Source organism: Acidovorax sp. JHL-9 (genome assembly GCF_000426205.1).
Classification (GTDB): Bacteria; Pseudomonadota; Gammaproteobacteria; order Burkholderiales; family Burkholderiaceae_C; genus Acidovorax; species Acidovorax soli.
In genome coordinates, this window is the sequence record NZ_AUEX01000013.1 from 1 (window position 1) to 57,671 (window position 57,671).

Here is a 57,671-nt window from a genome sequence, read left to right on the forward strand (position 1 = left end):
GAGCCAGGATCAAACTCTACAGTTCGATCTTGATTTTTTCGCTCTTTCGAGCAACTCATAATTAAGAATTGAAGTGAACTTCACTTCTCTCTCATGAGCGTTTGTAGTGCTAAGCACTAGTTCCAAAGAACTTGGCACTCGCCATCAAACGCCCACGCTTATCGGCTGTATGTTTTTAATGAACCAGATCACAAAGCGCCTAAGCCGCCCCATCATCTTCAACCCGCTGCGATCAGCGAAGCCTTAAATTCTAGCACAGTTTTTGAAGAACCGTCAAACTTTCGAAAATTTTCACTCTCCAGATCCCAGCCACTCACAGCAACCAGACCCGCCGAGCGAAGCCTTGAATTATATACCGGGTTTTTACCCAGACCAACCCAAAACCATCTTCTTTTTTCCTCCGCATCCAGACCCCTCACGAAGATGGCTCACGGCAGCGAAGCCATAAATTGTAGCACGGAAATGAGGCGAAAAATTTCCGCCCACAGCGCACTCAGCGATACCAATCCATCACACCTTCCACTTCTCCAGCAGTTTGTCTGGCCCCAAGGCGTCGTAGCCTTCAAAGGGCTGATGGATCCATGGATTGGTTGGCAGGAACTCCACCGAATAGTCTGGCGTGAAGGTTGAGATGCCCTTGGTCCAGATGACCGCACTGCGCAATTCCGAGATGGGAGCATAGTTCGTCTTCAACATGTCCATCACCGCGTGCAACGTGTGGCCAGAGTCCGCCAGATCGTCCACCAACAACACACGCCCGGCAATTTCACCTTTGGGCGTAGTGATGAAACGTGCGATATCCAGATGCCCCTGAACCGTACCCGCTTCAGCCCGGTAAGAACTCGTAGACATGATGGCCAAAGGCTTGTCAAAGATGCGGCTCAGGATGTCTCCTGGACGCAAACCACCACGGGCCAGACAAAGGATAGTCTCAAACTCCCACCCCGACTGATGCACCTTGAGCGCCAGCTTCTCGATGAGATTGTGGTACTCGTCATAGCTTACGTAAAGGTGTTTGCCGTCTTCCGTCAACATACTTGCTCCTGAATCAATAGCTGGCAATGCTTTAAATTTAACGATCCAGGGGCTATGCCACGTAGGGATGGCGCATCAGGATTGTGTGGTCACGATCCGGACTGGTAGAGACCATGGCAATGGGAACGCCGGTGACTTCGGCGATACGCTCCAAGTATTGCCGCGCGCTCAATGGCAGTTTGGCATAGTCCGTCACGCCAACCGTGGACTCACTCCAACCTGGCAACGTCTCATACACGGGCTGGCAACGGGAAATGTCGTCCGCCCCCATCGGCAGCAGGTCAATCAACTCGCCGTCAAGTTCATAACCGGTGCACAGTTTCAACTCCGCCAGGCCATCGAGTACGTCCAGCTTCGTGATGCATAGACCCGACAGGCCATTGACCTGTGCGCTGCGCTTGAGCAAGGCAGCGTCAAACCATCCGCAACGACGACTGCGCCCAGTCGTTACACCCTTCTCGGCCCCCACCGTGCTCATGTGGTAGCCCGGCGTGCCGGGCTTCTCCCAATCCAGCTCGGTAGGGAAAGGACCGCCTCCCACGCGTGTGCAGTAAGCCTTGGTAATGCCGAGGATGTAATGCAGCATGCCGGGCCCGACACCAGAGCCCGCCGCGGCGTTGCCTGCAACGCAGTTGCTGGAGGTCACATAGGGATAGGTACCATGGTCCACGTCGAGCAAGGTGCCCTGCGCGCCTTCAAACAGCAGATTTGCACCTGACTCGTGCGCACTGTTGAGCTCCCGCGAAACGTCCGCCATCATGGGCTTGAGCAACTCGGCATGGCGCATGGCCTCGGCGTAGACTGCATCGAACTGCACTTCACCGTCGCGCATATAGGGCTGAAGAGCATCACCAAAAACGAACTTGCCAGATCCCAGGAAAGTCGCCAGCACGTGGTTATGCAAAGAGAGCAGTTCGCGCAATTTCACAGCAAACCGCTCCGGGTACTTGAGATCCTGGACCCGCAAGGCACGGCGGGCAATCTTGTCCTCATAAGCGGGGCCAATTCCCCGGCCCGTAGTGCCGATTTTCTCCGTACCGCCTTGCTCGCGGGCAGCCTCTCGGGCAACATCCAGCGCCACATGAAATGGCAAGATCAGCGGACAGGCCTCACTGATGCGCAAGCGCGAGCGCACCTCAACACCGGCTTTCTCAAGCCCCTCGATTTCCTCGAAAAGCTTGGCAGCAGACAGCACCACCCCGTTGCCGATGTAGCACTTGACTCCCGGCCGCATGATGCCACTGGGGATCAGATGCAACGCAGTCTTCACGCCGTTGATCACCAGCGTGTGTCCTGCGTTGTGCCCTCCCTGAAAACGGACAACGCCCTGTGCGCTTTCCGTCAACCAGTCCACCAGCTTTCCTTTGCCCTCGTCACCCCACTGGGTACCGACCACGACCACATTGCGACCTTTGGTTGCTTTCATCTCAAACCCAATTCAATTGTCAGTTGCTTCAATAGCTTGCACGACCCATTGACCCGAGGCCAGAACCAGCTCTCGATCGCAATGGAACTCATCAACTTCGCTTTCGTGCCCCGGCAGCACGCAAACCACGGTTTCGCCACGATTGCGCAGCGTCGAAATGGCCGCATGAACATCGCCCGAATCGCCCCAGGGTGCACGAATGGCAGCCTTCAGTGCGCGCGGGGACACCACGCCGACCACCTGCTTGATGTCCAGACTGAACCCAGCGGCAGGCCGGTTGCGCCCGAATACGGCACCCACCTCGTCATAGCGACCACCGCGCACCAAGGCATCACTGGCTCCGGGGGCATAGATGGCAAAGCGCGCCCCACTGTAATAGGCATAACCCCGTAAATCGGCCAGATCGAAAGTGACACGAACACCCTCGAGGCGGGATGCCAACCACTTCAAGTTGGATAGCAGTTCGCACACACCAGGTGTGCGCTTGAGGGCCTTTTCTGCCTCAAGCAAAATACTTTCATCGCCATAGAGTTGCAACAACGCCAGCAACCCCTCGCGCGATGCCACGGGAAAATCGCGGGCCAGAAAAGCCAACTCGCCGGCATCCTTGGTGGCCAAGGCTGCATGAATGGCCTGAAGCAGGTTGCCATCCACCGGCACCCCTGCAAGCAAGCTACGAACTATACGAACATCGGCAAGATCCACGGTGGTGTCCTGCACATTGGCGACCCGCAGGCAATGCAGCGCCAGCAGCAGCGCCTCAAGGTCTGCCTCCAGCCCGGCATGGCCATAGATTTCTGCACCGAACTGCAGCGGCTCGCGCGTCGCATGGGGACGGTCAGGCCGCGTGTGCACCACCGGACCGCAGTAGCAGAGTCGGGTGACCCCCTTCCGATTGAGCAGATGCGCATCGATGCGGGCAACCTGGGGTGTGGTGTCGGCACGCAGCCCCAAGGAACGGCCTGACAGCTGATCCACCAACTTGAAAGTCTGCAGACCGAGTGCCTCACCGGTTCCCGTCAGCAGAGACTCCAGGTGCTCCAGCAGCGGCGGCATGACAAGCTCATAGCCATAGCAACGGGCCGTATCAAGCAGCCCGCGACGCAATTCTTCGATGTGCCGTGCTTCGGACGGCAAGACATCGGCAATATGATCCGGCAGGACCCAAGCAGACATGGAAATGGGAAGGCTGTTAAAAACGTGATTCTACCGGCAGCGGTGAAACACACCGAACGCTGCCATGGTCGCGGGATTGAGTTCCCCAGAATCAGACCAGCAGCATGGCGATGCCAGAAACGATGCACAGCAGTGCAAAAAACCGAATCTGGCCGTCGCGCAGCTGCACCATCTGCGTAAAGACGCGGCGCCAGCCGGCAGGTGACACGAACGGCAAAAGCCCTTCGATCACCAACACCAGCGCCAGCGCGGTCCAGAGACTATCGTTCAATTCCACGTGGCTTGGCCGGTGGTGTTACTTGCGCGCCGGCTGGACTGCAGGGGAAGCAGACCCACCCCGAAAAGCCTTGAAAAAATCAGATGAGGACGGGTCCAGCACCATGACGTCGCTCTTCTTGCTGAAGCTGGCCTTGTAGGCCTCCAGGCTGCGATAGAACTGGGCGAATTGAGGATCACGGCCAAACGATTCGGCATAGATGCGTGCAGCCTCGGCATCCCCTTCGCCCTTGACCTTTTGTGCATCGCGATAAGCATTGGCGATGGTGACCTCGCGCTGACGATCGGCATCGGCACGAATCTTCTCCCCCTCCGCCGCCCCCGTCGAACGCAGCTCATTGGCCACGCGCTTACGCTCTGCCTCCATCCGACGATAAACGGATTCGGTGATCGCCTCGACATAGTCAACCCGGGTGATGCGAACATCCACCACATCCACCCCCCACGGTTTGGCGCCGCGGACGGTTTCCAGGACTTCGCGCTTCACATCGGCCATCAGGTTCTCGCGCTTGAGCGACAACAGTTCCTTGACCGTCCGCTTGTTGATTTCCTCCTGAAACGCATTGCGCACCACCCGATTGAGCTGCATGGCCCCCGCAGTCTCATCCAGACCAACGTTGCGGATGTATTCGGTGGGTTCAGAAATTCTCCAGCGCACATACCAGTCAATGACCACACGCTGCTTCTCAGCCGTCAGCATGGGCTCGGTATCAGTGCTGTCGAGGGTCAACAACCGCTTGTCAATATAGGACACGTTCTGAAAAGGTGGCGGCAGCTTGAAGTTCAACCCCGGTTCCGTGATGACTTCCTTGATCTGCCCCAGGGCATACAAGACACCAAACTGGCGCTGATCCACGACGAAGAGCATCGAACTCATCAATGCGAGCACTACCAAGACGGTAGAAGCAATAAATCCAACTCTGTTCACAAGATGCTCCTAGCGGGTTTCGCGGTCACGCGTACGACTGCTGTCACGCGCACGGGAATCGTTCGACAAACTGCCAGCCGGTGCCGACGGAGGCACCGCCAAGGCCCCGCCAGCGACGGGAGTCTCGACCGAACCGGATGATTGCGAGACACCCTGCATGATCTTGTCCAACGGCAGATAGAGCAGATTGGATCCCTGCCGCGACTCCACCAGCACCTTGGTCACGTTGCCGTAAATCTGCTGCATGGACTCCAGGTACATGCGGTCGCGCGTCACCTGTGGGGCTTTCTGATATTCCGCCAGAACGGAAGAAAACCGTTGCGCATCGCCCTGCGCCTGGGCCACGATGCGGGCCTTGTATGCAGCCGCCTCCTCCTTCAACCGGGAAGCTGAACCGACTGCACGAGGAACCACATCATTGGCATAGGCCTCGGCTTCATTTTTCGCCCGCTCCCTTTCCTGCCCGGCCTTCAACACATCATCAAACGAGGCCTGCACCTGCTCTGGCGGACGCACCCCCCCCTGCTGCAGATTGATGCCGACCACCTCCACACCCACCTTGTAACGGTCGAGTATGGTCTGCATCAGCGCGCGCACCCGCGGCGCAATCTGATCGCGCTCTTCGGCCAGGGCGGTATCCATGCGCATCTTGCCCACCACTTCACGCACGGCCGTCTCTGCCGCCTGCACCACCGCATCTGCCGGATTCTTGCTTTCGAAGAGCCACGCCCTGGCATCGCTCAGGCGGTACTGAACGGCGAACTTGATTTCGACAATGTTTTCATCTTCAGTCAACATGGCCGACTCGCGCAGGCCCGTGCTCTTGATCACATTGTCCCGCCCCACGTCGGCAGAGCGAATCTGGGTCACAAAAACCAGTTCGTGGCGTTCAATCGGATAGGGAAGGCGCCAGTTAAAACCCGCCCCCTTGGTGCTTTGGTACTTGCCAAAGCGCGTGATGACTGCCTGCTGGCCTTCCTGGACAATGAAGATACCGGTTCCCATCCAGATCATAAACACAATACCGGCGATAAGCCCAATGCCCATGCCCGCATTCTTCATATCCGGCTGGAAACCACCGCCATTGCCGCCACCAGGGCCCCGAGATCCACCGCTCTTGTTGCCGAACAGTCCACCCAGCTTGCGATTGAGGTCGCGCCACAATTCGTCCAGATCAGGTGGCTGCCCCTTGGATCCAGAGTCGCGCCCACTGCCGCCTCCTGAAGGCGGCACAGGCGGACGCTCGGGCTCAGGACGGTTGCCATCCTCGGCCTTGTCCTCGCCACGCCCCCACCGGGGATCGTTCAAATTGAACATCCCACGGATGCGGTCTGGGAGCGTTGCCCAGCGTGGGTTACGGTCTTGAAAATTCATGCGCAAAGTCTCTGGTTCTCTGGTGATATCGATGCAACCGGCATTGTGCCCAATCAGGGCGCCTGGATCGGAAATTCAGCGAGATCGACTGGGGTCATGTCGGCTTGGACGGCAAGCACGGTCTGGGCCAATTTTTGCCGAAGTACATCAAGACCTTCCCCGCTGCGCGCACTGACAAACAGGCGGTCCACAGGTCGGCCCTCCAGTTCGTACATATCCTGCAACAAGGCGGGACGCTGCTCCGGCGCAATGGCATCGAGCTTGTTGAATACCAGCAACTGGGCAATGTCGGCAGCGCCAATTTCGCGCAGCACCCGTTGCACTTGATCGATCTGCTCGGGGAAATTGGGATTGGACGCATCCACGACATGCAACAGCAAGTCCGCATCCACCGCCTCTTGCAGCGTGGCCTGGAAGGCATCCACCAATCCGTGTGGCAAGTCGCGAATAAAGCCGACGGTATCCGATAGCGAAACGGACCTCTCAGCCTCCCCCAGATACAACTGCCGCGTCGTGGTATCCAACGTGGCGAACAGCTGATCGGCGGCATACGCCCTCGCCTTCACCAAGGCATTGAACAAGGTGGATTTTCCGGCGTTGGTGTAACCCACCAGGGAAATATTGAAAGTATCACGCCGCTCTCGCTGGCGTCGCTGCGTCGAGCGTTGGCGTTTCACCTTGGTCAGGCGTTCCTTGGTCCGCTTGACAGCGTCGCTGATCATGCGCCGATCCAACTCAATCTGGGTTTCGCCCGGCCCCCCGCGCGCCCCGATCCCACCGCGCTGACGCTCCAGGTGCGACCAGCGCCGAACCAGTCGAGTGCTCAGGTATTGCAAACGCGCCAATTCCACCTGCAGCTTGCCCTCGTGGCTTCGGGCCCGTTGGGCAAAAATTTCAAGGATCAGCAGCGTCCGGTCGTTGACAGGCAACTCAAGGTGGCGCTCCAGATTGCGCTGCTGTGCGGGACTCAATGCCTGATCAAAGAGCACCTCCACTGCACCATGCATCTGTGCGAGCATGCGGATCTCATCCGCCTTGCCCGAACCGACAAACAGTGCAGCATCGGGCGCCTTGCGCTTGCACGTCAGCCGTGCAACAGGCTCCAGCCCGGCAGTCTGCGCCAGCAACCCCAATTCCTCGAGGCTGGCATCAAAATGAGGAAGACCAAAATCGACTCCCACCAGAAGCACTGGCGTACGTGGAGCATTGGTCGAATCAGAGGAACTCAAATGAACCGGCCCATCTTCGTGGCGGGTCTTTGTTGACCGGCCGTGCCGCACCGCGCCCAATCAGGCGCCGCTGTTTTCAGCATCCGCGGTGTCTGCTGTGGAAAAATTGACCGCACGTCCCGGCACAATCGTGGAAATGGCGTGCTTGTAGACCATCTGGGTCACTGTGTTGCGCAGCAGCACCACGTACTGGTCAAACGATTCAATTTGCCCCTGCAGCTTGATGCCATTCACCAGATAAATGGATACGGGAACGTGCTCCTTGCGCAGAGCATTCAGGAAAGGATCTTGCAGAAGTTGGCCTTTATTGCTCACGATATTCTCCGTGTTCAAGTGTTGTTGTAAACCATCACCTTACCACAGCGCGCACTGCAGCAAAGTCGACTCCACAGAGTCCCTCGGGCACCCACGTTTTTGACTTAACTTTCGTCTTTGTCAGCGAAGGGGTTGTGAGATGTCTTCATTTCGATGCGCAGCGGTGTTCCCACCAAATCGAATTCCTTGCGGAAACGCCCTTCCAGGAAACGCTTGAAAGCATCCGTCACATGTTCCAGGGAATTCCCGTGGATCACGATCACCGGCGGATTCATGCCCCCCTGGTGTGCGTATCGCATCTTGGGGCGGAACATGCCCACGCGCTTCGGTGCTTGAAACTGCACCGCCTCCAGCAACACACGCGTCAGTACCGGCGTAGACATCTTGCAGGTCGCCGCTTTGTGCGCCTGGGCGATGGAAGCCCACAAGGGACCCAAGCCTTGTCTCTTTTTGGCAGAGATGAAATGTATTGCTGCAAACTTCAAGAACGTCAGCCGGGTTTCAATAGACCGCTCAAGCAATTGGCGCTGGTAGTCATCGACGGCATCCCACTTGTTGACGGCCAGAACCACCGCCCGCCCACTCTCAAGGATGTACCCTGCAATATGCGCGTCCTGGTCTGTGACTCCCTGGGTGGCATCCAGCAACAGCAGCACGACATTGGCCGACTCGATCGCCTGCAGGGTCTTGACCACCGAGAACTTCTCGATAGCCTCGAACACTTTCCCCTTGCGACGCAATCCGGCAGTGTCGACCAATTCGAACCGCTGCCCATTTCGCTCAAAAGGCACCGTGATGGCATCGCGCGTGGTGCCTGGCATGTCAAAGGCAACCAGACGCTCTTCACCCAGCCACGTATTGATCAGGGTTGACTTGCCCACGTTGGGGCGGCCGGCCACAGCCAGCTTTATCACACCTTTATCTATGTCCAGCTCGGTATCGTCGGGCTCCGGCAGATGAAGCGGCTCCAGGGCCAGATCCACCAGCCCACGAATCCCCTGACCATGGGCCGCAGACACCGGGTAAACGTCACCCAGGCCCAATTCGTAGAACTCTGCCAGCTGAACGCCCTGCACCATCCCCTCGGCCTTGTTCGCCACCAAGATGCACGGTTTGCCCAGCCTGCGAAGATAATTTGCGATGTCGTGGTCCTGCGCTGAAACACCCGCGCGTGCGTCCACCACAAAGATCACCACATCGGCTTCCGCCACCGCCTGCTGCGTTTGCTTGGCCATCTCGCGATAGATGCCACTGGATGCGTCCGGCTCGAACCCCCCGGTATCGATCACGATGTACTCGTGCTTGCCTTGCTTGCCGTTGCCGTAGTGCCGGTCGCGCGTCAACCCGGCAAAGTCGGCCACGATGGCGTCTCTCGACTTTGTGAGACGGTTGAACAACGTGGATTTTCCGACGTTCGGACGCCCCACGAGGGCGATAACTGGCTTCATTGAAAACAACCCATCAATCAGGACGGAAGCCGTATATCCCGCCATTGCGGGTGACAGCCACCAAGGTATCCGCAGCAACAACCGGAGCGGCGGCGATGCCGGAGGCATCCGTGGTCAATCGATTCAACGGGCCGCCATCGTCGCGAGACAGCAGATGCAAGAGCCCGGCCTCATCCCCCACAACAACCGACCGCCCCAAAAGCAGCGGCGCCGTCAGCTTTCGAAACTTGAGCCGATCCGATGTCCAGGCACGCGTGCCATCGGCCCGGCGCCAGGCAAGCACCACACCATTGCTCTCGGTGCCAAAAATGAGCTCTCCGTTGCCGTGAATACCCTCTGTTCCCGCCGCAAGCTGCGTCCAAGCCACGGTGCCACGCGCCGTGTTCACGCACCCCACGGAGGCTTGAAATGAGCGCGCGCAGACACTATCGCCGACACGCGAAACACGACCGACCAAGTCCACGAGACGCTCCACATCGTTCGTACCACGGGCACTGGCCAGAGGGGCTTCCCATCGCACACTGCCATTGTCCGGGTTGAGGCCCACCAATCGGCCCGACAATCCTGCCACCAGCGTATCACCAACCGCCAGGAGCACCCCGGATTGACGCAATACCAAGGGCTCTCCGGGACGGGACTGGGTCCATAAACGCCGCCCCGTTGCAGCATCATAGGCAGCAACTGACCGGTCGGCAGACAACACAAAAATGCGGTTTCCCGCCACCAGCGGAGCGGTAAAGGTTTGCGTCTGCACAGGCTTGCGCCACAGCTCGCGCCCTGCCTCCATGGCTACCAGCATGTTGCTGCGGGAAACAACGGCAGTCCATTTGCCGTCGCTGCCCACCCCCGCCGACAAGGGTTCACCCAGCGAGGCGCGCCAAAGATCCGCTCCCGATCGGGCATCCAGAGCAACCACCACGCCGTCCGCCGATGCGACGGTCACTACATGGCCAGCAGCGTGAACATCCAGGGGCAACCCTGTAACGCCACCAAGGCGCGCCGTCCAAACCTGGCGCACGCCCAGAACGGGAACATTGGGACCAAGATCCGCAGGCACGGGCTTGGAACTACCACCCCAGAGCGAGCAACCACTCAGCACGGCCCCTGCCAAAAGCACGGATGCCACATGCTTGACACGCAAGATCGACAACGGAGAAAGCGCAGGTAGAACAAATCTCATTTTTTGACCTTGTCGGATGTAACGGCCACTGCGACAGCGTCTTGAGGATGAACGCCCAATGCGTTGAGCTTGACCTCCACCAGGTGGCGGTACTCCACGCGATCATCAAAAGCCTTGAACGCGCGGCTGTACTCGGCAATGGCTTGCTCCTGCTTTCCCTGCAGCAGCAAGATATCACCCTTGCGATCAGCGACCACTGCCTCGAATTCGGCCGGAAATGATCCCGAGACTTGCTTGAGTGCTCCATCCAGATCCTTCTGATCCATGAGCACGCTGGACAGGCGCAACCTGGCAAGCGCCTTGTAGCCATCATCACCGGCATTCTCGGCGACCCAGGTTAAAGCGTCCTTCGCCCCCGTAGCGTTGCTGGCATCGAGCATGAATCTGGCAAGCACCAGCCCTGCCTGCGCAGTCTGCGTCGTTCCTGCATATTTGGAGCGTAGATCACCAAACGCCTGCTCCATGCGAGCCTGGTCTCCGGCGCGGGCAGCCACATCCACTGCATCAAAAAGTGCCGCGGCCTGCGTTGACTGGCGATTCTGCCAATACTGGTAACCATTCCAGGCGGCGAGAGAGCCAAATACCAGCAACACCAGGGAACTGATCAATGTTCCCCAGGTATTCCAGAAATGCTTGAGTTGATCAAGTTGTTCTTGCTCTTCGAGATCGAGATGATTGGCCATGACTATGCTTGCTTGAAATTAACTGGAAAATTGCAGGGTGCCGGCCCATTCGGACACGTTATCCAGGCAGTGCTCTGTCTGCGCACCACTGCCATCACGTAACGACTTGCACAAAACCATGCCACGCCCCAGCTCATCCGAGCCAAAAACAAGCGCATGCCGGGCGCCGCTGGCATCTGCCTTCTTGAACTGGGATTTCATGCTTCCCATGCCTTCACCCGACGCAGGGGCACCATGCATCTGTACGCAGACACCGTGCGCCCGCAAACGCTCCAGTGTCGCAATGGCCACCGGCAAAGCGGTCGCATCCGGAATGACCGCGTAAACATCCGGGGTCACCGGTGGAATGGCGCTGCCCTGCTCCTTCAGAAGTTCCAGCACACGCTCGACCCCAAGGGCCCAGCCAACAGCAGGCGCGGCCTTGCCTCCTATCTGCTCGATAAGATAGTCGTATCGTCCGCCACCACAAATAGTGCCCTGGGAACCCAGCTGGTCCGTGACAAACTCAAACACCGTCAGATTGTAATAATCCATGCCACGCACCAGCCGTGGATTGACCCGCCAGGAAACGCCATTCGCATCCAAAATGGCCTTGACCACGTTGAAGTGCTGCAAAGACGCTTCACCGAGAAAATCAATCAGCCGCGGTGCCGCTTCCACGATCTGCTGCATCGCCGGGTTCTTGGTGTCCAGAATCCGCAACGGGTTGCTATGCAGTCGCCGTCGTGCCTCCTCATCCAGAGCATCGACATGGCGCTCCAGATAGGCAATCAAAGCGGCCCGGTGGGCCTTGCGTTCGTCCGGTTGACCCAGACTGTTGATCTCCAGGCGCACATTGTGAAGACCCAGCTCTTTCCATAATGCATTGGCCAACAAAATCAATTCCGCATCCAGTTCCCCACCGGGAAATCCGAGCGCTTCCGCTCCGATCTGGTGAAACTGGCGATACCGCCCCCGCTGGGGACGCTCGTGGCGGAACATGGGGCCCATGTAGTACAAACGCTTGCCACCGTCGTACAGCATGGAGTGTTCAGCAACCGCGCGAACGACTCCAGCCGTCGCCTCCGGCCGCAAGGTCAGTTGCTCGCCATTCAAGCGGTCTTCAAAGGAATACATCTCCTTTTCGACGATATCGGTGACTTCCCCCAGCCCGCGCACGAACAGCGACGTTGGCTCGACAATCGGAGTGCGAATATTGCGATAGGCATACCGCTCCATGAGCGAGCGCACCTTGCCCTCCAGCCATTCCCACCGCGCGGAGTCGGGCGGCAAGATGTCGTTCATGCCTTTGACAGCGGTTAGCTTTTCAAGCTTCGACACAGGGGTTCCTTTTTCAGTACGCACTGCGGTATTTTCTTTATGGAGATGGAAGGATAAGCAACAGGGCGCGCCAACGACCTGCAGGTCAACCGCGCCGGGATCGCGCTCACAAACTACGCGGTCGAAGACACTGCCCCGAACCGCTTCTCGATGTAGTTTTCGACGATCTGATGGAATTCATTGGCGATGTTGTCGCCACGCAGGGTGAGGGCTTTTTCCCCATCAATGAACACCGGGGCAGCAGGTGCTTCACCGGTACCGGGAAGGCTTATGCCGACATCAGCGTGCTTGCTCTCACCGGGGCCATTCACGATACACCCCATGACCGCAATCTTCAGATTTTCCACACCGGGATAACGCACGCGCCACACAGGCATCTGCGCGCGAAGGAAATCGTCAATCTGTTTGGCCAGATCCTGGAAAGTGGTGCTGGTCGTGCGACCGCAACCAGGGCATGCCGTCACACTGGGGACGAAAATCCGCAGCCCCAGCGACTGCAGGATCTCCGATGCCACCACAACTTCCTGCGTCCGCGCTTCACCCGGTTGGGGGGTGAGCGAGACCCGAATGGTGTCGCCGATGCCTTCTTGCAGCAAGATCGACAACGCAGTGGCAGATGCCACGGTTCCCTTGGTACCCATCCCCGCTTCCGTGAGCCCCAGATGCAGCGCATAGTCGCAACGGCGCGCCAATTCACGGTAAACCGAGATCAGATCCTGAACGCCACTGACCTTGCACGAGAGGATGATCTGATTGCCGTCCAAGCCCATGTCTTCGGCACGACGCGCGGACTCCACGGCTGAAGTGATCAGCGCCTCGTACATCACCTGGCGCGCATCCCATGGTTGGGAGCGACGGCTATTGGCATCCATCAGGCTTGCCAGAAGTTCCTGGTCAAGACTGCCCCAATTGACACCGATGCGAACCGGCTTGCTCCACCGCATTGCAGCCTCGATCATTTGACCGAACTGGCGATCACGCTTGTCGCCCTTGCCGACGTTGCCTGGATTGATGCGGTACTTCGACAATGCCTGGGCACAATCCGGGAAATCTGTCAAAAGCCGATGGCCGTTGTAATGGAAGTCGCCGACCAGGGGCACGCTCTCCCCCATGCGATCCAGTTGCTCCCGGATATAGGGGACCGCTGCTGCAGCCTCCGGCGTGTTGACGGTAATCCGGACAAACTCGGACCCCGCCTGGGCCAGCTCCTTCACCTGGATGGCTGTGCCGATAGCATCCACCGTATCCGTATTGGTCATGGACTGGACGCGCACAGGAGCATCGCCGCCCACCGTGACGACACGAGAGCCCCACACCACCCTCGCCTGCCTGGAGCGCCGAAGGGCAGGTTTTGACACGGAGATCGGCGCGGTATTGCTATCCATTGTTTCCACTATCTCACCTCGAAGCGAGCGACATTCTCACGGGACACGGAGCCAAGCTCATAAGGCTTGCCACGCACAAAAACCTCGGTGGCATCCGCTCGTCCGACGACTACCGCCAGAGGCAGTGCACCCGACACAGAAACCAGCTCGTCGGGTGCCAAATTGCGCCGAAATACCACGGCACCTGTCGCATCCCGAACCTGTACCCACGACTCGCTGCGGGCCTTGAAGGCAAGCACACCAGCAGGTGCATCGACAGCAGACGGGGGGACAGCAGATGCGCCAACGGAAGACATGGCAGGAACCGGTGGTACTTCCCCCGCCGACTCCTTGGAGTCACCGGTCAAAGCTGCGACCTCCACGCCAGAGGTGGCACTCGCCGGCGCGGAAATTGCAGGGGCTGGGCGCTCCTGTGCCACGTCCACCGCAGGTGTGGAAATCACGGCATCTGGCGCCCGTTGCTTGAACAAAGCCAACAGGTCAGCCTCAAGACTGCGAGGCAAAAAAATCATCAGCGCTGCCCCGATCAGCAGCATGCCCACCACCCACACCAGCGTTTTCGAGCGTGGAACGACAAACGGCGTAGACGATGATTTGCTTCGGAAGCCCTTGACGGTCGCATTCAGCCCCCCGTCATTGGTGGACAGCCTGGGACTTTCTCCTTGCGGGAGAAGCGCCAGAACCGGCTCAGGGTGGATCTTCAGGGTACGGCAAATGCTGGACGCCAAAGCCCGCACAAATACGATGTCCGGGAGTGCAGAAAAATCATCCGCCTCCAGGGCTTCGAGCTTTCCCACAGGAACCTTCGTGGCTCCCGCCAGAGCAGCAATATGCACCCCGGCAGCCTCTCGGGCCTCCCGCAACAACGCGCCCGCCGTCACCCCGCGCGCATATTGGTCATGCGATTCAGAACCCGACTGCTCGCCCATCCACTCACTCATTGAATGCCCCGCGTTCATACGCACCCCACTCGCGCGACTCCGGGAATCGCTTGCGCAATTGGTCTGCAAGCTGCCGCGCGGCCACCGTGTCCCCCAAGGCACGCTCCACCTTGATCCCGAGCCACAAAGATTCCGAGTTGGCATATTCGCTGTTGTTGAGGCGCCGAATGTAAAACTGCGCACGACTCAACTCATTGCGTCGCAACAGCAACGCAGACAGGTGGTACCCCACCACGGGATTTGCAGCATCCAGTTCATAGGCCTTGATCAGGGACTGCTCGGCTTCCGCATACTGTGCTGCACCCACCTGGCACAGTCCTCTGGCCATCAGCGTCTTGCCGCGGGCAGCATATGCAGGGTTGTCCAGCGCACGGACAAACTGCTGATCCGCTTCTGCATATTTTTTCTGCTGGCATAAAAGCCAGCCAAAGTTATGCAACAAGTTGGGGTCGCCTGGACGCAATGCCTGCGCCCGGCGAAAGCTTTCTTCCGCCTGGGAAAAATCGTTGAGCCGCAAATAGATAAGACCACGCAGGTTGTAGGCGTCCGCATAGCTGGCATCCGCCGCAAGCGACTGCTTGACCTCGTCCAGGGCCACGGCAGTCTGTCCCATCTCGAAGTAATTCGATGCCAGCTCCAGGCGAATTCGTGCACGGCGCCTTGCATCAGGTTCGTCGGACGGTGTCACCAGATCCGCAGTGGAGTCCGAAGCAGAGGCGCCCCCATTGGCAGCACAGCCGCCAAGAGCAAAACAAAAGCCCAGGACACCACAAGCCATCAGCATCCAGTGCCGATATTGCCGCCAGCGACCACCAGTCGATCCCACCATGTAGCGCTTCCTTGATAAGTAGCGACCTAAGTCACCTGTTTGAGCACGATTGTGCGTTGCTTTGCCATGCGCTCCACCACACGTGTGCGGTCTTGCACATCGCCTGCCAATTGACCGCAGGCGGCATCGATATCATCTCCGCGCGTCTTGCGCACTGTCGTGACAATTCCCGCATCGCTCAGCACCTTTGCGAAAATTGCCACCTGTGCCTGGGAAGAACGCTTGAGCCCTGATGCCGGAAATGGATTGAACGGAATCAGATTGAATTTGCAGCGGATCGCCCTGCCAATCGATGGTTTGACCAGTTCAATCAGTTGATGGGCATGCTCGATCTGGTCGTTCACCCCATCCAGCATGCAATATTCAAATGTGATGAAGTCCCTTGGCGCATGCTCGAGATAACGGTGACACGCCTCCAGCAACCCCTGGATCGGATACTTGCGGTTTATCGGCACCAGATAATCGCGCAAGGCATCACTGGGCGCGTGCAAGGACACAGCCAAGGCCACAGGACAGTCCTGCGACAATCGATCCATCATGGGAACGACACCCGAGGTAGACACCGTCACACGCCTGCGCGACAGGCCATAAGCATGGTCATCGAGCATGACCCTCAACGCCGGCACAAGGGCCGCATAGTTTTGTAGCGGCTCGCCCATCCCCATCATCACCACATTGGTAATGACGCGGGAAGAAGATCCAAAGCGGGCGCGCAAGGCGTGCTCGGCAAACCACAACTGCGCAACGATCTCACCCGTGGTGAGATTGCGGCTGAAGCCCTGATGGCCTGTCGAGCAGAATCGGCACCCTACCGCGCAACCGGCCTGCGACGATACGCAGAGTGTTCCCCGATCATCTTCAGGAATGAACACGGATTCGACGGCATTGCCGCCACCCACGTCAAACAACCATTTGACCGTGCCATCCGCCGAAACATGCTCACTGATGACTGGCAGGGCCTGCACGTGGGCACAGCCTTTCAACTTGGTCCGCAATGCAACGGCCAGATCGCTCATGCCGTCAAAATCGCTGACGCCCCGCTGGTGAATCCAGCGGAAAAGCTGTGTCGCACGAAAACGCTTTTCTCCGAGCTGACCACAAAAACCGATCAACCCATCCAGGTCAAAATCCAGAAGGTTGGTTGTCATGGCAGCCGCGCCCTCGATCGGTCGCAGCTGTCCCCAGCACTTGATTGCTCCAGCGAGACCAGAACGAGTGTGGGGACAATCATGTCAGCGCGAGTAGACGTTCATGCCGGCGAAGAAGAAGGCGATTTCCACTTGAGCGGTCTCAGGGGCATCGGAACCATGCACGGCATTGGCATCGATGCTGTCTGCGAAATCAGCGCGAATGGTGCCGGCCTCGGCCTTCTTCGGGTCCGTTGCACCCATCAATTCGCGATTCTTCAGGATCGCGTTCTCACCTTCCAGCGCCTGAATCATGACGGGGCCGGAGATCATGAAATCCACCAGATCCTTGAAGAAAGGACGCTCCTTGTGCACCGCATAGAACTGCTCAGCTTCCAGACGGGAGAGGTGCGCCATACGGGCAGCAACAACCTTGAGGCCGGCGGCTTCAAAGCGGGCATAAATCTGGCCAATGACATTCTTGGCAACTGCGTCGGGCTTGATGATGGAGAGAGTACGTTCGATAGCCATATTGATTTCCTGGTGTGATGTTGCTGTGATTTTTGCCCATAGGGCAAAGCTTTTGATTCTAACCGGGCAAGAAAACGCCGGCAGGTCTAGCGATTGCCTCCGCGACGGGATCCACCACCCATACGGCGCTGGTCCTGACGGTGGCGCGACAAACTGTCTACGCCAATGTAGCCCACCGATGTTTTCATGGGATCGGGTTGTGCACTCCCGCGCTGGCGATCCGGGTTGCCGCTGCGCACGCCCGGATCATCCGATCGACGCGGCCCCTGGCCGCGCGCTCTGCCCCCTCCTCCACCAGCACCGGCACCGGCAGAACGCTTGCGCGCATCGCCCGCGCGTTGCCCCCCACGTCCGCGCCCCCTGTTGCCGCGATCTGCGCCGCCAATGCCTTCCTCGCCACCCACGCCTCTGGCTTCTGAGCGCCCCGCCCCGGCAGCCTGCACCAGGGCGCGAATGTCGCTCTCATCGAGCTCCAGCCAGGCCCCCCGCTTAAGCCCACGGGGCAAGACCATCGCGCCATACCGGATCCGGATCAGGCGGCTGACCGCATGGCCCACGGCCTCCAGCATGCGACGCACCTCGCGATTGCGCCCCTCGGAGATGGTGACGCGATACCAGCAGTTGGAACCCTCCCCGCCGCCGTCCTCGATCGAGCCAAACGCGGCCATGCCGTCGTCCAGCCGGACACCGTCCAACAAATGCTGTTTTTCTTCGTTGCTCAAGGCGCCCAGAACGCGTACGGCATATTCCCGCTCCAACCCGAATCGGGGGTGCATCAGCTTGTTGGCCAACTCGCCCGAACTCGTGAACAAAAGCAGCCCCTCTGTATTCAGATCCAGCCGACCGACCGACTGCCATTTCCCCTGCTGCAAGCGGGGAAGCTTGCGGAACACGGTCGGACGGTTTTGCGGATCATCGTGGGAGACCACCTCCCCGACGGGCTTGTGGTACGCGATGACACGCGCTGGCGGAGGATCGATGCGGTAACGAATCGGCTTGCCATTCACCTTCACCTGATCGCCAAACTGCACGCGCTGACCGATGTGTGCCGGCTCGTTGTTCACCGAAATTCTTCCCTCGAGAATCAACTGCTCCATCTCGAGGCGAGAGCCCAACCCTGCCTGCGCCAGCACCTTGTGAAGCTTGGGCGTTTCTGCCTGGGGCAATAAAACGCGCTTGGGTGCCACGTCCTCGCTGTCGACCTCGTCGGCATCGAAACGCCCGGAAATGACGTCTTCGAACTGGTAACCACCCGCCGCAGAGGGGGAGGATCGCTTGCCGCGCCCAACGCCTCCCGCGTGGTGTGGATTCGCCGGGGGCCTGGCACCGGCCTGGCTGCGATCTTCTATCGCTGGCAAGTCCGCAACGGCGGCCTGGGACATCACTTCCGCGCTCTTCAGCGGAACCGACAACACCGCAGCAGACTCCGGCTTCACCGACTCTTTGGCGAGCGCAACGTGGGCCGCCACCTCCTCGACAGCACCATCCGTTGGCGCCGCTTTCTTGCGAGAGGTTTTTCGTGCCGCAGATTTTTTCTGCAGCATTGCCGCCTCGGAATTCTCCGTCTCATGCGGCATGTTCTGTACATCGGAAGTGGAATCGTTCATAAATTATTTCCCGAGACACCCCCGGGGGCATCCTCTTGTTCATCGTGGAGATGGGTCTCCACACTTGGCCTGGCCTGCATTTCCTGCGACGCTTCCTGGCGTTCCAAGCCCGGCAACTGATCGCTCATCAACGAAAAAACCTCGGGGATGCCGCCTCCATCCATCTCCAAAGCGCCCTGCAGGCTGGCTGCCGAGGCCATTGCCTCCAGGACCGAGGCACTGCCGGTGGGATCATCCAGCACAGGCAACTGGTCCAGTGACTGCAAGCCCAGATCATCCAAAAACTGGCGCGTGGTGGCAAACAACGCCGGCCGGCCCACGGTTTCGCGGTGGCCAATGACCTCCACCCAACCCCGGTCCTCCAGTTGTTTGACGATCAGGCTGTTGACGGTGACGCCCCGAATATCCTCAATGTCCCCACGCGTCACCGGCTGACGGTACGCAATGATGGCCAGCGTCTCCAACGTGGCACGCGAATAGCGCGGAGGTTTTTCCGGGTGAAGCTTGTCCAGGTATTCACGCATTTCTGGGCGGCTTTGAAATCGCCACCCGGAGGCCACCTGCACCAGTTCGACGCCCCGCAAAGCCCAGTCCTGCTGGAGTTCCTGCAACAGGACTTTCAGCGTGTCCGTCCCCAGTGCATCATCAAAAAGTACACGCAGCTCCCGTACCGCCATGGGCTGCGCAGCGCAGATCAGGGCGGTTTCGAGGACCCGTTTGGCATCCACCGTATTCATGGTTCAGCGATTCCGGGAAAAATTGGGCCACACAGCGATTGCAGGCACTACACCAACTGCAGGAGTCGATCCACGGTGCACCAGAAAGACACTCTGGAACAAAGCACCGCGCGGCGGGAAACCGCCTTCGGGTGAATGCGGTCGGGCAGACCGTCAGGGCGGATTGTAGCCCAGCCCCCACTGAGACAGCGCCCGCTCCATATCGGGCGGCAATGGCGCCTGGAACTCGAGCGCAAGGCCTGAGACCGGGTGCTGGAAACACAGCCGGTAAGCGTGAAGCGCCTGACGCTCCATTCCCGCAGCGGGAACCCCTCCATAAACAACGTCCGCCACCAAGGGGTGCCCTATGGATGCCATGTGCACCCGAATCTGATGCGTGCGTCCCGTATGCAAGGTGCACTCCACCCAGCAACCCATGTCGTTGCCCGCAAGCCATCGCACATCGGTGCGCGCGGGTTTGCCGGCATGGCTGTCCAGATTGACCACGGCCATGCGCAAACGGTTGCGTGGGTCGCGGCCTATGGCGGCCTGCACCGTGCGGTTGCGAGGCCCCGTCCAGGGCCGGTGCGCCAGCGCAAGGTACTGTCGGTGCACGGTGCGCTCCGCAATCATGCGCACAAGGGTGTCCATCGTGGCCCGATCCCGGGCAACCACCATCAGGCCGCTGGTGTCCTTGTCCAGCCGGTGCACGATGCCAGCGCGGGGCACCAGGTGCGCCTTTTCGTCGCGTGCCAGCAAGCCGTTCAGCAAAGTTCCACCCCAGTTGCCCGGGGCGGGGTGAACCACCAGGCCCGCCGGCTTGTTGATCACGAGCAGATGCTCGTCCTCATAAACCACGTCGATAGGCAGCGATTGCGGGCGAAACGCCTGGCTCTGCAGCGTCGGGCGCAGCTCGATCACGAGCGGATCGCCCGCCTTCACCCGCGCAGCAGCCTTGGTCGCCGTATGACCGTTCAGGGAAACAAGCCCCTGCGACAGGAGCTGCTGGAGATAGCTGCGGGAAAATTCGGGCACGAGCTCGACCAGCGCGCGGTCCAGGCGTGCGCCATGCTGAGCGACACCCACCTCCAGATGGCGCAGTTCGGATTCAGCCTCGGCAAGGCCACTGAATTCGGCCGAGAAGCCCGCGTCCTCCGCACTCTCTGGCAATCCATTCCCCTGTGCGGTCACCAACGCCGGTTTTTCGTCTGGACCATCCTCGTGGAGCGCATCAGACACAGCGGACAAGCTCAGCGCGCCGGCAGGTAGCGGACAGGGTCCACGGGTTTGCCCTGGCGGCGAATCTCGAAATGAAGCTTCACGCGATCAGCATCCGTGCTGCCCATCTCCGCGATTTTCTGCCCGCGCCGCACGGTCTGGTCTTCCTTGACCAGCAACGCCTGGTTGTGTGCATAGGCCGTCAGGAAAGTGTTGTTGTGCTTCAGGATGACGAGGTTGCCGTAACCCCGCAAACCGGCGCCCGCATATACCACCCGCCCGTCGGCCGCAGCGAGCACCGGGTCACCGGCTTTGCCTGCAATATCGTAGCCCTTGTTACGGGCCTCATCAAACCCCGCCAGCAAGGAGCCAGAGGCAGGCCAGATGAAAGGAACGTCATCCTCCGACGAGGCGGCTGCAGGCGCAGGCGCCGGGAGGGGAGCAGGCACGGGCGCTGCAGCGCTGGCTGCCGGCCTGGGGGCACTGGCGGCTGAGGAAGGGACGACAGCTGCGGAGGCAACAGGACGCGTCACGACACCCGTCTCTGCGACAGCAGCCGAGGGCGGCACGACGCGCAGCACCTGCCCCACTTCGATCAGATTGGCATTGTCCAGATTGTTCCAGCGTGCAATGTCTTTCCAGCCCTGACCATTTTCAAGGCCGATGCGAATCAGCGTATCCCCTGCCTTGACACTGTAATAACCCGGTTTCCCAGCGTTCTCGGCGCCCGGCAAGGGCTTGACGGGTGCGACAACCACCCCGGGAGAGGAAGATGCGGCCGCCGAAGACGCTCCACGGTCCTCCACAGGAGCCTTCGTCATCCGGGTTCCGCAGCCGGCAAGCACCAGCGCCGTCAACACGGCGGAAACACCAACGACATGACTACGCGATACCAACATAAGCATTCCCTTCAGGCAATCCCCGATTTTAGGGGGACAAAATGAACCGGCTCGAGAACGCTTTGTTTCAATCCGTGCGCGGTTTTGTCGATCACAAGCAACACTTGCTGGCCGCCGGCAAGCGCCATGGGCGCGACAAGGCGCCCTCCCACGGCCAACTGGTCGCACCAGGCCTGCGGCACCGCCTCGCCACCGGCCGCCGCAATGATGGCCGCATAGGGCGCACCCTTGGCATAACCCTGCATGCCATCGCCAAACAACAAATGCACGTTGGCCAGCCGCAGATGGCGCAGGTTGTCACGGGCCTTTTCGTGCAGGCCACGCAGCCGCTCGACCGAATACACCTCGCGTGCAACATGGCTGAGCACCGCGGCCTGGTAACCGCAACCGGTGCCAATTTCCAGCACCCGGCCCAGCCCGCCAGCGCGCGCACCGTCGGCCCCCAAGAGCAGCTCGCACATGCGCCCCACCACGCTCGGCTTGGAGATGGTCTGGGCCAGGCCAATGGGCAGACTGGTGTCTTCGTACGCCTGGTTCACCAGCGCACTGTCAACAAAGCGGTGCCGCTCCACAGTGGACATGGCCTGAAGCACCACCGGCGAGGAAATACCGCCTGCAGCAAGCTTTTGCACCATGCGGGCGCGCACCGCTGCCGAGTCCAGCCCGACCCCCTGGGGCGCTGCGGGGGCACTGGCGCGCATCGGCATGGGGGCGACTCTGGAGGGAGCGCCCCCCGAGCCATCCAGGCGCGCAGGAAAACCGGGCCTGCGCTGCATCACCACTGCGGGGCCGCTGGTCCAGCAGCCACCAGGCGGGACGCGGTTTGCGCCCAATAGCCAAGATTGTCATGGTCCGTCAGGTCCACCTTCAAGGGAGTGACTGACACATGACCCTGGGCCGTGGCGTGAAAATCGGTACCCTCGGCGTCGTCCTTGGCCGCGCCAGCCCCGCCAATCCAGTACATCACCTCCCCACGCGGGCTCTCCTGCACGATCACGCGCTCAGCCGCATGGCGGCGCCCCAGGCGGCACAGCTTCAGGGGGCGCAATGCCTGCAGCGGCATGTTCGGGATATTGATATTGAGCAGCCAGGGCGCTTCGGCCACCAGGTTCTGCCCCACCATCTGCGCAACGATTTCGCGGGTCTTGTGCGCCGCCGCCTCGATCTCGCCCCAGCCCTTGTCCACCTGCGAAATCGCCATGGCCGGAATGCCGAAAAGATACCCCTCCATGGCAGCACCGACCGTGCCCGAGTAGATGGTGTCGTCGCCCATGTTGGCGCCGTTGTTGATGCCGGACACCACCAGATCGGGGCGGTAGCCGAGCAGCCCCGTGAGGGCGATGTGCACGCAGTCGGCCGGCGTGCCATTGACGTAGCGAAAGCCGTTGGCGGCCTGGTGCACATACAGCGGCGAATGCAGGGTCAGGGCGTTCGACTTGGCACTGTTGTTGTGCTCGGGCGCCACCACCTCGACGTCTGCGATGGTCTTGAGCGCGTCATACAAGGCCACGATGCCCGGTGCCTGGTAGCCGTCGTCATTGGATAGGAGAATCTTCATGGTCACTGTGCGGGGTTGCAACGGATTGTAGGTGGCACCCAGCCAGGATGCGCCCGTCGCTCGTGGGACATCGCACGCCCTTGGGCCACCCCTATCATGCAGGCCACCATTGACAGGAGACACCCCATGCACGCTTGGCTTTGCACCAACCCCACCGGCGTTGACGCGCTTGCCTGGACCGAACTGCCCACGCCCACGCCCCAAGCGGGCGAGGTGCTCATCGAGATCAAGGCGGCCAGCCTGAATTTTCCCGATCTGCTGATCGTGCAGAACAAATACCAGATGAAGCCGCCTCTGCCCTTCGTGCCGGGCTCCGAATACGCGGGCGTGGTGCAGGCGGTGGGAGAGGGCGTCACGCACTTGAAAGTCGGCCAGAACGTGGCCTGCCTCTCGGGAACGGGCGGCTTCGGCACGCACACCATCGCTCCGGCGGCCCTGTGCATGCCCCTGCCAGAGGGTTTCTCGTACGTGGATGCAGCGGCATTCATCATGATCTACGCCACGTCCCACCACGCACTGGTGGACCGGGCCCAGCTCAAGGCCGGCGAGACGGTGCTGGTGCTCGGCGCCGCGGGCGGCGTGGGCACCGCCGCCATCCAGATCGCCAAGGCCATGGGTGCGCGCGTGATCGCGGCGGCCTCCAGCGCCGAGAAATGTGCGCTGTGCACGTCCATCGGCGCCGACGCCACCATCAACTACAGCCAGGAAAACCTGCGCGATGCGATCAAGGCCCTGACCGGCGGCAAGGGACCGGACGTGGTCTACGACCCCGTGGGCGGAGATTTTGCCGAGCCGGCCTTTCGATCGATTGCCTGGCGCGGCCGCTACCTGGTGGTGGGCTTTGCCTCGGGCCCCATTCCGGCGCTGCCGTTCAACCTGGCGCTGCTCAAGGGGGCCTCCATCGTGGGGGTGTTCTGGGGCGACTTTGCCAGGCGCGAGCCCCAGGCCAATGCCGCCATGATGGGCGAGCTGGCCCAGTGGTACGGCCAGGGAAAAATCAAGCCCGTGATCGACCGCACCATGCCCATGGCCGAGCTGCCCGCAGCCTACGCCCACATGGGCTCGCGCGGCGTGATGGGCAAGCTGGTCATGGTCAACTGATGGAGCACCAGACCAGGGGACTGCACGAAAAACCGCCGCTCCCTGTGCCGAACTCGCGCATCACGGCAGCACATTCTGGTTCAGCGCCTGCGGGCCCCACCGGGCGAGAACGAAACCAGCACCGCGGCCCTCCTGCGCGCCAACAAGAGCAGGTACCTGGCCAAGCACTCGGGCAAAAACCGCTTCATGGCCGCCTGAACCCGCCCCACACCACCCACCCGCTGCCATGACACCCCTGCAACGCCGCGCCTTCCTGCAGTACGCCAGCGGGGCAGCCGCCGCCGGCACCCTGCCCCGCTGGGCCTGGAGCAACAGCCCGGTGCAGCACGACCCCTTTGCGCTGGGCGTGGCCAGCGGCGATCCCACACCGGAGGGCGTGGTGCTCTGGACGCGGTTGCAGCCCACGCCAGACCACCCATTGACTGCGCCGCTCACCGTGCACTGGGAACTGGCCGACGACCCGGCCTTTCGGCGCATCGTGCAACGCGGCCAGGTCACGGCGCTGCCGGCCCTGGGCCACAGCGTGCATGTGGAAGTGACCGGCCTCGCCCCGGCACGCTGGTACCACTACCGCTTCATGCGGGGCGATGCCGCCAGCGCCACGGGCCGTACCCGCACCGCACCCGCCGCCGATGCGCTGGACGCCCACCTGCGCATCGCCTTTGCCTCGTGCCAGCGCTGGGAGCACGGCCACTACGCCGCCTGGCGCCACCTGTGCGCCGACCAGCCCGACCTGGTGCTGTTCCTGGGCGACTACATCTACGAATACGCGTCGCCGCCAACCACCACGGGCCTGGCGCGAGTGCACGCGCTGCGGTACGCCAGCACCCTGGCCGACTTCCGCGACCGCTACGCACTGCACAAGAGCGACCCCGCCCTGCAGGCGGCCCATGCCGCGTGCCCCTGGGCCGTCACCTGGGACGACCACGAGGTGCAGAACGACTACGCCAGCGCCCAAGGCAAGGGCAGCCAGGGCGACCCGGCGGCCTTCCTGGCCCTGCGCAGCGCGGCCTGGCAGGCGTTCTACGAAAACATGCCGCTGCGCGCCGCCAGCCTGGTGTCGCCCGACTTCGGCGCGCTGCAGGTGTACCGGCGCCTGCGCTGGGGCCGGCTGGCGAACGTGCACCTGCTCGACACCCGCCAGCACCGCGCCTGGCAGGCCTGCCGGGCGGCCGACACGGGCGGGGCGGCTGCCATGCGCCCCCAGGACTGCGCTGCCCTGGCCGACCCGCAGCGCAGCCTGCTGGGCACCGCCCAGGAGCAGTGGCTGGACGCAGGCCTGGCCGCCGACGCCCGGCACGACCGCACCCGCTGGAGCGTGATTGCGCAGCAAACCCTGTTTTCGCCCCGCCGCTACCCCTCGGGCGTGGTCTCCACCGACAGCTGGGACGGCTACCCCGGCGCCCGGGCGCGCCTGTTGCAGTCGCTGGCCCGCCATGCGCCACGCAACAGCGTGCTGCTGGGGGGCGACATCCACCAGAACTACGTCTGCAAGGTCCAGTCCGAGGCGGCGGGCGGCCAGCCATCCAGCCCGGAGGTGATCGCCAGCGAGTTCTGCGGCACCTCGATCAGCTCGCGCGCGGGCACCACGCAGGACAAGGTCGACGCCATTGCCCGCCACAACCCGCATGTGCTGCTGGCACGCAGCGACCAGCGCGGCTACGGCCTGGCCGACATCACCCCCCAGCGCTGGACCACCACCCTGCGCGTGGTGGACGACCCGCTGCGTGCCGACAGCGGCGCCTCCACGCAGGCACGCTTTGTGGTGGAAGACGGGCGGGCGGGGCCGGTGCCAGCCTGAACCACGGCGCTCATCAATGAATAGCTTCTGCGCAATCCTGTCAACCGCCACAAGTCAAAAACACTCAGCACCTGCGCGTCTGTTCCGTAATGTAATAACAGCGATGGCCAGCGCGGCAGCCCGGTACCATGGGTTTTCCGCCCACCCGATGGAGACCCCAGGATGCCCAAGCCCCCCGCCCTCCGCCTCATGCTGATTGCCGCCGCTGCCTTGCTGGCCGCTTGCAGCAGCGCCCCTCCGCTGGCCTACACCGTTCCGGACCAGCCCGAAGGCTCGTCGGGCTACACCGACAAACCGGGCTGGGCCGCCGAGAAGTTCGCCGTGGCTGCCGCCAACCCGCTGGCCACCGACGCGGGCTACCAGGTGCTCAAGGCCGGCGGCTCGGCCATCGACGCGGCCATTGCCGTGCAGATGGTGCTGACGCTGGTCGAGCCCCAGTCGAGCGGCATTGGCGGTGGCGCCTTCCTGCTGCACGCCGCAGGCTCCCGGGTCGAAGCCTATGACGGGCGCGAAACCGCACCGGCGGCGGCCACCGACAAGCTCTTCCTCGGCGCGGACGGCAAACCCCTGCCCTTCAACGATGCCGTGGTGGGCGGGCGCTCGGTGGGCGTGCCGGGCACGGTGCGCATGCTGGAGCTGGCCCACAAGGAACATGGCAAGCTGGCCTGGGCGCAACTGTTCCAGCCCGCCATCCAGCTGGCCGAGGGCGGTTTCAAGGTCAGCGCGCGGCTCAACGCGCTGCTGGCCAACGACAAGTTCCTGGCGCAAGACCCCGTGGCCGCCGCCTATTTCTACGACGCCGCAGGCAAGCCCTGGCCCGTGGGCCATGTGCTGAAGAACCCCGAGCTGGCCGCCGTGCTGCGGGCCATCGCACAGCAGGGTTCCAAGGCCCTGCATGAGGGCGACGTGGCCCAGGCCATCGTGGCCAAGGTGCGCAAGCATCCCACCAACCCCGGCCCGCTCAGCCTGGCCGACCTGGCCGGCTACCAGCCCAAAAAGCGCGCAGCCCTGTGCACCAGCTACCAGGTCGCGCCCCACGACTACCGCGTGTGCGGCTTTCCGCCACCGAGTTCGGGGGCCATCGCCATCGGCCAGATCCTGGGCATCCTCAGGAACACCGACGCGGCCGCGCTGCCCCTGCAAGAGGGCCTGCGCGGCCCGGCGCCCGGTGCCGACTGGCTGCACCTGTACACCGAGGCCGCCCGCCTGGCCTTCGCCGACCGGGCGCAATACGTGGCCGACCCCGATTTCGTGCAGCCCCCCGCCGGCAGCTGGATGAGCCTGCTGGAGCCCGGCTATCTGGCCCAACGCGCCCGACTCATTGGCCCGCAGAGCATGAAGGTGGCGCAGCCGGGCAATCCGGGTGCGGTGCGCACCAGCCATGCCCCCATGCCCGACCAGCCCGAGTACGGCACCAGCCATATCAGCATCGTCGACGCCTTCGGCAACGCCGTGGCCATGACCACCACCATCGAAGACCAGTTCGGAGCACGCCAGATGGTCACCACGAACGCCGCGCGCCCTGGCGGCTTTCTGCTCAACAACGAACTCACCGACTTCAGCTTTGCCCCTACCGATGCCCAGGGCCAGCCCATTGCCAACCGCGTGCAGCCGGGCAAGCGCCCGCGCTCGTCCATGGCGCCCACGCTGGTGTTCGACCAAGCCAGTGGCGAGTTGCTGATGAGCGGCGGCAGCCCCGGCGGCGCGGCCATCATCCACTACACGGCCAAGACGCTGTATGGCGTGCTCCACTGGGGATTGATGCCCCAGCAGGCCATCAACCTGCCCAATTTCGGTTCGTTCAACGGTCCCAGCCTGCTGGAGGAAAACCGCTTCCCGCCCACCACCGTGGAAGCCCTGCGCGCCCGCGGCGCCGAGGTGCGCGAGATGAACATGACCAGCGGCCTGCAGGCCATCACGCGCGGCCAGGTGCATGGCAAGAAGATGTGGCTGGGCGGTGCCGACCCACGGCGCGAAGGCGTGGTGATGGGCGACTGACAGCAATCAGCATAAAAATCGCTAACGCTTTACCCATAAATCCTAGCAGCTATTAAAAACATAGCAAAAATCCGCAACGACCGCCACAACCATGGCGGACTGCTTCCGTCCCCCTGCCCATGCCCCACACCACCGCCCCCGCCACCCAGCACATTGCCTTTGCCGAACTGCAAGACCTGCTCACCCAGATCTTTCTGCGCCACGGTACCTCGCCCGAAGTGGCGGCGATCCTGGCGGCCAACTGCGCCAGCGCGCAGCGCGACGGCGCCGACAGCCACGGCATCTTCCGCATTCCCGGCTACCTGTCCACGCTGGCCAGCGGCTGGGTCAACGGGCGGGCCGTGCCGCAGGTGCAAGACGTGGCGCCCGGCTATGTGGCGGTCAATGCCGGCAACGGCTTCGCCCAGCCGGCCCTGCAGGCCGCGCGCGGCCTGCTGATCGAGAAGGCACGCCGCAACGGCATTGCGCTGCTGGCCATCCGCAACTCGCACCACTTCGCCGCGCTCTGGCCCGATGTGGAACCGTTTGCACGCGAAGGCCTGGTGGCGCTGGCCTTCGTCAACAGCATGGCTTGCGTGGTGCCCACGGGCGGGCACAAGGCCTTGTTCGGCACCAACCCCATCGCCTTCGCCGCGCCGCGCGCGGGGGGCGACCCGCTGGTGTTTGACCTGGCCACCAGCGCCGTCGCCCACGGCGACGTGCAGATCGCCGCGCGCGCGGGCCACCGCTTGCCCGAGGGCTATGGCGTGGATCGCCATGGCCAGCCCACCTGCGACCCTGCGGCCGTCCTGGATGGCGGCGCGCTGCTGCCGTTTGGCGGCTACAAGGGTTCGGCCCTGTCGATGATGGTCGAGCTGCTGGCCGCGGCGCTCACGGGCGGCAACTTCTCGTTCGGCTTCGACTGGTCGCAGCACCCCGGCGCCAAGACGCCCTGGACGGGCGAGCTGCTGATCGTGATCGATCCATCGAAGGGCGCCGGCCACCCTTTCGCGCAGCGCACCGAAACCCTGGTGCGGCACATGCGCGCCGCCGGCCAGGAGCGCCAGCCCGGCGACCGCCGCTACCAGCAGCGTGCGCAATCCGATCGCCACGGCATTGCGATCGACTGCGAGGAGCTGGCCCGGCTGCGCGGCCTGGCCGCGGCGCCGCTGCCTCCGGCCGGTTGAGCACCAGACCCGTCTGCCTGCCGGCTATGGTGCCTGCAGCAGCGCGAGCGCCTGCGGCAGGTGGGCCGCGATGGCCGGCGCACTGGGGTCTGGCAGGCGGGGCACATGGCCCAGGAATGGCGCCACAAGGCCTTCCTCCAGCGCAGCCAGGTTGTCCGCCACATGGGGCATGGCCGCGTCCACGGTGTTGGCCACCCAGCCGGCCAGGCGCAGGCCGCGCGCGCGCACGGCTTCGGCCGTGAGCAGCGCATGGTTGATGCAGCCCAGGCGCAGGCCCACCACCAGTACCACCGGCAGCCCCAGGTCCACGGCCAGGTCGGCGGTGTCCCAGCCGGGAACGAGCGGCACGCGGAAGCCACCCACGCCCTCGACGAAGGCGATGTCGGCCCGCGCCGCCACGCCGCGCACAGCGGCCAGCAGGGCGTCGCGCGCAATGGCACGGCCCTCCAGGCGGGCGGCGATGTGCGGCGCGCAGGGCGTGCGCAGCTGCAGCGGGCCCACCTCGTCATCGTGCAGGTCCATGTTGCTGGCGGCGCGCAGGCGCAGCACATCTTCGTTGACCCAGCGGCCGTCCACGCAGTCCTGCCCCGCCGCCAGCGGCTTGATGGCGGCGGCGCGCAGGCCCGACTGCGCCGCCAGGTGCGTGAGCGCGGCGGTGATGGCGGTCTTGCCGATCTCGGTGTCGGTGCCGGTGATGAAAAATGCCCCCCACGCTCGGCCGCTTCGCGGGTCGCTGCCCCCCCGAGGGGGATGCTTTTCATCTTGGGGCGGCCCGGCGCTGAAAAAGCCGCGCGTCATGCCAGCTCCTCAGCGGCCTCGGCCAGCGCCGCCAGCAGGCGGTCGATGTCGGCCGCGGTGTGGGTGCCGCACAGCGTGATGCGCAGGCGCGCCGTGCCCGGCGCCACGGTGGGCGGGCGGATGGCCGGCACGCGCAGGCCGGCGCGGTCAAGCGCGGCCGCCACGCGCAGCGCAGCGGCGTTCTCGCCAATGATGAGCGGCTGGATGGGGGTGTCTGAAGCCACCAGCCGCCAGCCCAGTTGGGGATGGCGCGCCAGCAGGTCACCCACCCCGGCGCGCAGCTGCGCCTGCAGGCGCACGAGATTGGCGCGGCGCTGCGCGCCCTCGTCACCGGCCATCAGCACCAGGCTTTGCAGCAGCGCATGCGCCACGGCGGGCGGCGCGGCGGTGGTGAAGATGTAGGCCCGCGCGGCCTGGATCAGGTACTGGATGACGGTAGGGTGCGCGGCCACGAAGGCCCCGGCCACCCCGGCCGCCTTGCCCAGCGTGCCGACCATGATCAACCGCTCGCTGCGCAGGCCAAAGTGCGCCAGCGTGCCGCGCCCCTGCGGCCCCAGCACGCCAAAGCCATGGGCGTCGTCCACCACCAGCCAGGCGTCATGCCGTTCGGCCAGCGCCAGCAGCTTGTCGAGCGGGGCCACGTCGCCGTCCATGCTGAACACCGCGTCGGTGACGATCAGCTTGATGCGGGCCGTGCTGGCGCCCAGCAGCGCGTCGAGCTGGGGCACGTCGCAATGCGCATAGCGCTGCACCGACGCCTTGGCCAGGCGCGCGCCGTCGATCAGCGAGGCGTGGTTGAGTTCTTCCGAGAAGATCACCGCATCGGCATCACCCAGGGCCGTGAGCACCGCCAGGTTGGCCATGAAGCCGGTGCAGAAGAACAGCGCCTCGGCGTTCGGGATAGCGGGCGCCACGGCCGCCGCCAGGGCGCGCTCCAGCGCCGCATGCGCGCTGGAGTGCCCACTGATGAGATGCGACGAGCCCGAGCCGGCGCCATACAGTCGCGCGCCCTCGGCCAGGGCCTCGGCCAGCGCGGGATGGGCGGCCAGGCCCAGGTAGTCGTTGCTGCAGAACATCAGCAGCTCGCGGGATTGCCCATCGGCGCCGCGCACGCGCTGCACCGGTGCGGTGGCGCTCTCGGCCTCGCGCAGCACGCGCGTCAGATCCTTGGCGGCGATGGCCTGCAGCTTCTGGTTCAGGTGGTCAAGCAGCATCCAGCACCGCCTCCAGCGTGGCCATCACGGCCCGGAACAGGAATTGCGCCGTGGGCGCATCGATGAGATAGGGCGGCATCAGATAGACCGTGCCGCCAATGGGACGGATCAGCAGCTCGTGCGCGCGCGCCGCCAGGTGAAAGCGCTCGGCAAATCGCTCACCGGGCTCGCGCACGTCGAACGCCAGGATCATGCCGCGCTGGCGCAAATGGGCCACGCGCGGGTCGCTGGCCAGCGGCGCGAAGGCCTCGGCCAGCAGCCGGGCCTGCGCGCGGTTCTTCTCCAGCACCTGGTCGGCTGCGAAGCGGTCGAGCACGGCATTGGCCGCCGCGCAGGCCAGCGCATTGCCGGTGTACGAATGCGAGTGCAGAAAGCCGCGCCCCACCTGCTCGCTCCAGAAGCTCTGGTACACCGTTTCGGTGGTCAGCACCAGCGACAGCGGCAGCGTGCCGCCGCTGATGCCCTTGGACAGCGTGATGAAGTCGGGCCAGCCGCACTCGCCCTGCTCGAACGCAAAGAAGGTGCCGCTGCGCCCGCAGCCCACCGCGATCTCGTCGGCGATCAGGTGGACGTCGAACTCGTCGCACAGCGCCCGCACGGCACGCAGGTACGAGGGCTCGTGCATCGCCATGCCGGCGGCGCATTGCACCAGCGGCTCGATGATGAGGGCGGCCACATGGCCGCGCCGCTCGATCAGCACGCGGCGCAGGTCGGCCAGCGCGCGGGCCTCGGCATCCGGGCCCTGGCGTGCATCGGGCGACTCGACGATGTGGGCACGCATCAGCAGCGGGTCGTAGGCATCGCGGAACACCGCCACATCGGTCACGGCCAGCGCGCCAATGGTTTCGCCATGGTAGCCGTTGCGCAGGCAGACGAATTCGCGCTTGTCCGCCAGGCCCCGGTTGCGCCACGAATGAAAGCTCATCTTCAGCGCGATCTCGACCGCCGAGGCGCCGTCGCTGGCAAAGAAGGCGTGGCCCAGCGCGCCGCCCGTCAGGGCCGCGAGTTTTTCGGCCAGCTCGACCGCGGGCGCATGGGTGCAGCCTGCCAGCATGACATGGGGCAGGGTTTCGAGCTGGTGCGTGATGGCGGCGCGGATGCCGGCATCCGAGTGCCCGAACAGGTTCACCCACCAGGAGCTGTTGGCGTCGAAATAGCGCCGGCCTTCCAGGTCGAAAAGCCAGGGGCCTTCACCCCGGGCGATGGCCAGCGGCGGCGTGACGGCGGCACGCGCCATCTGGGTACAGGGGTGCCACAGCGCAGCAAGGCTGCGCGCGGCGAGATCGGGGGAGTGCAGGGACGTCAATCAACAACTCGCTCGCCCGGGCTTGCGGGCAGGGATGGGACGAAAAAACCGCGGCAAGTATCGCACCCGGCTTGGCTGCAGGGGATGCCGCCAGATCTGCCCACCACTGCCGACTGCCCGGCATTGGAGAAAAAATGGCTTCAACGCTTGTTCAGAAGGCGCCAATAGCTATGAAAACGGAGCACCTTCGAATGCCCCTGCCGTGGCTGGCCGCCGTGCAATGGTCAGACGTCGATGGCCGCGGCCGAGCCCGCCTGCTTGCGCAGCTCGAACTTCTGGATCTTGCCCGTGGCGGTTTTGGGGATGTCGCCAAACACCACGGCGCGCGGCACCTTGAAGCCGGCCAGGTGCTTCTTGCAGTGCTGCACGATGTCTTCGACCGTGGTCTGTGCGCCCGCCTTCAGTTCGACGAAGGCGCAGGGCGTTTCGCCCCACCTGGCGTCGGGCTTGGCCACCACGGCGGCGGCCAGCACGTCGGGGTGGCGGTAGAGCACGTCCTCGACCTCGATGGACGAGATGTTCTCGCCGCCCGAGATGATGATGTCCTTGCTGCGGTCCTTGATCTTGATGTAGCCGTCGGGGTACTGCACGGCCAGGTCGCCGCTGTGGAACCAGCCGCCGGCAAAGGCTTCCTCGGTGGCCTTGGGGTTCTTGAGGTAGCCCTTCATGGCGATGTTGCCTCGGAACATGATCTCGCCCATGGTCTCGCCATCCCAGGGCACGGGTTGCAGGGTTTCGGGGTCGAGCACCCGGGCTGCGCGCTGCAGGTGGTAGCGCACGCCCTGGCGGGCGTTGAGGCGGGCGCGCTCGCCGATGTCGAGGTCGTTCCAGGCTTCGTGCCGGGCGCACACCGTGGCCGGGCCATAGACCTCGGTCAGGCCGTAGACATGGGTCAGGTCGAAGCCCATCTTCTCCATGCCCTCAATCATGGAAGCCGGTGGCGCGGCGCCGGCCACCATGGCCTTCACGCCGGCAGGCACACCCTCCTTCATTGCGGCCGGCGCGTTCACCAGCAGGCCGTGCACGATGGGCGCGCCGCAGTAGTGCGTGACACCATGGTTGCGGATGGCATCGAAGATGGCCTGCGCCTCCACGCGGCGCAGGCACACGTTGACGCCCGCGCGCGCCGCCACCGTCCACGGAAAACACCAGCCGTTGCAGTGGAACATGGGCAACGTCCACAGATAGACGGCGTGCTTGGGCATGTCCCACTCCAGCACGTTGCTGATGGCATTGGTGGCCGCGCCCCGGTGGTGGTAGACCACGCCCTTCGGGTTGCCGGTGGTGCCGCTGGTGTAGTTCAGCGCAATCGCATCCCATTCGTCGGCGGGCAGCTCCCAGGCGAATTGCGGGTCGCCGCCGGCCAGAAATTCCTCGTAGGTGGTGGTGCCGAGTTTCTGGCTGGCGGGGCCGTAGACAGCGTCCTCCACGTCGATCAGCAGCAGCGGCGCCAGGTTCTTGCGCAGCGCCAGGGCCTTGGCCATGACGCCGGCGAATTCGGGGTCCACGATCACCGCCCTGGCCTCGCCGTGGTCGAGCATGAAGGCGATGGCCTCGGGATCGAGGCGCGTGTTCAGGGCATTGAGCACGGCGCCCGCCATGGGCACGCCAAAGTGCGCCTCGACCATGGGCGGCGTGTTGGGCAGCATGACGGCCACGGTGTCGTTCTTGCCTATGCCGGCGCGCTGCAGGCTGCTGGCCAGCTGGCGGCAGCGCGCATAGGTCTGCGCCCAGGTCTGGCGCAGGGTGCCGTGCACGATGGCCAGGCGGTCGGGGTAAACCTCGGCGGTGCGCTCGATGAAGCCCAGCGGCGACAGGGGGGCGAAGTTGGCTTCAGTGCGGGGCAGGTGCTGGTCGTAGATGGAGGTCATTGCGCTTCACAAGGAAAAAAATGAACAGGAGCTAGACAGGCCACGCCTCAGGGGTGGTTGCTGCGGCTTTGCTTGACACGGTACATGGCCGCATCCGCGCTGGCCAGCAGCGATTGTGCGTCGTGCGCATCGCGTGGGAAAAGGCTCATGCCGATGCTGGCGCGCACCCGCAGCGATTTTCCGCACAGTTCCAGCGGTTGCCCAAAGGCCTGCTGCAGTTTCTCGGCAATCTGAAGCGCAGCTTCTTCGGTATCGACGTTCTCGCACAGCACGGTGAACTCGTCGCCTGCCAGGCGAGCCACCGTATCGGCCTGGCGCACGGCCGAGACGATGGCACGGCCCGTGGCCTGCAGCACCTCATCGCCCGCCGCATGGCCCAGGGCGTCGTTGATGGACTTGAAATCGTCCAGGTCCACAAAGAACAGCGCACACGCCCGTCCGCTGCGCCTTGAGAGCTCCAGCGCCTGCGCCAGGCGCTGCTCGAACATGCGCCGGTTGGGCAGTCCGGTGAGGAGATCGTGATGGGCCAGGTGCGCCATGCTGTCCCGGCTGGCGTTGAGTTCGGCGATCTGGCGGGTGATCTGCTGCTCCATGTCGCTCAGGCTGCGCGCCAGTTCACCCACCTCATCCTGCCGCTCGACCGGCAGGGCGCCGTGGGGCTCTCCCCGCGAAAAGGCGCGGGCCGCGCGCACCATGGTCTGCAGGGGCCTGGTCACCGCCCGGGACACCAGTGTGGCCAGCAGCATGCCTACCGCGCTCAGGATCAGCAGCATCTTGAGGATGCCGCGCCCCAGCTCGAGCACTTCGTCCTGCACCACGGCCATGGGCTGCGAGAGCCCCGCCACCAGGAAGCGGCCTTCGTCCGAATCCCCGACGGGCAAGCGGGTGAACGAGAACACGCGCGGTTCGGCACCATCCGCCTGCGCGTCCATCATGAGTTCGTGGGTGCGCCCTTCGATGATCTGCGCCACCGGCGCCAGGGTGTCCTGCAGAAGGATGCGTTGGCCACGATCGAAACCGAAGGTCTGGGTCGGATCGGGGTGCACCAGAATGTCGCCCCAGCGGTTGCACAGGTAAAACCCATAGTTCTCGGGCAGGCTTTTCCTGAAGGAGGCCAGGAAGGGGGTGGCCGCCACGCGCACGACCACCACGGCCTCGACGGTCCCCCAGCGCACCACGGGCGATGCCATGTTGAAGATGGGTTGCTGCTGCTCTTCGGTGGCATCGCCTTCGTGGTTGATGCCGAACTCGCTGAAGTACACCGCGCCCGAACGCAGCTTGAGGGTTTCGAAAACAAAGGGGAAATGGGCTTTTTCCTGCAGCGCGGCCTGGGGCGCCTCCACCAGGTCATCGCCCAGCCGGTCCACCCGCAGCAGCTCCAGGCCATGGTCGCGGGCACTGATGAGCCGGATCTGCAGGTACGAGGGGTGCGCAGCCAGGCTCGCCTTGAACACTTCGGCCAGCAGGCGGCGGTCGCGCACAGAAGGTGCATGCGGCGGCTGCGCCGTGCGCGGCTCGGTGGCCACGGCCGCCGCGGCCGCCAGCAAGGTGGCATCGCGCGCCACGGCCGAAAAACCGGCTTCGAGGTGGTGCGTCAGCACCTGCGTGGTGGCCAGCAGCGAGCGCTCGGCCCGCTCACGCAGCAGGTCGCGCGCGGCAGCATAGGTGTAGTAGCCCGCCAGCACCGCAGCCAGTACGCTGAAGGAGGCCAGAATCCAGCCCAGGCGCGACGCGATGCCCCAGCGCATGGCTCAGAACCCCTCGGGGCGCTCGCCCGATACGATGCGCCGCCAGAGCCGGGTGCGCTGCCCTTCGCTCTCCACCGGCTCCAGCCACACCATCGGGCTCGCCGCAGCGCCCGCCGCGCCGCCGGGAGGCTCCTGCAAGGTGTTGGCCAGCCCCTGGCGCCGGGTCAGTACACCGCTCACCGCCGGCTCAAGCATGTAGTCGATCCACCGGGCCGCCAGTGCGGGCTGGGCAGAGCGGCGCGTGATGGCCCAGCAGTCGAGCCAGGCCAGGGCCCCTTCCTTCGGGATGACATAGCCCACGTCGAGCCCCGCGTCGCGCAGCAGCTTGAGTTGCTGCTGGCCGTAGTTGGCATGCATCACCGCGATGCGGTGGCGGCGGAACAGCTCCACCGATTCCTCGGGCACCGAATAGAACGACAGCACGTTGCGGCGAAGCGCCACCAGGTCGCGGGCCAGACCGCCGAACCGCGCCGCATCGATGTGAAAGGGCGCCAGCCCCCGGCGCTGGGCGGCCAGCGAGAAACTGTGGCTGCTGCCATCGAACGCCAGCACCCGCCCCTGCCAACGCGGATCCCACAGCACGTTCAGCGAGTCTGGCGGCACGCCGAACTGCCGGCGGTCGTAGATCAGGCCCATTTCCGAATAGGTGTAGGGCAGCGCATACACGGCCCCTTCGCTGGTGATGCCGGGAATCGATGCCAGCTGCCGAAACCGGGGCAACTGGCGCCCGGCATTGGCAATGTCCTTCATCGGCAGCGGGATGAGGCGCTTTTGCGCGACCAGGCTGGCGATCTCGACCGTGTTGGCGGCCACTACGTCATAGCCTGGGCCTGCCGGATCGGCCAGCTTGGCACGCAGGCTGTCGTCCGAGCCCACGGTGGTGATTTCGACGCGCACGGCATGGCGCTTTTCAAAGGCGGCCACCACATCGGCGTCGGCGTACCCGGGCCATGACAGGACGCGCAGCACCGGCGCCCCCGACGCGCACAGCGGCAGCCAGGCAACGGCTGCCGCGCACAGCCACACGCCCAGCCGCGCTGCGGCACTGCGTGTCCACGGGGTCCCCGTTGTTGCCATGGAGATGTCTCGGCTTCGCCAAATGTTAACGAGTGTAACCACACTTTGCGCAGACAATAAGCCCCGTGTCGATTCCCCAATCTTTCATTCAGGAACTGCTTTCGCGCGTGGACGTGGTGGACATCGTGGGCCGCTACGTGCAGCTCAAGAAAGGCGGCGCCAATTTCATGGGGCTGTGCCCCTTCCACGGCGAGAAATCGCCCTCCTTCAGCGTCAGCCCCGCCAAACAGTTCTATCACTGCTTTGGCTGCGGCAAGAACGGCAACGCCATCAGTTTTCTCATGGAGCACGCCGGTATGGGCTTCATCGAGGCCGTGCAGGACCTGGCCCAGCAGGTGGGCCTGCAGGTGCCCGACGATGACATCTCGCCGCAGGAAAAAGAGCGCGCCGCCGCCGCCCGGCAAAAGCAGGCCACGCTGACCGATGTGCTGGAAAAAGCCGCCGAGGCCTATCGCCGGCAGTTGCGCATATCGCCCCGGGCCGTGGCGTATTTCAAGGGACGCGGGGTGTCGGGTGCGGTAGCCAAGCGCTATGGTCTGGGCTATGCCCCCGAAGGCTGGCGCAGCCTGGCCAGTGTTTTTCCGCACTACGACGACCCGCTGCTCGAAGAAAGCGGGCTGGTCATCGTCAATGACGAAGATGGCGGCAAGCGTTACGACCGCTTCCGTGACCGGGTGATGTTTCCCATCCGCAACGTCAAGGGCGAGTGCATCGGCTTTGGCGGCCGGGTGCTGGGCGATGACAAACCCAAGTACCTCAACTCGCCCGAAACCCCGGTGTTCCACAAGGGCCGCGAGCTCTATGGCCTGTTCGAGGCCCGTGCCGCCATTCGCGAGCAGGGTTTTGCGCTGGTCACCGAGGGCTACATGGATGTGGTGGCCCTGGCGCAGCTGGGGTTCCCCAATGCCGTGGCCACGCTGGGCACCGCCTGCACGCCCGAGCATGTGCAAAAGCTGCTGCGCTTTACCGAATCGGTGGTGTTCAGCTTTGACGGCGATGCCGCGGGCCGCCGGGCGGCCCGCAAGGCGCTCGACGGTGCCCTGTCCCATGCCAGCGACACGCGCAGCATCAAGTTTCTGTTCCTGCCGCCCGAGCACGATCCCGACAGCTTTGTACGCGCGCACGGCTCCGATGCCTTTGCCCGCCACATTGGCGATGCAGTGCCTTTGAGCCGCTTCCTGATCGAAGCCGCCAGCGAAAGCTGCGACCTGGGCACGGCAGAAGGCCGCGCCCACATGGCGAGCAATGCCCGCCCCCTGTGGAGCGCACTGCCCGAGGGGGTGCTGCGGCGCCAGGTGCTCACCGAACTGGCACAGCTGGCCCAGCTGGACGCCCACGACCTGTCCGACCTCTGGAACAAGACCGCCGCCCAGGAGGCAGCACGCCACCCTGGCACCGTGGCCTCGCACCGCCATGCCTCCCCCCCCACGGACGAGCCCCCGTGGGGCGCGCCTGCCGATGCCGGCTGGCAATCACCCGGCGGCTACGACGCTCCCCCGAAGCCACCCTTTCGCAAGGGCGGCGACTGGAAAGGCGGCAGCTGGAAAAAAAAGGACGCCGCGCCCTGGCCGCCCCAGCCACGCCTGCCGCGCACGCCCACCGCCAGCCGGGCAGACCACGCCGCACGGCTGCTGTTGTCGCACATGGCGTTTCTGGAGGAGTTGACGCACGACGACCACGCGGCGCTGTGCGCCCAGCCCGCCCCGCATGGCCCGCTGTTCAGCTGGCTGGAAGGACAGTTCCACGAGCATGGGCCGCAGGCCTGGGCCCTGCTGCGGGAAAGCCTGCGGGGCAACCCCTGTGAGGCCCTGGCGGTGAAGGTCATGACCGGCTCGCACGCGCAGACCGAGGGCGATCTGCACGAATTGCGGCTGGAACTGCGGGATCTTCTGAACCGCATGCTGATCGAAGACATCAACGCCCAGCAAAAAAACCTGATCCTGCAGGTGGCGCAAGACCCTACGGCACTGGAACGCTACCGCGCGCTGGAACAGCGGCGCAACGTATTGCAAGGCATCTTGCCCCGCACCCCTTGAAATAGCGGACAGTCGGTATAATGTAGGGTTTTTCGGCAAGAGCGACAGCAGCACCTCCGAGCCGGGCCACCGTGACAAACGCGCACCTATGCGCTGATGGGCCCACTTATCGCAAGGACTGCACACCAAATGTTCGCCCAGACATCTTGCCCCTGAGGGCCTCCCCTCAAAACGCAAAGCCCCCCTAGCTTTGCGTTGCCACCCGCGCCGGGACCTGAGGCGCTTGCGTTTTCTTTGTGTCCGTTTTTGATTCTGAGGTTGTTCCATGCCCGCTCAAAAGTCCGCGAAGCCGCCCAAGTCCGCTCCAGGCACCGCCGCGAAGGCTGTCTCCAAAACCGCTGCCAAAGCACCTGCCCCAGCCGCGCCCCGCAAGGCCGTTGCTGCGGCCCCTGCCCCGGCTGCCAAGAAAGTGAAAACCGTGCCCGTGAAAAGTTCTGCCGAGCTGACCAAAGCTGCCGATGAATTGCTGAAGAAGAAGCCTGCCCGCGCCGCAGCCGCCCCATCCGACGGTGACGAGGCCCCCAGAAAACGCCCCGGCCGTCCGGCCAAGGCCGCAGACAGTGCCGAGGCCAAGACCCCCGCCAAGCGCGGTCGCAAGCCCAAGGCAGCAGCGGGCGAAGTGGGCAGTGACGACGCAGACCTGTCGGACATCGAAGCCGACCTCGAAGGCGAAGTCGAGGCGGAGGCCACCCCCACGGCCGAAAAGGTCAAGCCCCTGCGCATGAAGATCAGCAAGGCGAAGGAACGCGCCTTGATGAAGGAATTCGGCCTGGACGAAACCGTCCTGTCCGAAGAAGACATGGCCAAGCGCCGCGCGCGCCTGAAGACACTGATCAAGCTGGGCAAGACGCGCGGCTACCTCACGCACGTTGAAATCTCCGACCACCTGCCCGACAAGCTCGTGGATGCCGAAACCCTCGAAGCCGTCATCACCACGCTGAACGACCTGGGCGTGGCGGTGTACGAGCAGACGCCCGACGCCGAAGCGCTGATCATCACGGACAACGCCCCCGCTGGCGCCACCGAGGAAGAAGCCGAAGAGGCCGCCGAAGCCGCCCTGTCCACCGTGGACAGCGAGTTCGGCCGCACCACCGACCCCGTGCGCATGTACATGCGCGAAATGGGCACTGTGGAACTGCTCACGCGCGAAGGTGAAATCGAGATCGCCAAGCGCATCGAAGGCGGCCTGATGGCCATGATGGAGGCGATCAGTGCATCGCCCGCCACCATCGCCGAAATCCTGAACATGGGCGAGGAGATCCGCGAAGGCAAGGTCGTCATCTCGACCATCGTGGACGGTTTCTCCAACCCCAACGAGGCCGACGACTATGTGGCCGAAGAAGACTTCGACGAATTCGACGAAGCCGATGACGACGACGGCAAGGGCGGCTCCAAGGCCCTGACCAAGAAGCTCGAAGAACTCAAGAAGCAGGCGCTGGAGCGCTTCGACAAGCTGCGCGAGCTGTTCGAGAAGGTCCACCAGATCTATGACAAGGAAGGCTACGGCACGCCCGCCTATGTCAAGGCCCAGGCGGCCCTGTCGCAGGAGCTGATGACCATCCGCTTCACGGCCAAGACCATCGAGAAGCTGTGCGACATGGTGCGCGGCCAGGTGGACGATGTGCGCAAGAAGGAACGCGAACTGCGCCGCATCATCGTGGACAAGTGCGGCATGCCCCAGGAAACCTTCATCAAGGACTTTCCGCCCAACCTGCTCAACCTCAAGTGGGTGGAAAAGCAGGCCGCTGCCGGCAAGCCCTGGTCGGCCATCATGGCACGCAACATCCCGCCCATCCAGGACCTGCAGCAAAAGCTGACCGACCTGCAATCGCGCGTGGTCGTGCCGCTGGTCGAGCTCAAGGGCATCAACAAGCGCATGAACGAGGGCGAAGCCACCTCGCGCGATGCCAAGAAGGAAATGATCGAGGCCAACCTGCGCCTGGTGATCTCGATTGCCAAGAAGTACACCAACCGCGGCCTGCAGTTCCTGGACCTGATCCAGGAAGGCAACATCGGCCTGATGAAGGCGGTGGACAAGTTCGAATACCGCCGCGGCTACAAGTTCTCGACCTATGCCACCTGGTGGATCCGCCAGGCCATCACGCGCTCGATCGCCGACCAGGCGCGCACCATCCGCATCCCGGTGCACATGATCGAGACCATCAACAAGATGAACCGCATCAGCCGCCAGCACCTGCAGGAGTTTGGCTTCGAGCCCGATGCGTCCATCCTGGCGGCCAAGATGGAGATCCCCGAGGACAAGATCCGCAAGATCATGAAGATCGCGAAAGAGCCGATCTCCATGGAAACGCCGATCGGTGACGACGACGACAGCCACCTGGGCGACTTCATCGAGGATGGCGCCAACACCGCCCCCATCGAAGCCGCCATGCAGGCCGGCCTGCGCGACGTGGTCAAGGACATCCTGGATGGCCTCACGCCGCGCGAAGCCAAGGTGCTGCGCATGCGCTTCGGCATCGAGATGACCAGCGACCACACGCTGGAAGAAGTGGGCAAGCAGTTCGACGTAACGCGCGAACGCATCCGCCAGATCGAGGCCAAGGCGCTGCGCAAGCTCAAGCACCCCAGCCGCTCGGACAAGCTGCGCAGCTTCATCGATTCGCTGTAAGCCGTACCACCACAGCCCTGGCAACAGGGCGTGCCGCAGGCGCCCCGGCCACTACGATGGTGCCGGGGCGTCGTGCTTTGGGAGCGACACAACACTGTGTACAGGCCCTGTCAGAGCTTCCCCATGAAAGGCTTTTGGCGCTTGATGGATAAGCGCCATCAGCCCTATAAAAATGGGCAGTCAGTCCAGCTTGAGCCCTGACTGCTTCACCAGCCGGGCCATGCGGCCGACCTCGCTGCGAAAGAATGCCGCCGTGGCGTCGGGCGGGGGGCTTTGCAGCTGGTAACCCTGTGCCAGCAAGGCATCGCGCACCTCCGGCGTGGCCACCGCGCTGCGCACCCCCTGGTAGGCGCGCTCCACCTCGGCCTTGGGCAGACCGGCCGGCCCGACCACGGCCACCCAGCCATCGAGCACGTAGTGGGGCAGCCCCTGCTCGGCCATCGTTGGCAGGTCGGGCAGCAGCGGCGAGCGGACGCTGGACGACAAACCGATGGCCCGCAGCGCGCCCGCCTTCACATGGGGCGCGGCAACGGCGATGGCAATGAACGCCATCTGGATCTGCCCACCCAGCACATCGGCGGTCAGCGGCCCCATGCCCCGGTAAGGAATGTGCTTGATGTCCACCTGGGCCTCGTGCACGAACATCTCGGCGGCCAGGTGCAGGATGGTGCCGTTGCCGGACGATCCGTAGTTCAGCGCGCCGGGCTGGGCCTTGGCCAGGGCGATGAGTTCGCGCAAGTTCCTGGCCGCCACCGATGGATGGGCCACCAGCACGAACGGCGTGGCGCCGATCATGGTGATGGGCGTGATGTCGTCCACGGCATCGTAGGGAATGTTCTTGAACACACTGGGGTTCACCACATGGTTGTTGGACACCATGCCCAGCACCGAACCATCCTTGGGCGCCTTGACGATCATCGAGGTGCCCGTGATGCCACCCGCACCGGGATAGTTTTCCACCACCACGGGCCGCGCCAGCGCCTTGCCCAGGCTGGGGCCCAGCACGCGGGCCACACCGTCCACCCCCGAGCCCGCGCTGACGGGCAGCACCATGCGCAGCGGTTTGTCAGCCCCTTGGGCCCAGGTCAGCGCCGGGGCCACGGCGCCGGCCACCGCGGCCGCCAGCAGCGTGCGGCGCGCCATGCCGTCTCGATGGAAGGAAGGAGGAAAAAGGCTGTGCGCCGGTGGCTGTGTCGTCATGCTTGTCTCCATCGTTGTCATTGGAATGCTGTCGCACGGGGCCGTGCATGGCCCTGGCGCCGAGGCAGCTCAGGCCACGGCCCCCTGGGCTTGCAGGGCCTGGACCTGGTCGGGCGTGTAACCCAGCTGCTCCATCAGCTCGGCCGTATGCTGCCCCAGCACGGGCGGCTGCAGGCGCACTCCCAGCCGCCGGCCGTCCATGCGCAAGGGGAACAATGTGGTGCGCGCCGTCTGCCCTGCCCGCTCGCCGTCGGGCAAGGTGATATCGGCCAGGCCTCCGGTGGCTTGGAGGTGCGGGTCGTCAAATAGCTGCTCGGGCCGCAGGATGGGCGCAAACGGCAGGCCGTTTTTCTCGAAGATGGCGGCCAGCTCGGCAGCGCTATGCCCGGCCAGGCGCTGGCGCAATGCGGGCATCAGCGTGGGGCGTGCGCGCACGCGGTCGTTGTTGGTGGCCAGCAGCGGGTCGGCCTTGAGGTCGGCAAACCCCATGGCATCGCAAAAGGTGACCCACTGCGCGTCGCTCACGGCGGCCAGGAAGATCTGCTCATCGTCTTTCACGCTGAAGACGTCGTACAGCGCCCATGACGAGATGCGGTCGGGCATCGGTGCCGCAGGCTGGCCGGTGACGGCGTACTGCATCATGTGCTGGCCGACCAGGAACACGTTGTTCTCGAACAGGGCCGAGTCCACCTCCTGCCCGCGCCCGGTGATGCCGCGCTGCATCAGGGCCGCCATGGCACCGATGGCGCCGAACATGCCACCCATGATGTCGTTGACGCTGGTGCCGGCGCGCAACGGGTCGCCGGGGCGGCCCGTCATATAGGCCAGGCCGCCCATCATCTGCACCACCTCGTCCAGCGCCGTGCGGTGCTCGTAGGGGCCGGGCAGAAAACCGGTGTGGTTCACATAGATCAGGCGCGGGTTGAGCTGGCTCAGTGCGGCGTAGTCCAGGCCGTATTTGCTCATCACGCCGGGCTTGAAGTTCTGCGCCACCACGTCGGCCGAGGCCGCCAGCCGGCGCGCCACCTCCAGACCCTCGGGGCTGCGCAGGTCGAGCGCAATGCTCTTCTTGTTGCGGTTGAACATGGGGAAGAAGCCCGCTCCCGCGCCCAGCAGGTGGCGCGTGCGGTCGCCCTCCACGGGCTCGACCTTGATGACCTCGGCCCCCAGGTCGGCCAGCACCATGCCGCAGGTGGGGCCCATGACCATGTGGGTGAACTCCACCACGCGCAGGCCTTCGAGCGGCAGACGGGGAGATGGTGCGGTTTGTGTGTCGTTCATGTTCAGCGCATTCATAAGAAAGATCAGGCCGCCTGCAGCGCGGCGGGTGCGGCATTCTGCGGCAGCCCCGCCTGCCACAGCGCGCCGTGCAGCGTTTCGCCCGCCAGCCACCCCGCCACGCGCTGGCGCAGGGCCAGCAGCGCAGCCACGTCGATGCTGGTGGCCACGCCCATGCGCTCCAGCATGAAGGCCAGGTCTTCGGTGGCGACGTTGCCGCTGGCGCCGGGGGCGTGGGGGCAGCCGCCAATGCCGGCCAGGCAGGCATCGAACCGGCCAACACCGGTCTGCCAGGCCGCGTAGGCATTCGCCAGGCCCATGCCGCGGGTGTCGTGGAAATGGGCGCACCACAGGCGCTCGCCGACCAGGGCGCGGGCCTTCTCGAACAGGCGTTGCACGCTCGCCGGGTCGGCATAGCCCACGGTGTCGGCCAGACTCACGCGGTCGGCACCGGCGTCGAGCAGCGCCTGCATCAGGCGCAGCACCTGCCCCTCGGCCACCTCGCCCTGCAGCGTGCAGCCAAAGGCCGTACCCACGCCGCCCTCGATCAGCGTGCGGCTGCCGGCAGCGTCGCGCGCAGCGCGGATGCGCGCCACCTCGGCCACCACCTCATCGGGCGTCTTGCGCAGGTTGGCCAGGCTGTGGGCGTGGCTGGCGGACAGCGGCACGATCATGAGATCGGCCCCGCACTCCAGCGCGCGTTCGGCCCCCTTGAAATTGGGTACCAGCACCGAGGCCAGCAGGCCCGGCAGGGTTTTGGCATGGGCCAGCACCTCGGCGGTATCGGCCAGTTGCGGCAGCAGGCGTGCGGGCACGAACGAGCCCACCTCGATCTCGCGCTGGCCCGCCGCGTAGGCGGCATCGATCCAGGCGAGCTTGCGCGCGGTGGGCAGCACCGTGGCAATGCTCTGCAGGCCATCGCGCAAGCCGACCTCGCGGACGACCGCCCGGGCAGAGCCAAAGGCCAGGGAAGAAGTCGATGATGGGATGTGGCTCACACTCAGTCTCCAGGCAGAGGGGGTTACGGGATTCTAGAAATTCCCACAAGAATCAGAAAATACATTTGGGAATCCTTATGATTCCCAAATGGAACATCAAACAGCATTGCCCCCATGCGCCACCTGGACCTGCTGACCCTGCGGCTGTTTGCCGCCGTCTGCGAGCAGCGCAGCATCGCCCGCGTGGCCGAGCAGGAGTCCATCGTGGGCTCCGCCATCAGCAAGCGCCTTGCACAACTCGAAGACGCCGTAGGAACACCGCTGCTGGTGCGCAAGCGGCGTGGCGTGGTGCCCACCCCGGCGGGTGAAACCCTGCTGGAGCATGCCCGCACCATGCTGGCCAGCATGGGCCAGATCGAGCGCGACATGGCGGCGTATGCCACCGGCATCCGGGGCCATGTGCGCATGCTGGTGACGGCCTCGGTGATGGCCGAGTCGCTGGCCGACGATGTGGCCGCCTTTTTGCAGCACCCGGCCCACCGTGACATCCAGGTGAGCATGGAAGAGCGCGTGAGCCCGGACGTGGTGCAGGGCATTCGCGAGGGCAGCGCATCCATCGGCATCTGCTGGGATGCCGCCGACCTCTCGGGGCTGGAAACCTGCGCCTACCGCAGCGACCACCTGGCCATCGTGGCCCATGAGTCCCACCCGGTGGCGCAGGCGGCCAGCGTCTGTTTCGCGGAAGTGCTGGGGTACGAATTCGTCAGCATGCCGGCCCTCAGCGCCGTCCAGGTGCTGCTGGCGCGCGCCGCTGCCGTGGAAGGCAAGACCCTGGCACACCGGGTGCTGGTGTCCAACTTCGACGCCGCCCTGCGGGTGGTGAGCGCCAACCTGGCCATCAGCGTGGTGCCGCGCGAGGTGGCAGAGCCCTTTGCCCGGACAGCCGCCGTGCGCATCGTTCCACTGGGTGACGCCTGGGCCCGCCGGCGCTTTGCCGTCTGCTACCGCAGCAGCCAGGCGCTGACCCCCTGCGCGCGCCTGCTGGTGGACCACCTGGCGCGCGCGGGCCACGCCGGCATCCCGGCCTGAGAGTCTGTTCACAATCTCGCAGGAGATCGCCAACCCGATCCGGGGGCCAGCCGTCCCAGCGCAAGCAGCCCGGACGCGAACCCTTTCAGGCCACCGACCCGCTCCGTCGGCCCGGTTCCGGCTTCGTGGCCCGCATGCAACACTTTAAAATGATTTGGGGCTTTTCTGGAGGCTGGATCATGTGCACTGTGCCTTTTGAGCTACCAAACTTGTAGCAAAAGAGGTTACGCGCTATAGTCGCAGCGCTCCCTCGGACGTGGTGCCTGTCGCGCCGCCCCGAACTTTGACCCACCACTCGCGCGAGGAGAAACATCCATGAGCTCCAAAGAGAATGCCGCCATCAACCAGCTGTTTGAACGGCTCGAATGCCGTTATGCACTGCGCGTGCTCTGGGCCTTGCGGGATGGCCACCCCCAGACCTTCCGTCTGCTGCAAGACAGCGTGGGCGGCATCACACCCAACACGCTGAACACCCGCATCAAGGAATTGCGCGAGGCTGGCTTTGTCGACCATGGCAGCGACGGCTACACCGTCACCCCCTCGGGCGCCGATCTGCTCAAGCGCCTGTCGGACGTGCAGGCTTTTGCCACCCGCTGGGTGGCGGGCCGTGCCAAGAAGGCCTGAAGCAGCGCCCATCCGCTGAGCCGGGCGGCCCCGCCCGCTCGCCAAGCCTTCGCTAGAATATGGATCAAATGGCTGTCAATGCTTTGTATTAATGCATTGACAGCTATATTTTTAATAGCAATCAAGGAATTTCACCATGGCACTGACCACCACTGCATCCGGCCTGCAATACGAAGACACCGTCATCGGCGAAGGCGCCGAAGCCACCAAGGGCCAGAACGTCTCGGTGCACTACACCGGCTGGCTTTACAACAACGGAGAGCAAGGTGCCAAGTTCGACTCCAGCCGCGATCGCAACGATCCCTTCGCCTTCTCCCTGGGCGCTGGCATGGTCATCAAGGGCTGGGACGAGGGGGTGCAGGGCATGAAGATCGGTGGCCAGCGCACCCTGATCATCCCCGCCGCACTGGGCTATGGCGCGCGCGGCGCCGGTGGGGTGATTCCGCCCCATGCCACGCTGAAATTCGATGTGGAACTGCTGGGCGTGCGCTGAAGCAGCACCCCGCCCTTTCACTTCAGCAAGCGGCCCGCGAGGCCGCTTTTTTGATTCCTCCCGTTGAAGCCTGACCCAAGAGCAGCATCAGCTGAACAAGGCTTTTTCCAGCCGGGCAAATTTGGCATCGCCGACGGCATTCCGGATCTTGGGAGCCAATGCCGCCAGGTCGTCAAAACTGCCCGCCCCCTCCACGGCCAGATTCAAGCGAAAGCCGCGCAAACCCAAGCCAGCGGTCAATTCGGTGGCAATGGGGTAGGCGGCCTGGTAGCGCTCTATATCAGACCGGCCACTGACCTCGTCCGACAACTCCAGCGACGACGAGATGCCAACACCGCCCCCCAACGACAACCCGGCAACCGCCAGCCCGGCGATCGGCTCCAGCAGTCCTTGCGCCAACATGGTCTGCACGTCTTCCTGGGTGATCCCCATCGCAGCAGTGGCTGCCAGCACCTCACGGGTCGTTCGTTTGCCATCAAACAAAATGAAGGCGGTGCGCTGGCGAGATGTCAGCCCCCCTTGCCTGTCTTTCAGAGACTCCTGACCCGCTTGCGTTTTGACCAGTACCATGTGCCTCCTTCCAAGGTGGTACGACACGGCACCGGTGGCGCGTGCAATCTTTTGAAACAGTCTCGCAGGTTTGCCGCGTTTTGGCATCGGGGGTTTTCCATCAAGCAGGCACCTCGACAAACCGGCAATGGCCACCGGCCAGGCCTGCTCCGTGCGCAGGCGACGGACCCTCACATCTCGGAGCGCACCAGGGGCTGCGCAGGAGCCGGCCGCGTGATGCGGCTCACCACAGCGGCCACGATCAGCCCTGCAGGCACGCCAAACACCCCTGCAGAAATGGGTTGGATGCCAAACCACAGGCCATCCGCGAGCAGCCAGCCGACCCATGCGCGCATGGCGGAAACATGCGAAAGCATGTAGTACACCGCCACGCCCAGCCCGGCAAGCATGCCGGCCACCGCACCCTGGCGCGTGGTGCCGCGCCAGAAGATGCCCAGCACCATTACCGGCACAAAAGCCGATGCCGCCAGGGAAAACGACGCCGAAACGAGCGGCAGAATTTCGGCCGGCTTGAGCGCCGCCACGAACGCCGCCGCCAGCGCCACGGACAGCAAGGTGAACTTGGTCAGGATGACGCGCTGCTCAGGGGATGCCTCCCTGGGAACGCCGCGGTAATAGAGGTCGCGCACCAGTGCATTGCTGATGGTCAGCAGCAGCCCGTCGGCCGTGGACAGCGCCGCTGCCAGCCCCCCCGCCGCCACCAGACCCGACACCACATAGGGCAGCCCCCCCAGCTCCGGCGTGGCCAGCATGATGAGATCGGCCCCCAGGCGGATCTCGCCAAACTGCACCAGGCCGTCGCCGTTCACGTCTTCCACCGACAGCAGCGAGGCATCCACGCGCGCCCATTGCGCCATCCAGCTGGGCAAGGTATCGAAACTGCTACCCACCAGGTTCTGCATGACCTCGAACTTCACCAGCACCGCCAGCGCCGGCGCGCTGAGGTACAGCAAGGCAATGAAGAAAAGCGACCAGGCCACCGATGAGCGCGCAGCCGCCACGGTGGGGGATGTGTAGTAACGGGTCAGCAGATGCGGCAGCCCCGCCGTGCCCACCATCAGGCAGAACATCAGTGCCAGAAAATTGCGCCGGGTGAGCTCGTACTCCTGCCGCTCATGCGGCGATCCGTCGGGGTTGCCCGCATAGGCCTGGCTGTGCAGCGGCAGGCCCCCCAGGGGCCGGGCACGCTCGTAGTTTTCGCGCATCTCACGCGTCCAGCGCTCGCGTGCCGATGCCGCATCGCGCGGCAGTGCGACCAGTTCCCGGCTGGCAGAAACGATCAGGCCCACATCGGCATTCTGGTCGCGCAGGGTACGAACACGCTCACGCGCCTTTTCGCGCTCACGCTCCAGCGCACCCTCCACGTCCTGCAGGCGCGCCTCGTAGTCCTGGGCCCGCCGCAAATAGGCCACCACCACCTGGTGCTCTGCCGGCGAATCGAGCAGGCGTTCCTCCAGATCGGCAATCTTGCCCAGTTGCGTGCCATAGACCAGCGGAGCCAGCGGGTTGCCCAGCTGCTTGTAGGCCAGCCACGACACGGGGATCAGGAAAGCCAGCAGCAGCACCACATATTGCGCCACCTGCGTCCAGGTGATGGCGCGCATGCCCCCCAGGAACGAGCACAGCAGCACGCCACCCAGCCCCAGCATGATGCCGATCTCGAACTGCACCCCCGTCAGGCGCGAGGCAATCAGGCCCACACCGTAGATCTGGGCCACCACATAGGTGAAGGAACACAGCACCGCCGCCAGCGCCGCAATGATGCGCGGCCAGCGGCCACCAAAGCGCACATGGAAAAAGTCGGGCACCGTGTAGAGCCCCATGGCACGCAGATGGGGGGCGATCAGCATGGCCACGAGGCAGAAACCGCCAGTCCAGCCCAGCAGGTAGGCCAGCCCACCAGCCTGGCCGCGTGTGCCAGAAAAGCCCTGCAGGTACAGCGCACCCGACAGGCTGATGAACGAGGCCGCGCTCATCCAGTCGGCCGCCGCAGCCATGCCGTTGTACACCGGCGGAATCCGCCGCCCCGCCACGTAATACTCTTCGGGATCGGTGGTGCGCCCGTACACCCCGATGCCGGCATAGACCATCACCGTGAGAAACAGGAAGATCGGACCGATCCAGTGCCGCGACAGACCCTGCTGCTCGGCCCAGGCCATCAGCACCAGAAACGCCACCACCCCCAGCACATACAAGGCAAAGATGCGGTGCAGGCGCCACAGGTAGGCCTTGTCATCGCCCCCTTGTCCCACGCCCCCGCGCTCAGCCATGGGATGGGGCACGTTCGGTGGTCAGCGCGGCCACCCGCGCGGCGTCCTGGCGCTCAAACCGGTTCATGGCCCAGCAGTAGGCCACCACGATGGCAATGAACATCAGCACCGCACCCTGCGCCGCGATCCAGTGGCCCAGCGGCCAGCCTGCCACGACGAACGCTTGCAGATCGCGGGCGAAGTAGGTGGCCACGAAAGACACCAGCGCCCACACCAGCAGCAGCCCCCCCTTGAGCCAGAGGTGGCGCACATCGTGCATGTCTGGCGGGAAGGGACCCGCCAGTTCGGGTTCGTGGATTTTTCTCAGGGGCTGCATCCAGGGTGTGCTCACATACCGTGGGTTGGACAAGGGCAGCCCCTGCGCACTCAGCGTGCCAGCTGCTGCCAGGTGGCAATCACGCTGTCAGGATTGAGCGAAATCGACGAGATGCCTTCCCTGGCCAGCCACTGTGCAAAGTCCGGGTGGTCGCTGGGGCCCTGGCCGCAGATGCCGATGTACTTGCCCTGCGCCAGGCAGGCCTTGATGACCTGGTGGATCAGCGCCTCGACAGCCGGGTCGCGCTCGTCAAAGTCCTGCGCCAGCAACTCCAGGCCCGAGTCGCGGTCCAGACCCAGGGTGAGCTGGGTCAGATCGTTGGAGCCGATGGAGAAACCGTCGAAAAACTCCAGGAAGCGCTCGGCCAGGATGGCGTTGCTGGGCACCTCGCACATCATGATGACCTTGAGGTCATCCTTGCCGCGCTGCAGGCCGTGTACGGCCAACAGCTTGGTCACGCGCTCGGCCTGGCCCAGCGTGCGCACAAAGGGCACCATCACCTGCACGTTGGTCAGGCCCATGTCATTGCGCACGCGCTTCAAAGCCTCGCATTCCATCGCAAAGGCTTCGCCAAACTCTGCGCTGATGTAGCGCGCCGCACCGCGGAAGCCCAGCATCGGGTTTTCTTCCTCGGGCTCGTAGCGGCTGCCGCCAATGAGCTTGCGGTACTCGTTGGACTTGAAGTCCGACAGCCGCACGATGACAGGCTTGGGCCAGAAGGCTGCGGCAATGGTGGCCACACCTTCGGCGACCTTGTCCACATAGAACGCACGGGGCGATGCATGGCCACGGGCCACGGATTCAACGGCCTTCTTCAGGTCGGCATCGATCTGGGGGTAATCCAGGATGGCCTTGGGGTGCACCCCAATATTGTTGTTGATGATGAACTCCAGCCGCGCCAGGCCCACGCCTTGGTTGGGCAGCAGGGCAAAGTCAAACGCCAGCTGGGGGTTGCCCACGTTCATCATGATCTTGGTCTGGATGGCTGGCATCTCGCCGCGCTGCACTTCGGTCACCTCGGTTTCGAGCAGGCCGTCGTAGATGCGGCCGGTGTCCCCCTCGGAGCAGCTCACCGTGACCAGCGTGCCGTCCTTCAGGCGCTCGGTGGCGTCGCCGCAGCCCACCACGGCCGGAATGCCCAGCTCGCGCGCGATGATGGCGGCGTGGCAGGTGCGCCCCCCCCGGTTGGTGACAATGGCGCTGGCGCGCTTCATCACGGGCTCCCAGTTGGGGTCGGTCATGTCGGTGACCAGCACGTCGCCGGGTTGCACCTTGTCCATCTCGGAAATGTGGTGCACCAAGCGCACGGGGCCGGTGCCGATCTTCTGGCCAATGGCGCGGCCCTCGGCCAGCACGGCACCGTGGCCCTTGAGCTTGTAGCGCAACTCGGCCTGGCCCTTGGCCTGGCTCTTCACTGTTTCAGGGCGGGCCTGCAGGATGTAGAGCTGGCCGTCGGTGCCGTCCTTGCCCCATTCGATGTCCATGGGGCGGCCATAGTGCTGCTCGATGACCACGGCATAGTGCGCGAGTTGCTCGACATCGGCATCGGTGAGCGAATAGCGGTTGCGCTGCTCGGCGGGCACGTCGGTGGTCTTGATGAGCTTGCCGCTCCGCGCCTTTTCATCGGGCGTGGCAAACACCATCTGGATCAGCTTGCTGCCCAGGTTGCGGCGGATCACTGCCTTCTTGCCCGCCTTGAGCATGGGCTTGTGCACATAGAACTCGTCAGGGTTCACGGCGCCCTGCACCACGGTTTCACCCAGGCCGTAGCTGCTGGTGATGAACACCACGTCTTCAAAGCCCGATTCGGTGTCGATGGTGAACATCACGCCGGCGGCGCCCAGGTCGGAACGCACCATGCGCTGCACGCCGGCCGACAGGGCCACCACATCGTGCGCAAAACCCTTGTGCACGCGGTAGCTGATGGCGCGGTCGTTGTAGAGGCTGGCGAACACCTCCTTCATCTTGTGCAGCACCTCGTCGATGCCATGCACGTTCAGGAAGGTTTCCTGCTGGCCAGCAAACGATGCGTCGGGCAGATCCTCGGCCGTGGCGGACGAGCGCACGGCAAAGCTGGCTTCGGGGTTGCCTTCGGACAGGGTGGCAAAAGCCTCGGCAATGGCCTTTTGCAGATCGGCCGGGAAAGGCTGGGCTTCGACCATGGCACGGATCTCGGCACCCACGGCAGCCAGGGCGCGCACGTCTTCGGTGTCGAGCGCCGCCAGCTTGGCGCTGATGCGGTCGGCCAGGCCCTCAAAGGCCAAAAATTCGCGGAACGCGTGGGCCGTGGTGGCAAAGCCCGTAGGCACCCGCACGCCATGGGGCAACTGCGAGATCATTTCGCCGAGGGAGGCGTTTTTGCCGCCTACCGCCTCGACGTCGGTCATTCTCAGGTTTTCAAACGGTACGACCAGGGCGGTCGGGCTGAAAAGTGCAGACATGGGAAAGCTCCAGAAGTTAAAACCGGGTCTGCGCGCCCGCCCGACAGGAGCAGGGAGCGAGCGGCCATGCACGGGCTGCAGCTTTTTGGTTGTGGTTGTGGGCCGACCGGGTGCATGGTGAGAATTGGATAATTGACGCAATTGTAGGCGGGCCGCACCGGCAACCGTCCGACGCTCTTGAAAAGGCCCCCATGCACTCGCGCACCATCTTCTTTGTGTCGGACGGCACCGGCATCACCGCCGAAACGTTCGGCAACGCCATCCTGGCCCAGTTCGAACTGGTGCCGCGCCGCGTGCGCCTGCCCTTCGTGGACACCGAGGACAAGGCCCATCAGGCGGTGCGCCAGATCAACCACACCGCCGAGCTGGAGGGCAGGAAGCCCATCGTCTTCACCACGCTGGTGAACATGGAGGTGCTCAAGGTCATCCAGGAGGGCTGCAAGGGCATGCTGCTCGACATGTTTGGCACCTTCGTGCACCCGCTGGAAGAAGAACTGGGCGTCAAGTCGCACCACCGGGTGGGCCGTTTCAGCGATGTCAGCCGCAGCAAGGAATACACCGATCGCATCGAGGCCATCAACTTCAGCCTGGCGCACGACGACGGCCAGAGCCACCGCGACCTCGCCGGCGCCGATGTGATCCTGGTGGGCGTCAGCCGCAGCGGCAAGACCCCCACCAGCCTGTACCTGGCCATGCAGCATGGACTGAAGGCCGCCAACTACCCGCTGATCCCCGAAGACTTCGACCGCCGCCAGCTGCCGCCGGCGCTGATGGAGTTTCGCAAGAAGATCTTCGGTCTGACGATCAGCCCCGAGCGCCTGTCCGAGATCCGCAGCGAGCGCCGCCCCGACTCGCGCTACGCCAGCCTGCAGAACTGCCGCCACGAAGTCGCCGAAGCCGAGGCCATGATGCGCCGCGCCGGCATCCGCTGGCTGTCCACCACCACCAAGTCGATTGAAGAAATCGCCACCACCATCCTGCAGGAGCTGCAGCCGGACCGGCTGGTGTATTGATGCGGCCGTGCGCGAGACCCCGAGCTGCACCGCGCACCCGCCCCCGTTTCGCCCCCGCGCGCCCTTCAACCACCTGAATGCAGCTGGATCAGGCGTTGGCGCAAGGCTTCCGCAGCGGGAGCCAGCACGCGGTCGCGCCGCTGCAGCAATCCCAGGGTACGCCAGAGGTCGGGTTCTATCAGCGGCACACCGCACACCTGGGGGTGCTCAGACGGCAGCGCCAGTTGCGGCAGCACGGCCAGGCCCAGCCCGGCCTCCACCAGGGCCAGCGCTCCGGCCACATGGTTGCACTCATACCAAGCCACAGGTTGCTGGGGCAGATCGGCCGTGGCCTGGTCCAGGAGCAGCCGGTTGCTGCTGTCACGCGAAACCGACACCAAGCGCTGCCCCGCCAGTTCAGCCCACGCCACCTCCTTGCGCCCGGCCCAGCGGTGCCCCCGCTGCATGGCCAGGACGTAGCGCTCGCGCATCAGCGCCTCGAAACGCAGTGCCGACTCCTGGCTGCCGGTAAAGCTCAGCCCGAAATCGGCGTCTCCCCGCACCACGGCATCAAGCACCTGGTTGGCGCTCTCGTCGATGACGTGCACCTGGACCTCCGGCTGCGCCACCGCGAAGGCCCGCAGAACACGGGGCAGCAGATGGCTGGCCACCGACGGAATGCAGGCGATCGCCACCCGCCCGCGACGCAGATGGACCTGGTCATTCACGCGCTGCACCGCTTCATCCAGGCCCGCCAGGGCCGTGCGCGCCTCGTGCAGAAACTCCTGCCCCACCGCGGTCAACTCCACGCTGCGGGTCGTGCGCTCCAGCAACCGGACACCCAGAGCCGCTTCCAGCCGCTCGACGCGGCGACTGAGGGCCGGCGGCGACAGGCACAGGGCTTCCGCCGCCAGGCGAAAGCTCGCCTTCTCTGCAGTGACCACGAATGCCTGCAGTTCACCCAGATCGAATTTGATGCGCAGCATGCAATAGTCCTGTCATAAATTGCAATTCACAGATTATTGCGTGCTACCTAGACTGGCGTCCTTTTGCAAGGCCGACCGTGCATCGGCCACTTCTGGAATCCACCATGCAACGACGCTCGCTGATCGTGGCCGCCATCCTGGCCACATGCCTCCCCCTGGTCCACACAGCCTCCAAGGCCCAGGACTTTCCTCCCAAGAAGCCCGTGACCCTGGTGGTCGGCTTTGCCGCCGGCGGCTCAGCGGACATCGCGGCGCGGTTGATCGCCAAGAAGCTGGGCGAAAACATCGGCCAGAGCGTGGTGGTGGACAACAAACCCGGCGCGGGGGGCAACCTGGCCCACACCCAGGTCGCCACGGGCCCGTCGGATGGCTCGGTGTTGCTGTTCGGCTCCATTGGCCCGCTCAGCATCGCACCCCATTTCATGAGCGTCCGCTACGACCCGCTCAAGGATCTGGCGCCCATCACCATGGGCGTGAGCTTCCCCAACGTGCTCGTGGTGCCGGCCAGCACCGGCATCAAGACCCTGGGCGAATTCGTGGCCAAGGCCAGGCGCGAGCCGGGCAAGTTCGACTTTGCCTCCACCGGCCCCGGTTCGGCGGCGCACCTGGCCGGTGAACTGCTCAACGACGTCGCCAAGATCGACACCGTGCACGTGCCCTACAAGGGCGGCGCCCCTGCGCTGCAGGATGTCCTGGGGGGGCGCGTGACCGCGTTCTACGCAGCGCCCCCCACCGCCCTGCCCCACATCGAGTCGGGCAAGCTCATTCCGTTGGCCACCACCGGACTGACCCGCCCCGCCTACCTGCCCAACGTACCCACGGTGGCAGAGACCTTTCCGGGATTCAACGCCACGAACTGGTATGCATTCGTGGCCTCGGCCAAGACACCCAAGCCCCTGCTGGACCGCTGGAATGCCGAACTGGTGAAGGTGCTCAACACCCCCGAAGTGCGCGAGAACCTGCTCAAGCATGGCCAGACCGCATCGCCCGGCACCCGTGATGAGCTGGGTAAATTCATCGCCTCCGAATACAGCAAGTGGGGCCGCATCATCCACGAGCGCAAGATCACCGCCGACTGACACAGCGGCCCGCAACCCCCACGACATCAACCAGGAGACATGACATGCAAACCTTCAAGCCAGCCACTGTGAGCCCCATCGAAATGCCCCGCCGCAGGGTGCTGGGCGCCCTGCTCGGCGCCGCGCTGAGCCTGGGCCTGGCCCTGGGAGCGGCAACGCCCTCCAGCGCCCAGGCGGCAGAAATCCGCGTCGTCACCTCGGGCGGTTTCTCCGCCGCCTACGACCAGCTGATTCCCCTGTACGAGCAGGCCACCGGCCACAAGGTGGTCACCGCACGGGGCGCTTCGATGGGCAAGGCACCCGACTCCATCCCCAGCCGCTTCGCCCGCGGCGAGCAGTTCGACATCGTCATCCTGGCCGACTCGGGGCTGGAAGCCCTGGTGGCACAGGGCAAGGTGCAGCCCGGCAGCCGCGTGGACCTGGCCCGTTCCATGATCGGCATGAGCGTGCGCAAGGGCACGCCCAAGCCCGACATCAGCACCGTGGAAGCCCTCAAGCAGACCCTGCTGAACGCCAGGTCGATCGCCTATTCCGCCAGCGCCAGCGGAACCTACCTCTCGGACGAACTGTTCCCGCGCCTGGGCGTGGCCGAGCAGATCAAGGGCAAGGCCACCAAGATCTACAGCGAGCGCGTGGGCGCAGTGGTGTTGCGTGGCGACGCCGAGATCGGCTTCCAGCAGGTCAGCGAGCTGCTGCCTTTCAAAGAGCTGGAGTTCGTCGGACCGCTGCCGGACGAAGTCCAGCAGCGCGTTTTCTTCTCGGCGGGCGTGGCCGCAGGTGCAGAGAATCCCGACGCGGCGCGGCATCTGATCCGTTTCCTGGCATCACCGGCGGCAGCCCCCATCGTGCGCAGCACCGGCATGGAGCCTGCGGCCGCCCGCTGACACTGCGTCGACAGCGCGTCAGCCCCTTGCTCCGCGCGCCGGGCGTGCGCACCGGCAGCGCTCGCCCAACGACCTCCCCCCACTGCACTGCCCTCCGGGTGCGGCGCACCGCCGCGCCCCTCACAACGACAAGGAGACCCATGAAACCCCAACACCTGGCATGGCTGGCCGCACTGGCCACACCCGCGCTCACCCTGGCGCAGGGCAGCACCACCCTGTACGGCATCGCCGATGCCGGCGTGCGCCACACCGTCGGCATGACCGCCGCCAATGCACCCAGCACCGCCTCTGCGACCAGCCTGGCCAGCGGCGTCAACAGCACCAGCCGCTTCGGATTCCGGGGCCGCGAAGAACTGGGGGGCGGCCTCCATGCGCTCTTCAACTTCGAAACCGGTCTGAACATCGACAGCGGCAGCACCGCCAACGCCAAGTTTTTTGACCGCGCCGCCATCGTCGGCATGGGCGGCGCCTGGGGCCAGGTCACGGCGGGCCGGCAGACCAACTTGCTGGCCGATGCCGTGAGCCCCGTTGACGCGGCAGGCATGCGCTTCGCTTCGTTCAACCC

At 64.3% G+C, this 57,671-nt stretch carries 50 protein-coding genes (1 of these 50 running past the window's edge); 13 read left to right on the forward strand and 37 right to left on the reverse strand.

Going from position 1 to position 57,671, the window contains the following annotated elements:
- Positions 1 to 510: 510 nt before the first annotated feature.
- From K225_RS0110055 to surE, 23 genes are all read right to left on the reverse strand, one after another.
- Complete coding sequence (locus K225_RS0110055; protein ID WP_026436283.1) at positions 511 to 1,035, reverse strand: phosphoribosyltransferase; 525 nt, start codon at positions 1,033 to 1,035, stop codon at positions 511 to 513.
- Positions 1,036 to 1,087: 52 nt separating this feature from the next.
- A complete protein-coding gene (locus tag K225_RS0110060; protein WP_026436284.1) occupies positions 1,088 to 2,461 on the reverse strand; it encodes an adenylosuccinate synthase in 1,374 nt (457 codons plus the stop codon).
- Positions 2,462 to 2,473: 12 nt separating this feature from the next.
- A complete protein-coding gene (locus K225_RS0110065) occupies positions 2,474 to 3,637 on the reverse strand; it encodes an ATP phosphoribosyltransferase regulatory subunit (RefSeq protein ID WP_026436285.1) in 1,164 nt (387 codons plus the stop codon).
- A gap of 91 nt (positions 3,638 to 3,728) precedes the next feature.
- On the reverse strand, positions 3,729 to 3,914 hold the full coding sequence (locus K225_RS0110070; RefSeq protein WP_026436286.1) for a DUF2065 domain-containing protein: 186 nt from the start codon (positions 3,912 to 3,914) through the stop codon (positions 3,729 to 3,731).
- 18 nt (positions 3,915 to 3,932) lie between these two features.
- The gene (gene hflC, locus K225_RS0110075) at positions 3,933 to 4,841 is read right to left on the reverse strand and encodes a protease modulator HflC (RefSeq protein WP_026436287.1); all 909 of its coding nucleotides are present in this window, start codon (positions 4,839 to 4,841) and stop codon (positions 3,933 to 3,935) included.
- A 9-nt stretch (positions 4,842 to 4,850) separates the two neighbouring features.
- On the reverse strand, positions 4,851 to 6,215 hold the full coding sequence (hflK, locus tag K225_RS0110080) for an FtsH protease activity modulator HflK (RefSeq protein ID WP_026436288.1): 1,365 nt from the start codon (positions 6,213 to 6,215) through the stop codon (positions 4,851 to 4,853).
- A 53-nt stretch (positions 6,216 to 6,268) separates the two neighbouring features.
- On the reverse strand, positions 6,269 to 7,396 hold the full coding sequence (hflX, locus tag K225_RS0110085) for a GTPase HflX (RefSeq protein WP_026436289.1): 1,128 nt from the start codon (positions 7,394 to 7,396) through the stop codon (positions 6,269 to 6,271).
- Positions 7,397 to 7,504: 108 nt separating this feature from the next.
- Positions 7,505 to 7,759 (reverse strand): RNA chaperone Hfq, encoded by a 255-nt coding sequence (hfq, locus tag K225_RS0110090; RefSeq protein WP_026436290.1) that lies wholly within the window; start codon positions 7,757 to 7,759, stop codon positions 7,505 to 7,507.
- A 104-nt stretch (positions 7,760 to 7,863) separates the two neighbouring features.
- The gene (der, locus tag K225_RS0110095; protein ID WP_026436291.1) at positions 7,864 to 9,207 is read right to left on the reverse strand and encodes a ribosome biogenesis GTPase Der; all 1,344 of its coding nucleotides are present in this window, start codon (positions 9,205 to 9,207) and stop codon (positions 7,864 to 7,866) included.
- A gap of 13 nt (positions 9,208 to 9,220) precedes the next feature.
- Positions 9,221 to 10,387, reverse strand: coding sequence for an outer membrane protein assembly factor BamB (gene bamB, locus K225_RS20685; RefSeq protein ID WP_051248852.1), 1,167 nt, complete (start codon positions 10,385 to 10,387; stop codon positions 9,221 to 9,223).
- A complete protein-coding gene (locus tag K225_RS0110105; RefSeq protein WP_026436293.1) occupies positions 10,384 to 11,070 on the reverse strand; it encodes a tetratricopeptide repeat protein in 687 nt (228 codons plus the stop codon). The genes bamB and K225_RS0110105 overlap by 4 nt, the downstream gene beginning before the upstream one ends.
- An 18-nt stretch (positions 11,071 to 11,088) precedes the next feature.
- Positions 11,089 to 12,354: a histidine--tRNA ligase gene (hisS, locus tag K225_RS0110110; protein ID WP_034712375.1), complete on the reverse strand. Its 1,266-nt coding sequence runs from the start codon at positions 12,352 to 12,354 to the stop codon at positions 11,089 to 11,091.
- A gap of 149 nt (positions 12,355 to 12,503) precedes the next feature.
- The gene (ispG, locus tag K225_RS0110115; RefSeq protein WP_051248853.1) at positions 12,504 to 13,775 is read right to left on the reverse strand and encodes a flavodoxin-dependent (E)-4-hydroxy-3-methylbut-2-enyl-diphosphate synthase; all 1,272 of its coding nucleotides are present in this window, start codon (positions 13,773 to 13,775) and stop codon (positions 12,504 to 12,506) included.
- Between the two features lie 8 nt (positions 13,776 to 13,783).
- Positions 13,784 to 14,716: a helix-turn-helix domain-containing protein gene (locus tag K225_RS0110120; protein ID WP_026436296.1), complete on the reverse strand. Its 933-nt coding sequence runs from the start codon at positions 14,714 to 14,716 to the stop codon at positions 13,784 to 13,786.
- A complete protein-coding gene (gene pilW / locus K225_RS0110125) occupies positions 14,709 to 15,545 on the reverse strand; it encodes a type IV pilus biogenesis/stability protein PilW (protein WP_026436297.1) in 837 nt (278 codons plus the stop codon). The genes K225_RS0110120 and pilW overlap by 8 nt, the downstream gene beginning before the upstream one ends.
- Before the next feature lie 26 nt (positions 15,546 to 15,571).
- Positions 15,572 to 16,693: a 23S rRNA (adenine(2503)-C(2))-methyltransferase RlmN gene (gene rlmN, locus K225_RS0110130; RefSeq protein ID WP_026436298.1), complete on the reverse strand. Its 1,122-nt coding sequence runs from the start codon at positions 16,691 to 16,693 to the stop codon at positions 15,572 to 15,574.
- A gap of 84 nt (positions 16,694 to 16,777) precedes the next feature.
- The gene (gene ndk, locus K225_RS0110135) at positions 16,778 to 17,203 is read right to left on the reverse strand and encodes a nucleoside-diphosphate kinase (protein ID WP_026436299.1); all 426 of its coding nucleotides are present in this window, start codon (positions 17,201 to 17,203) and stop codon (positions 16,778 to 16,780) included.
- 86 nt (positions 17,204 to 17,289) lie between these two features.
- Positions 17,290 to 18,810: a pseudouridine synthase gene (locus K225_RS0110140; protein WP_026436300.1), complete on the reverse strand. Its 1,521-nt coding sequence runs from the start codon at positions 18,808 to 18,810 to the stop codon at positions 17,290 to 17,292.
- Positions 18,807 to 19,547, reverse strand: a complete 741-nt coding sequence (gene scpB / locus K225_RS0110145) for an SMC-Scp complex subunit ScpB (RefSeq protein WP_026436301.1) — start codon at positions 19,545 to 19,547, stop codon at positions 18,807 to 18,809. The genes K225_RS0110140 and scpB overlap by 4 nt, the downstream gene beginning before the upstream one ends.
- Positions 19,548 to 19,700: 153 nt before the next feature.
- Positions 19,701 to 20,696, reverse strand: coding sequence for an RluA family pseudouridine synthase (locus K225_RS0110150; RefSeq protein ID WP_026436302.1), 996 nt, complete (start codon positions 20,694 to 20,696; stop codon positions 19,701 to 19,703).
- An 80-nt stretch (positions 20,697 to 20,776) separates the two neighbouring features.
- Positions 20,777 to 21,643, reverse strand: a complete 867-nt coding sequence (locus K225_RS0110155; protein WP_026436303.1) for a peptidoglycan DD-metalloendopeptidase family protein — start codon at positions 21,641 to 21,643, stop codon at positions 20,777 to 20,779.
- A gap of 11 nt (positions 21,644 to 21,654) precedes the next feature.
- Positions 21,655 to 22,419, reverse strand: a complete 765-nt coding sequence (locus K225_RS0110160) for a protein-L-isoaspartate(D-aspartate) O-methyltransferase (protein ID WP_026436304.1) — start codon at positions 22,417 to 22,419, stop codon at positions 21,655 to 21,657.
- Complete coding sequence (gene surE / locus K225_RS0110165; RefSeq protein WP_026436305.1) at positions 22,419 to 23,201, reverse strand: 5'/3'-nucleotidase SurE; 783 nt, start codon at positions 23,199 to 23,201, stop codon at positions 22,419 to 22,421. Before surE ends, K225_RS0110160 begins: the two co-directional genes overlap by 1 nt.
- Before the next feature lie 126 nt (positions 23,202 to 23,327).
- Between surE and K225_RS0110170 the strand changes: the two genes are divergently transcribed.
- The 4 genes from K225_RS0110170 (at position 23,328) to K225_RS0110185 (ending at position 29,267) form a co-directional block, all read left to right on the forward strand.
- Positions 23,328 to 24,302, forward strand: a complete 975-nt coding sequence (locus K225_RS0110170; RefSeq protein ID WP_026436306.1) for an NADPH:quinone oxidoreductase family protein — start codon at positions 23,328 to 23,330, stop codon at positions 24,300 to 24,302.
- A gap of 226 nt (positions 24,303 to 24,528) precedes the next feature.
- The gene (locus K225_RS0110175) at positions 24,529 to 26,103 is read left to right on the forward strand and encodes an alkaline phosphatase (protein ID WP_026436307.1); all 1,575 of its coding nucleotides are present in this window, start codon (positions 24,529 to 24,531) and stop codon (positions 26,101 to 26,103) included.
- A gap of 162 nt (positions 26,104 to 26,265) precedes the next feature.
- The gene (locus K225_RS0110180; protein ID WP_026436308.1) at positions 26,266 to 28,101 is read left to right on the forward strand and encodes a gamma-glutamyltransferase family protein; all 1,836 of its coding nucleotides are present in this window, start codon (positions 26,266 to 26,268) and stop codon (positions 28,099 to 28,101) included.
- Positions 28,102 to 28,220: 119 nt separating this feature from the next.
- A complete protein-coding gene (locus K225_RS0110185; protein ID WP_026436309.1) occupies positions 28,221 to 29,267 on the forward strand; it encodes an Ldh family oxidoreductase in 1,047 nt (348 codons plus the stop codon).
- Between the two features lie 24 nt (positions 29,268 to 29,291).
- Here K225_RS0110185 and bioD read toward each other — a convergent pair whose 3' ends face one another.
- The 6 genes from bioD to K225_RS0110215 form a co-directional block, all read right to left on the reverse strand.
- Positions 29,292 to 30,065 carry a dethiobiotin synthase gene (gene bioD, locus K225_RS0110190; protein WP_081679650.1) on the reverse strand — a complete coding sequence of 258 codons (774 nt, stop codon included), beginning with the start codon at positions 30,063 to 30,065 and terminating at the stop codon, positions 29,292 to 29,294.
- Positions 30,062 to 31,279, reverse strand: a complete 1,218-nt coding sequence (gene bioF / locus K225_RS0110195) for an 8-amino-7-oxononanoate synthase (RefSeq protein WP_026436311.1) — start codon at positions 31,277 to 31,279, stop codon at positions 30,062 to 30,064. The genes bioD and bioF overlap by 4 nt, the downstream gene beginning before the upstream one ends.
- A complete protein-coding gene (gene bioA / locus K225_RS0110200) occupies positions 31,269 to 32,585 on the reverse strand; it encodes an adenosylmethionine--8-amino-7-oxononanoate transaminase (RefSeq protein ID WP_026436312.1) in 1,317 nt (438 codons plus the stop codon). The genes bioF and bioA overlap by 11 nt, the downstream gene beginning before the upstream one ends.
- Positions 32,586 to 32,809: 224 nt before the next feature.
- Entirely contained in the window at positions 32,810 to 34,456 is a 1,647-nt protein-coding gene (locus K225_RS0110205; protein ID WP_026436313.1) for an acyl-CoA synthetase, read from the reverse strand.
- A 47-nt stretch (positions 34,457 to 34,503) separates the two neighbouring features.
- Complete coding sequence (locus K225_RS0110210) at positions 34,504 to 36,204, reverse strand: GGDEF domain-containing protein (protein ID WP_026436314.1); 1,701 nt, start codon at positions 36,202 to 36,204, stop codon at positions 34,504 to 34,506.
- A 3-nt stretch (positions 36,205 to 36,207) separates the two neighbouring features.
- A complete protein-coding gene (locus K225_RS0110215; RefSeq protein WP_238323216.1) occupies positions 36,208 to 37,281 on the reverse strand; it encodes a PotD/PotF family extracellular solute-binding protein in 1,074 nt (357 codons plus the stop codon).
- A 65-nt stretch (positions 37,282 to 37,346) separates the two neighbouring features.
- On the opposite strand from K225_RS0110215, the gene dnaG reads away from it, so the two are divergent.
- Both dnaG and rpoD read left to right on the forward strand, forming a co-directional pair.
- Positions 37,347 to 39,317, forward strand: a complete 1,971-nt coding sequence (gene dnaG / locus K225_RS0110220) for a DNA primase (protein WP_026436316.1) — start codon at positions 37,347 to 37,349, stop codon at positions 39,315 to 39,317.
- 265 nt (positions 39,318 to 39,582) lie between these two features.
- Complete coding sequence (gene rpoD, locus K225_RS0110225) at positions 39,583 to 41,946, forward strand: RNA polymerase sigma factor RpoD (protein ID WP_026436317.1); 2,364 nt, start codon at positions 39,583 to 39,585, stop codon at positions 41,944 to 41,946.
- 180 nt (positions 41,947 to 42,126) lie between these two features.
- On the opposite strand, the gene K225_RS0110230 is transcribed toward rpoD, so the two are convergent.
- From K225_RS0110230 to K225_RS0110240, 3 genes are all read right to left on the reverse strand, one after another.
- Entirely contained in the window at positions 42,127 to 43,146 is a 1,020-nt protein-coding gene (locus K225_RS0110230; RefSeq protein ID WP_051248857.1) for a tripartite tricarboxylate transporter substrate binding protein, read from the reverse strand.
- A gap of 69 nt (positions 43,147 to 43,215) precedes the next feature.
- Positions 43,216 to 44,427, reverse strand: a complete 1,212-nt coding sequence (locus K225_RS0110235; protein ID WP_026436319.1) for a CaiB/BaiF CoA-transferase family protein — start codon at positions 44,425 to 44,427, stop codon at positions 43,216 to 43,218.
- Between the two features lie 23 nt (positions 44,428 to 44,450).
- On the reverse strand, positions 44,451 to 45,428 hold the full coding sequence (locus K225_RS0110240; protein WP_369794853.1) for a hydroxymethylglutaryl-CoA lyase: 978 nt from the start codon (positions 45,426 to 45,428) through the stop codon (positions 44,451 to 44,453).
- Positions 45,429 to 45,536: 108 nt separating this feature from the next.
- On the opposite strand from K225_RS0110240, the gene K225_RS0110245 reads away from it, so the two are divergent.
- The 3 genes from K225_RS0110245 (at position 45,537) to K225_RS0110255 (ending at position 47,568) form a co-directional block, all read left to right on the forward strand.
- Positions 45,537 to 46,451, forward strand: a complete 915-nt coding sequence (locus K225_RS0110245) for a LysR family transcriptional regulator (RefSeq protein WP_026436321.1) — start codon at positions 45,537 to 45,539, stop codon at positions 46,449 to 46,451.
- 315 nt (positions 46,452 to 46,766) lie between these two features.
- Entirely contained in the window at positions 46,767 to 47,075 is a 309-nt protein-coding gene (locus tag K225_RS0110250; RefSeq protein ID WP_024814563.1) for a helix-turn-helix domain-containing protein, read from the forward strand.
- A gap of 136 nt (positions 47,076 to 47,211) precedes the next feature.
- Positions 47,212 to 47,568, forward strand: a complete 357-nt coding sequence (locus K225_RS0110255) for an FKBP-type peptidyl-prolyl cis-trans isomerase (protein WP_026436322.1) — start codon at positions 47,212 to 47,214, stop codon at positions 47,566 to 47,568.
- Between the two features lie 87 nt (positions 47,569 to 47,655).
- Here K225_RS0110255 and K225_RS0110260 read toward each other — a convergent pair whose 3' ends face one another.
- The 4 genes from K225_RS0110260 to ppsA all read right to left on the reverse strand — a co-directional run bounded on the left by K225_RS0110260 (position 47,656) and on the right by ppsA (position 53,165).
- Entirely contained in the window at positions 47,656 to 48,138 is a 483-nt protein-coding gene (locus K225_RS0110260) for a hypothetical protein (protein WP_026436323.1), read from the reverse strand.
- 170 nt (positions 48,139 to 48,308) lie between these two features.
- Positions 48,309 to 50,408, reverse strand: a complete 2,100-nt coding sequence (locus K225_RS0110265; protein WP_026436324.1) for a VC_2705 family sodium/solute symporter — start codon at positions 50,406 to 50,408, stop codon at positions 48,309 to 48,311.
- The gene (locus K225_RS0110270) at positions 50,401 to 50,724 is read right to left on the reverse strand and encodes a DUF4212 domain-containing protein (protein ID WP_026436325.1); all 324 of its coding nucleotides are present in this window, start codon (positions 50,722 to 50,724) and stop codon (positions 50,401 to 50,403) included. The genes K225_RS0110265 and K225_RS0110270 overlap by 8 nt, the downstream gene beginning before the upstream one ends.
- Before the next feature lie 50 nt (positions 50,725 to 50,774).
- The gene (gene ppsA / locus K225_RS0110275) at positions 50,775 to 53,165 is read right to left on the reverse strand and encodes a phosphoenolpyruvate synthase (protein WP_026436326.1); all 2,391 of its coding nucleotides are present in this window, start codon (positions 53,163 to 53,165) and stop codon (positions 50,775 to 50,777) included.
- Between the two features lie 191 nt (positions 53,166 to 53,356).
- On the opposite strand from ppsA, the gene K225_RS0110280 reads away from it, so the two are divergent.
- Entirely contained in the window at positions 53,357 to 54,178 is an 822-nt protein-coding gene (locus tag K225_RS0110280) for a pyruvate, water dikinase regulatory protein (protein ID WP_026436327.1), read from the forward strand.
- Positions 54,179 to 54,243: 65 nt separating this feature from the next.
- Here K225_RS0110280 and K225_RS0110285 read toward each other — a convergent pair whose 3' ends face one another.
- Positions 54,244 to 55,143, reverse strand: a complete 900-nt coding sequence (locus K225_RS0110285) for a LysR family transcriptional regulator (protein WP_026436328.1) — start codon at positions 55,141 to 55,143, stop codon at positions 54,244 to 54,246.
- 104 nt (positions 55,144 to 55,247) lie between these two features.
- Between K225_RS0110285 and K225_RS0110290 the strand changes: the two genes are divergently transcribed.
- From K225_RS0110290 to K225_RS0110300, 3 genes are all read left to right on the forward strand, one after another.
- Complete coding sequence (locus tag K225_RS0110290; RefSeq protein ID WP_026436329.1) at positions 55,248 to 56,222, forward strand: tripartite tricarboxylate transporter substrate binding protein; 975 nt, start codon at positions 55,248 to 55,250, stop codon at positions 56,220 to 56,222.
- Between the two features lie 44 nt (positions 56,223 to 56,266).
- The gene (locus K225_RS0110295; RefSeq protein ID WP_026436330.1) at positions 56,267 to 57,106 is read left to right on the forward strand and encodes a substrate-binding domain-containing protein; all 840 of its coding nucleotides are present in this window, start codon (positions 56,267 to 56,269) and stop codon (positions 57,104 to 57,106) included.
- 140 nt (positions 57,107 to 57,246) lie between these two features.
- Positions 57,247 to 57,671: the start of a porin gene (locus tag K225_RS0110300; protein ID WP_026436331.1), read on the forward strand. It continues 637 nt past the right edge of the window; only the first 425 of its 1,062 coding nucleotides appear in the window; it begins with the start codon at positions 57,247 to 57,249; the stop codon falls past the right edge of the window.

Excerpts from the sequence above, each read along its gene's own strand:
- K225_RS0110055 (WP_026436283.1), bottom strand. The coding sequence starts at position 1,035 with ATGTTGACGGAAGACGGCAAACACCTTTACGTAAGCTATGACGAGTAC.
- K225_RS0110060 (WP_026436284.1), bottom strand. The coding sequence starts at position 2,461 with ATGAAAGCAACCAAAGGTCGCAATGTGGTCGTGGTCGGTACCCAGTGG.
- K225_RS0110065 (WP_026436285.1), bottom strand. The coding sequence starts at position 3,637 with ATGTCTGCTTGGGTCCTGCCGGATCATATTGCCGATGTCTTGCCGTCC.
- hflK (WP_026436288.1), bottom strand. The coding sequence starts at position 6,215 with ATGAATTTTCAAGACCGTAACCCACGCTGGGCAACGCTCCCAGACCGC.
- der (WP_026436291.1), bottom strand. The coding sequence starts at position 9,207 with ATGAAGCCAGTTATCGCCCTCGTGGGGCGTCCGAACGTCGGAAAATCC.
- bamB (WP_051248852.1), bottom strand. The coding sequence starts at position 10,387 with ATGAGATTTGTTCTACCTGCGCTTTCTCCGTTGTCGATCTTGCGTGTC.
- K225_RS0110105 (WP_026436293.1), bottom strand. The coding sequence starts at position 11,070 with ATGGCCAATCATCTCGATCTCGAAGAGCAAGAACAACTTGATCAACTC.
- hisS (WP_034712375.1), bottom strand. The coding sequence starts at position 12,354 with ATGAACGACATCTTGCCGCCCGACTCCGCGCGGTGGGAATGGCTGGAG.
- ispG (WP_051248853.1), bottom strand. The coding sequence starts at position 13,775 with ATGGATAGCAATACCGCGCCGATCTCCGTGTCAAAACCTGCCCTTCGG.
- K225_RS0110120 (WP_026436296.1), bottom strand. The coding sequence starts at position 14,716 with ATGAGTGAGTGGATGGGCGAGCAGTCGGGTTCTGAATCGCATGACCAA.
- pilW (WP_026436297.1), bottom strand. The coding sequence starts at position 15,545 with ATGGTGGGATCGACTGGTGGTCGCTGGCGGCAATATCGGCACTGGATG.
- rlmN (WP_026436298.1), bottom strand. The coding sequence starts at position 16,693 with ATGACAACCAACCTTCTGGATTTTGACCTGGATGGGTTGATCGGTTTT.
- ndk (WP_026436299.1), bottom strand. The coding sequence starts at position 17,203 with ATGGCTATCGAACGTACTCTCTCCATCATCAAGCCCGACGCAGTTGCC.
- K225_RS0110140 (WP_026436300.1), bottom strand. The coding sequence starts at position 18,810 with ATGAACGATTCCACTTCCGATGTACAGAACATGCCGCATGAGACGGAG.
- scpB (WP_026436301.1), bottom strand. The coding sequence starts at position 19,547 with ATGAATACGGTGGATGCCAAACGGGTCCTCGAAACCGCCCTGATCTGC.
- K225_RS0110155 (WP_026436303.1), bottom strand. The coding sequence starts at position 21,643 with ATGTTGGTATCGCGTAGTCATGTCGTTGGTGTTTCCGCCGTGTTGACG.
- K225_RS0110160 (WP_026436304.1), bottom strand. The coding sequence starts at position 22,419 with ATGCAGCGCAGGCCCGGTTTTCCTGCGCGCCTGGATGGCTCGGGGGGC.
- surE (WP_026436305.1), bottom strand. The coding sequence starts at position 23,201 with ATGAAGATTCTCCTATCCAATGACGACGGCTACCAGGCACCGGGCATC.
- K225_RS0110170 (WP_026436306.1), top strand. The coding sequence starts at position 23,328 with ATGCACGCTTGGCTTTGCACCAACCCCACCGGCGTTGACGCGCTTGCC.
- K225_RS0110175 (WP_026436307.1), top strand. The coding sequence starts at position 24,529 with ATGACACCCCTGCAACGCCGCGCCTTCCTGCAGTACGCCAGCGGGGCA.
- K225_RS0110180 (WP_026436308.1), top strand. The coding sequence starts at position 26,266 with ATGCCCAAGCCCCCCGCCCTCCGCCTCATGCTGATTGCCGCCGCTGCC.
- K225_RS0110185 (WP_026436309.1), top strand. The coding sequence starts at position 28,221 with ATGCCCCACACCACCGCCCCCGCCACCCAGCACATTGCCTTTGCCGAA.
- bioD (WP_081679650.1), bottom strand. The coding sequence starts at position 30,065 with ATGACGCGCGGCTTTTTCAGCGCCGGGCCGCCCCAAGATGAAAAGCAT.
- bioF (WP_026436311.1), bottom strand. The coding sequence starts at position 31,279 with ATGCTGCTTGACCACCTGAACCAGAAGCTGCAGGCCATCGCCGCCAAG.
- K225_RS0110205 (WP_026436313.1), bottom strand. The coding sequence starts at position 34,456 with ATGACCTCCATCTACGACCAGCACCTGCCCCGCACTGAAGCCAACTTC.
- K225_RS0110210 (WP_026436314.1), bottom strand. The coding sequence starts at position 36,204 with ATGCGCTGGGGCATCGCGTCGCGCCTGGGCTGGATTCTGGCCTCCTTC.
- K225_RS0110215 (WP_238323216.1), bottom strand. The coding sequence starts at position 37,281 with ATGGCAACAACGGGGACCCCGTGGACACGCAGTGCCGCAGCGCGGCTG.
- rpoD (WP_026436317.1), top strand. The coding sequence starts at position 39,583 with ATGCCCGCTCAAAAGTCCGCGAAGCCGCCCAAGTCCGCTCCAGGCACC.
- K225_RS0110230 (WP_051248857.1), bottom strand. The coding sequence starts at position 43,146 with ATGACGACACAGCCACCGGCGCACAGCCTTTTTCCTCCTTCCTTCCAT.
- K225_RS0110235 (WP_026436319.1), bottom strand. The coding sequence starts at position 44,427 with ATGAACGACACACAAACCGCACCATCTCCCCGTCTGCCGCTCGAAGGC.
- K225_RS0110245 (WP_026436321.1), top strand. The coding sequence starts at position 45,537 with ATGCGCCACCTGGACCTGCTGACCCTGCGGCTGTTTGCCGCCGTCTGC.
- K225_RS0110250 (WP_024814563.1), top strand. The coding sequence starts at position 46,767 with ATGAGCTCCAAAGAGAATGCCGCCATCAACCAGCTGTTTGAACGGCTC.
- K225_RS0110255 (WP_026436322.1), top strand. The coding sequence starts at position 47,212 with ATGGCACTGACCACCACTGCATCCGGCCTGCAATACGAAGACACCGTC.
- K225_RS0110260 (WP_026436323.1), bottom strand. The coding sequence starts at position 48,138 with ATGGTACTGGTCAAAACGCAAGCGGGTCAGGAGTCTCTGAAAGACAGG.
- K225_RS0110265 (WP_026436324.1), bottom strand. The coding sequence starts at position 50,408 with ATGGCTGAGCGCGGGGGCGTGGGACAAGGGGGCGATGACAAGGCCTAC.
- K225_RS0110270 (WP_026436325.1), bottom strand. The coding sequence starts at position 50,724 with ATGCAGCCCCTGAGAAAAATCCACGAACCCGAACTGGCGGGTCCCTTC.
- ppsA (WP_026436326.1), bottom strand. The coding sequence starts at position 53,165 with ATGTCTGCACTTTTCAGCCCGACCGCCCTGGTCGTACCGTTTGAAAAC.
- K225_RS0110280 (WP_026436327.1), top strand. The coding sequence starts at position 53,357 with ATGCACTCGCGCACCATCTTCTTTGTGTCGGACGGCACCGGCATCACC.
- K225_RS0110285 (WP_026436328.1), bottom strand. The coding sequence starts at position 55,143 with ATGCTGCGCATCAAATTCGATCTGGGTGAACTGCAGGCATTCGTGGTC.
- K225_RS0110290 (WP_026436329.1), top strand. The coding sequence starts at position 55,248 with ATGCAACGACGCTCGCTGATCGTGGCCGCCATCCTGGCCACATGCCTC.
- K225_RS0110295 (WP_026436330.1), top strand. The coding sequence starts at position 56,267 with ATGCAAACCTTCAAGCCAGCCACTGTGAGCCCCATCGAAATGCCCCGC.